The following is a 42,710-nucleotide window of genomic DNA, read 5'->3' on the forward strand; positions in this document are numbered from 1 at the left end:
GCCAGCACTTGCTGCGCGATCTGCTTGTTGTCTGCCATGATAATTCCTCCTAAATATTTCTTTATTTCAAGCCGGACACATAACCTGTGCCGGAATCCGCGGCAAATAAAAAACCTCCCACAAAAGCACATGGCAAAATACACCATGTCTTTGTGGAAGGTAATGCTCAAAATATGATTACAGTCCTTCTCGCGTACAAATTCGGTTAATATGTAACAACAAATACAATTTTTCTTCCTCACTCAGCGTAAAATTCCATTTGGTATGGAAATATTCGCTGATGAGCTCGACGCATCGAGTGATTTTGGGATATTCAGTTCCCAAAGAGCGATACATTTCGCTGATATTAGAATCCAGCAGATTACCGGTTCCCAATCGCTGCAATAAATACATCAAATGCGAGGAATACCGGGCAAAATTGAACGAGGATCGGTTAATCACGATACCGATTTCGTCCTCTACAATGCTCACCGTGTCCTCTAGGATATCATCATACCGCTGCTGCCACTGGGTGACAACATCGCACTTGGTCTTAGCATTGTAGCGCGCATTGACAAAATGCAATGCAATTCCGGATGCCTCATTCTGATTGAGCTGGATAGTAAAGCGCCGTTCGATCTGCTTAAGTGCATACCGTCCGAGCTTGCCTTCCTGCGGATATTGCTGCTCTACCTCGTAAATGAGCGGCATCTGTACGTAAATGTGCTGTTTTGCACGCTGGATGCAAAAATTGATATGATCAGCAAGCGTCAGCACAACATTGGGATTGAGTTCATAATCCAGTTCATTGCGCGCAATATCTACCAGTTTCACTGTGAAATGCAGCACTTTTTCCGGCAATTCATTAAAAAGAGCCAGATATCTCTGATCCACATCGTAAAACCGTCGATCAATCACGCTCGGGTCAGTAATATCATACGGTGTCTTGGGAAATCCGATCCCTTTCCCGTATGCAATACAAGTCTCCCCCTCGTTGTCTACGCAGATCGCAAAATTGTTGTTCAATTTTTTAATCACACGCACTGCCGAATCACTCCAAAAGAAAAACCCTTCAAGACATAGTTACACCTGTTAAACGGTGTCATTAGTAATGCCTCAAAGAGTTACAACCTAATTACAGTGTTAGTATAGCAAAATCCGAACGTGAAATCTATTTATTTTTTGCACAAGCTTTAAGATCAATTTTTGGTCAAAACTCTCATAATGATTATTGTGCGGTCCAGTTTTTCTCGTCCTGCCCCACAGTCACGACGCTCCTACGCAGCCATTCAAAGCGCCCGCTCGGTATGAAAACAGGTCTGATGCATCAGATACTTAAGGGATTCTCGTCTACATTTGCTGTCAAAATCTGTGAAAATAGGAAACGGGCCCGAATTAAACATTATTCGGAGGGTATTCACATGCAGCGATAGATTTGTTCACATTCTTATGGTAAAATTCTCATAATACGAGAGACAATCATTTTAACTTTGCGAGGGATCATTGATGGATACAACATTCGAAAAGTTTTTGCGGAGCGGTATCAATTTAGCTCCTGTGGGAATTGAACACCACAAAGATCAGGCATCATATTTTTGTACGCCCAAAGGTGCATCTATTTTAGGCTGGGCAGGTGTCGATGGCATTCATTTCTGCTTCATCCGCGGATTTGGAACAATGGTTTTCTCGGTCAATCCCATGGATTCTGCTCCAAACTATGTTCATCCTCTGGCAAAAAATTTTGCAGACTTTCTGCGGCTCCTGCTTGCCTGCGGGCATGAAGCCGCACTGGAACAGGCATGGATGTGGGATGAATCGCAGTTTGAAGCCTTCCTGCGTGAGAACCCTGTTACATTGGAGCAGCAGCAAACTTTATCTGAAATTTCGGAGAAGCTGAAGCTCTCCCCTATGGAACGGCCTTGGGCATATATCAACGCACTGCAATCCGCTTTCGATTACAGCAAGATTCCATACACAGAAGATTATTATGATATTGCGGACGTGCCAGCAGAATCTACTCTCCCCGATTGGAACGTTTATTTTGACGCGAATTTCTGGGGACACCAGGGCCGAGACCGTGCCGGAAAAGAAATCAGGCTCGATCAGCAATTTGACTGGGCCGGATACCATTGGGTGATTCCTGCCGTCTACTCATGCAGCAAGGGACTTGTCGTTGATTTTTGTATGCAGGTCGATTCGGAAAAAATTCGCAAACACATGGAAAAATGGAATCTGAACTGGGAAAGCGATTCACCTAGAGAACTTACCCAAGATCAGCAAATGCAGATGGAATGGGACGACCCTCTCCATTTTTACTTTAACTCTTCCCTAACATTAAATGAAAAAGGACTGAAAATGACGCACGGTTGTGCTGTCAGTTTCAATCCATGTTTGCCGGATGGCATGATCAATGAGCTGGAAGCAAAATGGGTAATTGATTATTATGGTCTCGACTCGTCTTATGGGTGGGTAATTTACAGAAATGCATTCCCATGGAGCAGCAAACGCCGTCCTGAAATCAAATCGCTTACTCTCACCATGGAGCAACAGTCAGAACGACTGCCCGGACCGCATTTTAAAGTTCATGCCCCTGGAGATTCATTCACCTTCATCCACCCGATCAGTCAAAAGGCGCATACCCTGACCGTACAGGAAATCGAGCAACAAACGATTTCTCAAAACAGTTTTGCGTCTGCCCACTGGGTCTATCCGACGCACTACATCGCTATGAGCTATACCATCTCACCAGAACCGGCTCAAGATATTGCGCTCTTTGACTGTAATGAGGGAGACCGCCCTGTGGAAGTTGCACCAAAGGAAAATTCTTTTCAGTCTATTGCCAGCAACGCTTGTTTGGTTGGTGTGATTGGCAGCGCAGATGATCCGACCGCGATTGTATTTGGAGCAGACGTGCAGGACAAGCTCCATGCTGCATGTTCCTCTCTGCACTTTGACCCCGTACGTGATGACATCGAATGGCACTTGGTATTCTATGTCAAGCAGTTTGATGATGCCTCATTCACACTCATCTGAATTTCGTAATCTTTGCAGCCAGCAACGAAGGGAGCTATAATCATGCAAGCCTATACCATTTGGGATTATTCCGTTGAAGTCGATCGTATTGCCACGGCAGACTGGTATAAACAGTCTGAAGGCTGGAGCTGCACCTGCGGTCACTGTCAAAACTTTTTGACACTTGTCAGGCAAAAGCAACTGCCGACCGCAGTCATGGAATTATTATCAGCTCTCGGTGTTCTGCCCGAAAAGCCGACCTATGTTTGTCAGCTGTACCCCACCGATCAAGGCGATCTATATCAGTTCAACTACCGCATTGCAGGACGTATGTTAAACGACCCACATCCACACGACTCCATTCGCTTTGATTGGGGTTCTGGCTGCTGCGGACATGACGATTATCCATACGGTGCACCTGATTTCCCAGAACCGCACTTTGATTTGATGTTTTCCGTCCAACTGCCTTGGGTGCTCAATGAGTCCCCTCAATAGCTCAAATATCAATCTACTTACTCTGGCAGCACCGCATTGACACAACTCAAAGCGTACAATGTGCGAGGAAATCCAATATAGGGCAGGGATATGGTAAGAGCGGCCAACAGGGCTTCCTTATCGTTTCCTACGGCAGCATTTCCGCCCACATGAGCTTTCACCTGGGGTTCGCATCCACCCTGGGCGCAGAGAATGGCGAAGGTCAGCAGTTCCCGCTCCTGAATATTCAAGTTCTTTCGCGTATAGAAGTCTCCAAAGCAATAAGCAGAGAGATAGTCTTGAATGTTCTTTTGATTTTCCGGTGCAGCGGCACGCATGGTATCAATACTGTCTCCAAAAATAGCCTTCTGGGCAGCGATGCCATCAGAGAGTCGGCTCTCTTCAGTGACAGTCTGACCGCTAGGCAGCGGAAGATGAATACCTTGGGCAGTCAGTACCTCGTTGACCGCCTCTATGGCTGCCTCCGCCTTGGCAAGACCAATATACGGAGCACAGTGATAAACTGCTTCCTTGATCTCCTCCGCTTTCACACCACTCCGCAGTGCAGCTAAAGTATGACACTTCACCTCATTCAAAGTCTGATTGGTAGTGGCAACCACAAGGATAATCAATTCTCGCAGTTTGGCGGACAGCTTTTCTTCTGCATAAACCTCACCGTAAATCAGCCGCTCCTTGATGGCAGCAAATTCAGGATCGGTGAGCGCCAGCGAAGAGAATACCCCAAGTTTGTCAGTGTATTGCTTTGCAGCTTCCATTCGACTCATAGTAAACTCCCTTTCTATCAAAGCTTAATCAAATGTGAGTGACGGCAGACGCATCCAGAGATGCGTCTGCTTTCGTTTCAGGAAGATTCAGGTTTTCGCAAAGTTGATTTTTTTCAGCCACTTCTGAACATCAGCCGTTCTGCCGGAGTCACCATAAACGGACAGCTCAGGCAAAAGTACTGCGCCGTGGCTGGCTTTTTCCATGTCCCGTCGAATGTGTCCGGAACCACCGCCACCGTGTGTACAGAATGGAGCAATCTGTACCCCACTCTGCCCAACCTGCTCTAAGAAAGTCAGAACCGGAGGTGCCGGAGAACTCCACCAGTTAGGGGTTCCCACAAATACCATATCGTAGGCGGACAAGTCGGGAAACGCCGTTTTCAGTGCAGGCCGATAGCCGCTTTGAAGTTCTCGTTTGGCCTGAGCGACTACGGTGCTGTACTCCCTTGGATATGCGATTTCCGGGACAAGTTCCAGCAGGTCACCGCCAGTCTCTTTGGCAATTAGCTCCGCCAAACGGCGCGTGGTGCCGGAATGGGAAAAGTAAACGATCAGGGATTTCATAAAATAGGACCTCCTTACTGCGCAAAACGAATGTTATGGAGCCGATAGACTTCATTCAAACTGGAGATATCCAGAATCAGGCTGTGTCCTCTGTCAGTCTGGAGATTTTCGAGGGTCTTGTCAAAAGAACGCATGGTCTTATCGTAGCCCACATCCTGAATCCAGACCTTTGAGGTCAGGAAGACTTCCTTTCTGGGGATATCGCTCTCTTTAACTGCTTCTCCTACAGCCCGTTCGTTGCCATAGCAGGCGGCGGTGTCAATAAGGCGATAACCGGTTTCCAGTGCTGTCCGAACACTCTCTTTACAGGCGGCTTGATCTGTTATCTGAAAAACGCCCAGTCCCAACAAGGGCATCTGAACATCATTGTTCAGCCGAACGACATCCATATCTGTCACTCCTTCCGATCCTGTGTCTTTTGAATTTCGTGTCGGAGATAGTCCAGCCGCTGAAGCTGCCGTTCCCGGAAATGGAGTTCATCCAATGTGAATTCTCGCTTGCGGTTGAGCATCCGAAGGCGCTCCCGCTCGCTGCCCTTCTGTTCCAAGGCCAGACGCATATAGGTCTCCACTTCCTCTGTCGTAAACCCGATATCATGGAGGGTCATAATGAGGCTCAGGCGTTCCAAATCCTCATCATCGTACTGCCATGCTCCCATGACATTTTTCACCGCCCCGCACAGGCCCCAGCTCTCATACTCTTTCAAGATATTCATGGGAATCTGATAGCGGTCGCTTGCTTCTTGAATGGTCATATCTTCGCTCCTAAAGAAAAAATGTAGGCTCCCGTTCAGGACACCTACATTTTAAAACAAGGTCTCTAGCATGTCGAATACCTATTTTGAGTAAACAGAAATGCTCAATCTGTATTTTTGATATGTTGATAGAATTGCTCTACCGCAGGAGAGAGTGGCTTGTCCTTTTTCCAAGCCAACACCGTTCCTGTCTCCAATTTTGGGGACAGAGGGACAAATTCCAGTGCATCGGAGATGTTCTCTAAATAAAAGCACAGTGCTACGCCCACACCATTTTTGACCATATTTGCAGCATTCAAAATCAGGTTGAAGGTAGCAGCCACCTCAACCCGCCCATAGTCCTCCCCAAACCAGTTGGCCAGTTCACCTCGAACTTGTTCCCGTCCGCTCAGAAGCAGAGGTACACCCACCAGGTCCTGAGAAGTAACGGCCTCTTTTTTCACTAGAGCCGAGTCCTTTGGCACCAACACGCCCCAGCGATCTTTCTGCGGCAGACGCAAAAACGCATATCTGCTAATATCCACCGGCTCTGTTAGCAGTCCCATATCCAGCAGGCCTTTTTCCATGCGCTCTTTGATATCGTCCGCATTGGCGCTGTAAATACGAAACTGCACCTTTGGATGAAGCAATCGGAATGAGCGAATATGCTGAGAGAGGAATGTCATGCTTTGGGTTTCACCGCATCCAATGGCGATTTCACCGGATAATTCTTCCTCTGACTGCGCAAAGTCCCGCTTCGTCTTATCGGCCAGTTCCACGATCTCCTGCGCCCGCTGCCGCAAAAGCATTCCGGCATCGGTCAGAATAATCCGATACTGACCGCGCCGAAAGAGCTTAACGCCTAGTTCTTCCTCCAACTGCATCAGCTGCCGTGAGAGCGTGGGTTGGGTCACATGGAGCAACGCCGCCGCTTTTGTGATGTTCTCCTCCTGTGCTACGGTTAAAAAATAACGCAAAACTCGCAGTTCCATACGATCCCTCCTTTAATATTTTATTTTATCATAGGCCAATACAGCCGACAATCTCAAAAATGCCTAAACCTTATTTTTGACAATAGACAATAGGTATTCGATATTTCTGAACGGTCATGGTATGATAAATTTGCAATCAGCAAGAGGTGAACGACATGAAATACACAAAGCTAGGCAATTCCGATTTGAACGTCTCACGCATTTGCATGGGCTGTATGGGATTTGGAGATGCTGCAAATGGTCAGCACACCTGGACAATTGACGAAGAACATTCCCGGCAGATTATCAAGCACGGTCTTGAGTTGGGCGTCAACTTTTTCGACACCGCCATCGCCTATCAGAGCGGTACCAGTGAGCAGTATCTCGGCCGCGCCCTGCGGGACTTTGCCAAGCGGGACGAGGTAGTTGTCGCCACTAAATTTCTGCCCCGTACAAACGAGGAAATCGAGGCGGGTGTCAGCGGGCAGGAGCATATCCGCAGGTCTCTGGACAAGAGTCTCCAGAACTTGGGCATGGACTATGTAGATCTGTACATCTATCATATGTGGGATCATCAGACACCCATCTATGACATCTTGGAAGGCCTGAACCATGCGGTCAAAACCGGCAAGGCTCGGTATATTGGTATCTCCAACTGCTTCGCATGGCAGCTTGCCAAGGCAAACGCCATCGCCGAGCGGGAGGGGTTCGCCAAATTTGTCTCCGTTCAGAGTCACTACAACCTGATCTTCCGCGAGGAGGAACGGGAGATGGCTCCCTTCTGCCGAGAAGAAAATATCGCTATGACACCTTATAGTGCTCTGGCCGGTGGCCGGCTGTCCAAGCACCCCGGCGAGACTTCCAAGCGGCTCCAAGAGGATGACTACGCTCGCTTGAAGTACGACAGCATGGCAGACAAGGATGCATTCATCCTTCAGCGCGTCGCAGAACTGGCCGATCAGCACAATGTCTCCATGACAGAAATCTCTCTGGCTTGGCTGCTCACGAAAGTGACTGCCCCCGTGGTGGGAGCTACCAAGTTTCACCACATCGAGGGTGCTGCCAAAGCCGTAGACTTAGAACTCACCCCGGAAGAATGCACCTATCTGGAAGAGCTCTATGTCCCGCATCCGCTGGTAGGTGTTATGGCACAAAATACGGCAGCCGCCGCAAAAAATGCCCATGTATGGTCTGCTGGAAATCAAAAGATATAATTTAACCGTATCAGCTATCGTGCATTTCATTTATTTATGACGTGCATATATAAAGACCGCAACCGACTCTAAAAAAAGCAGACGGACACAGAATCCGTCTGCTTTCTTCATCTATAGTGATTTGACAGGTGCTTTAAAGAAACAGCTCACATTCCCTCCGCTGAGAGCAAACCTTCTTGAGCATCAGACTGGCCGCAGAGAGCATGACAGGATTGAGCTTGCGAGCATTCTGCGGACATACAGCAATGCAGCGCATGCAGGAGATGCACGCCTTCTCATCCACTTTCTTCGGATTTTCCTTGTCGATCGCCTGTACGGGGCACGCTGCTGCACACACACCGCAGTTGTTGCACGCTTTGGTTGCCTTGGGCACCATGCCGACACCTCCGGCTTTCTTGTACGGACGATTGCCGGGAATTGCAGGTTGCGAACCATCTGCCGCAGAAAGTTTGCACTGAATCTGTTTGGCAAAATCAGAAAGCTGTGCTGCATCCTGTGCATCCGGTCGACCGGCAGCAAACTGTCGAGCAATGGAGTGTTCCGCAATGGCGGCAACTGCCGCAATCACCTGAAAACCAGCCTGCTTTGCGGCATCTTCCAGCTCTACCAGCGTATCCTCATAAGCACGGTTACCATAGACGCAAACCAAAATGGCGCGGGCACCGTTGCCGTGTACCATGCTCAACCGCTCTACTGCCACAGCGGGAACACGTCCACCGTAAGACGGCACAGAAATGACCGCGACATCTTCCTTTGTCAGAGAAACAGCATCAAAATTCTGCTTACTGTCGGTCAAATCAACGGTGGCCGCTTCTCCCTCCAATGCATTTATTAAGCAATCCGCTACCTTTTTCGTTCCGCCCGTGGGACTAAACACAATGTCATACAGCTTCATCAGAACATCCTCCTTTTTATTCGCCAATACGCCAGGAAATCATGTAATGTATGTTCTCAGGAATCTTTACATCTTCCTGGGGCATCTGTTCAAAGACTCCGGTCAGTCCCAACTCCAACACAGTCTGATGGAAATGAGACAAGGCAATACCAAGATCTACCTGCTTTATAATCTCTTCTTCTTTGGACAATCCAGACTTATAATCGACATAAAAATGATAAGCGTTTTGGGTTTTGCGCACTCTCCAAGGCTGAACATTTTTGGCTGAGGGCGCTAACCGCACCATTTCCAGCGGCTGGGCATAATCTCCCGCCAGATCTTCGGTCAACGGCGTGCGAAAATCAGCCTGATAAAACAGTTCCTTCCACGCTTTTCGAGAGGATGACTTCATGGCCGAGCGCATCAGCGTTTCGGTCAGGCTGCGCTTGGCGGCCGGATACCCTACCGGTGAAATTGCCAGAAGCAGTTCGTCCCTCGGAATCTTCATGGCAAAAACAAAGCCGTCCCGCTTGAAGGTCGCCGCTAACCACACCGTACCCAGTCCCCTATGCGTGGCAAGCAGGATCAGGTTTTCAAATTCATATCCGGCTGCCAAGGGCGCCAGCTCTATATTCGGAATGGAAACGCCAAGGAAGGTATTCGCTCCCTTGATGATGCCGTATGTTCCCAGCTTTTCACCATCTGCCTTCAGCTTCTGATCGATGATGTATGTATGAACCGATGCCCCAAAGGGATTGTCCAGCTGCTTCATACACTCCAGCAGCGCATCCCGATCCTGCGGCAGCAAGGGCTTGTTCTCATAAGTACGGACACTATGTCGCTTTTGAATGGTTTCTGCAACGGGAATTGACAATTTCATTGTTTTCACTCCTCCCCCGTCACAATCCGCAGATCCACCGGATTAACCGCCGCTGTCTTTATCTGAATCAGTACTTCGGAATCTGAAATCTGGGGTTTGGGGATGTTGCTCAGGATTGTATTGATTGCTTTTGAATAGCTTTTGATCTGAACTGCTTTCATATAAGACCTCTCTGCATGGAATTCATTTCTATGGAATCTCTCTTGCTTTTTTTCATACGAACCGATAAAATATTAGATGTAATCAATCGAATTACATCTTCTTCAGTTTATCACCTCATAGATGTAATGTCAAGAGTTACATCATGTTGCAAGTATATTTGCTTTGAAAGGATATCGCGTATTTATGCAGATCAGTATGAAATGTTCTGTTGCAGTTCACTGCCTGATTTTCATCCATGAAGCGAAAGGAATTGCCAAGGTAACCAGTAATCTTTTGGCCGAAAGTACAGGAAGCAATCCCGTTGTGATCCGCAACATCCTCAGCGCGCTGAAAAAGGCGGGGCTGATTACAGTACCTCGCGGAACGGGTGGTGCAAAACTGTGCGCCGACCCATCCCAGATTACCTTATACCAAATCTATTCCGCATTGGAGCCGGATGGCATGTCCTCCATCATCGGAATTCACCCCTGCCAAAAACGCCCCTGCCCCATAGCGCAGAATATTCGTCAGGTATTGAAGGCACCTTACCAAAAAATTGAAGATTCCATTCAGCAAACCATGGAAAGAATCACCCTGCAATCCATGATTGACGACTTTGAGCAGTTAGCCCATCTATCAGGCTCAGACACAGCCCGCTCATAATTCTCTTACACAAAAGAAGCTGTTCTCCTTCTCCACACAAACTTCTTTTCTAGATGCAATCACGTGCGTATTCTATGCTGGATGGGTTTTCGCCTCGCTTCTGCTCAGAAAGCACTTAGAGCACAACCTGAGTCTGATACTGCACTTCACTCTGGTGCCCCGGTGCCGTGCGGTCGCGGCGTATGTATTTCACGCTTCGCATGGGACACACGTTCAAGAAGATGATCGAGGCTTACGAGCAGAATCTGGCTTCCAACGGCTGATTCAGACCAAGAAATTGATGCCATAAGGCATCAAACGTGACAAAGAACCCGCTGCAAAAGGTTTATTTTGCGGCGGGTTCTCTTATGTTTATTTTATGTACTTATATGTTAGCTTTCAAGCTTTTACGAAGCCTTGGAGCTTTCCCAACTCGTCCACACTTCTCGTGCTGTATTGGACGATCGAGTATATTCATGATTGGTCGTTGCCTCGGTTACCTCGTAGAAGCCCCAGTAACCAGAACCAACATCTGCAAAACGGGTTCCGGCACCTTGATCGATGGCGTTCAGATCAGGGATGCGCGCCAACATGCGATTGACAATAGTCGCAGTCTCACCGCGAGCGATAGACTGTTCCGGGCGGAAGGTTCCGTCTTCGTATCCCGTTACCCATCCATAGCTTACTGCCGTCCGAACGGCATCATAATACCACATATTTACAGATACGTCGGAAAAGTCAACCGTTCGATCGGTACTGATCTTGGCAAAACGAGCCGCAATCGCAGTAAACTCCGCACGAGTAATTACCTGATCCGGGCGGAAGGTTCCATCCTCATAGCCTCGGATGACACCGTTTTTCGTCAACTCTGCAACCGCGTTATAATACCACGCCTGTACCGTGACATCGGAAAACTGCACCGATAGATCGCTTTTATGCTCGAGCAGCAGGTTATAGAATACCTGTGCAACCTCCGCACGGGTAATATTAGATTCCGGTCCAAATAAGCCCGTATCATATCCGATCATATAGGCTCTATGATGCTCGGTGTCGAACACCTTGGAAATACCGGTATCATTCGGATCGGCAATGTGCGCGTCTCTCTTGGTCTCCGGCTCAGAAGTCTCCTTCTTGGGCTTCGATTTCTCGGTCTTGGGTTTCGTGTTTGGTGCTTCGGGATGAGACGCACCACCGCCCGGGTTTGCTGGCTGGTCAGGTTTGGTATTGCCACCCGTAGGCTTATCACCTTCTGACGTGCCGCCATTCGGATCTTTATTGTCCAAATTTTCCGTCTCCGGCTTTGCTTCCCAGTGTGCATAGATCGTAGCATCCTGTGTAAACTGATGTTTGGTATCCACCTTTGTACTCTGTTCCGGTGCCGTAAACCAACCAACAAACGTAAAGCCATCATACGTCGGTGTAGGCAGTACCGATAGCGTTCCGTCGCTTTCGGTTTCTGCACTTGCAGGATTGACCACTCCGCCATTTGCATCAAAGGTAATCGTATGCGTTGTCTTTTTGACCAGTCGTGCCTCCTGTTTATCCTCGCTGGCGTCTACCATGTACGCCGGATTGTCGCTCTTGAAGAGGTGCAGCGGCATGGCATCAGGCGCATAGTTCGCAGCCAATCCCGTCGTAAAATTGGGCGACGGTACCGGCGCGTCATTCTGCTCCAATGCATAGCTAATTGCTTCTGCACACTCCTCGGTCACGCCGATTTTGCTTGCCTCGTCCAGTTTTCCCGCAACAGTAATTTTCACCGGTGCGTTATCGGCGTACTTCGCATCATTCTGCGCCAAATATACGTTACTGTGGACGGACACTCCGTCTGCACCAACCGCGCTGTTATCCCAAACCGTCACCTAATCCGCAAGCTTGAGCGCACCCGGCGAAACAGGTCCGAAAAAGTAATCATGTGCGCCTCGCACTGCAATACCACCTGCCGGGGTCTTGGTGCTGTGATTCTGCGTAACCGAAGCGTTTTTCAGCGTCACTTCAGCACCTGCAATACATACGCCTGCTGCGCTGTTCGCCTGATTCTGCGTGATTTCTGTGTTCTGCACGAGGATATTTTCCTTGTCTCCTCTTATTTGAAACACATACAGGCCGCCGCCATCGCCTTCGCACTGGTTGCCAAAAATACGTACCGGCTCGGCTTCCGCGTCCGAAGAACCGATTACCGAATTCGAGTTGCTCAAATGAATCGCAATACCACCGCCGCAAGGCTGAAGGTCCGGCACAGTGTCATCACGAATACTCTTGTTGTTCGATATTTCACCGCCATTTATCACAACGCCTTGGTCAGTGTACAGGCCGCCACCCATGACCGCCGTATTTTCTGAAATCTTTGTGTCGTTCATTCGAAGTGCAACGTCATATCTCTTCCACATTTGAGACACATGAACGCCGCCTCCCATTCCTGCGTTATTGCCCGAAATTTCGCTGTTCTGAATGCTTGCACTTCCACCGAATAAAACGCCGCCGCCTACGTTGGCTGTATTTCGAGAGATCGTACACTTTTTAATAATAACATTCGTATCGCTCGATGTATAAATTCCACCGCCGTGTCCTCTCCCATGGGGGAAAGAGCTCATATCGATCGCTGTATTTCCCGAAATTTCACACGCCTCCAGAGTGATATCCGTGTGAGAATAAACAGAAATACCACCGCCATTCCCCGGAATACCATCATTTTCTGCCACATTATCGGCGATACGGTAGTTTTTCAGATTAGCTTTTGCATCTCTGCCGACATAAATGCCCGCACCATCTAACGCTTTATTGCCTGTGCAGCTGCCTCCCGTGATATCAAGCGTTGCTCCATTTCCAACGCAGATGCCGCCACCCTCATAGGCTGTATTACGATCAATCTGTCCGCCGGAGATTGTGCCGTGAACCGCTGAGCCGTATAGATTCACACCACCAGCCTTACCCCGCGTGCTGCTGTCATTATCCGCGATTGTACCGCCGGTCATGCGAAAAGCAGCCGAACTGCCCGCCGGATTTCCCGCTACAATCATCATAACAGCGCCTGCATAATATGCACTTGTCGAGTACTTCTGTGTGTTTCCGATAATCTCTCCACCATACAGGTTGATTTCTGCTGTAATGTTCGCAACACCAGGGTTATAGTGCGCAATGGTTCCAGCAATTGGAATCGCCGAATCTTTCGTGTTTCCGCTAATTTTTCCGCCATACATGTTGAAGACGCCGTTTTCGACAAGGATGGTCGAGCCAGGCTGACCCGGAACGCCCTGAAGGCCGGTAATTGTCACACCGTCATAAATATTCAGCTCACCTTTTTCCTTATATGACAGGCTTCCAACGGTTAAAAACGCAGATGCTCTGTAATGACCTTCACCGTCAAAGGTCAGCTCATTGCGTGCACCGTCGTCCGGCATACCGAGCGACAGCGTGCCGCCGGTACGCATCTGGAACTGCAGCAGCGAACCGTCTCCCCGATCTTCAAAGGTGAGGGTATGTCCATTGCCCAAAATCGTAATATCTTTTCTGATATCAACCTGCTTGGACCGGCATACAAAGTCATCGGTGATCGAAATGACATACTTCTTTCCCGCATCATCTGTTTCCGCGTTAATCTGGTCGATTGCTTTGATCAATGCATCATAGCTATCGACCGAAATTTCGCTGGAAGATGCATTCTCAACCGGCTCAGCAGCGTCCTCAGGCTGAGGATCTGCTGTTGGCTGCACGCTGTCTTCCGGTTGGGGTGTTGTGCTTGTCTCCGTGTGCTTCCCTTCGGTCTCCAGTTCAACACCGGTCATCGGCACGCTTGGTGGTGCAGTCTCTCCGCCCACATCAGGCACGTCAACCGTCTCCACATCGACCACAAGATTTGCATACGCAACGGTTGAGCAAACTTGTGATGTGAGCAGGCTGAATGCCAAGAGCAACCATAAAAATCTTTTCTTCATACATTATATCCTCCTATCAATTCAATTTCAGCAACCAGAACTTCACTGCCGCAGCAGGATGAGTCGCAGCAATCCCTCCTTCGGAAAATCAGATTTCATCCGTTCTGGAATTTGCTTCATCCCCCACTGCCTGCGCGGTGTCTGTTTGTCCAGTCTCTTTCCGCAGCAGCCCAGTCTATATTGTCCCGCAGCGCTGTCCATACCTCATGGTCATCGGTCATGGTATAATCGTGTGAATTTGTGGCCTCCTGAATGGCCTCATAATACCATGCGTTTCGGGGATTATCCGGCCATTTGGTCATCCCATCCAGCATGTAATCCGCGTGCGGTTTGCGTCCCAGCATGTTGTTGATCACCGTCGCAACCTCTGCACGTGTCATGGCGAGATCAGGTGCAAAGACATTGTTCTCATAGCCATGCACCCAGCCGGCAGCAGCCACGATATTGATGTCCCGGCATGCCCAGTGATGCATGATATCTGCAAACAGGTCTTGTGCCGCAGTATCTTCTCCGTTCATAAACCGTGTCGCGATGGCTGCAAACTCCGCGCGGGTGATCTTGGCATTGGGGCGGAATCTTCCATCTTCATAGCCACAGATTACACCCAAATTCACCATCGTCGAGATTGCATTGTTATACCAGTCTTTGGGCGAAACGTCCGAGAAGCTGTTCGATGTCATCCAGAACTGATCCCGGGCTTCATCGGTTAACAGGCGGAAGAAAATCGTCGCGACCTCGGCCCGGGTGATGGATGCATTGGGCCGAACCGTGCCATCCTCCGCATAGCCGATCAGATAAGCATAATGATCTTTCGTGTTCAGCCACAGAGTTCGAGCTGCCACACCATGTGCCGCCACATCATCCGGAATGTCAGCGACTTCCTTGTCGATCTCGGTTTTGTCTTCTTTTCCATCGTTGCCGTCTTTACCTGCATCGTTCGCTTCCGGATGGCGTGCACCGCCGCCAGTGCGTGCTGTGAAATGTGCGGTGACAGTAACGGTCTGTCCCAGCTGATCGACTCCCAGTTTCACCGGGATGTCCAGCACTTCGCCATTAGGCCAGAGCTGCTTGCCCAGACCATCGCTGCTCCAGCCCTGAAAACGTCCGTTCTCACCAGCAATCGCTCGCGCTGCCAGCTGTCTCTCGGGCAGTTCGCCTCGTCCAGCAGCTGCAATCTCTTCCGGGGTATAAGTCAGAATTTGTTCCGACTGTTCAACTTTGCCGTACGCATCCTCACGGCAAAGATAACGAATCACAATCTGACGGGTGTCGGCAATGCCATCTGCGTTGCGGTCTGCTTCAAACTGCCAGCTTCCCTGCAAAACCAAATCATGAGCGGGCATTTTGATTTGTTCTTCCCGCTCGCCAATTCCATCCCAGCCCGAAAATGTATAGATTCCCGGCACGCTATCTTTCTCGGCACGAATGACTGTCCGTGCACGGTATCTGGTATCCAAAGTCACCATAGCACCCGCGAGGTAAGTTTTGGAATCCTGCGGAAGCTGTGCCTGTGCAGGCTGTCCGCTCCAAGCATACGTTACTCTGTATCGCGCTTCCTTTGTATCGGGAATTCCGTTCCGGTTGCTGTCAGCAGCCCATACCGCATAGAGCGTTTGCGTCATCCGACTGTCAAAAAAGACGACATTGCAGGCTTCTGGAATTGCTTCCTCACTCTCGCGATAGACTTTATCCTGCGGATCTTCCTGCGACCAGTGCAGAAAGACCATATTTTCAGGTGCGTCAATTACGACATTTACCGGAAGTCTGGGCACATATGCATGCCCCGGCTCTAATGCTCGCTCCTGCACGTCCATGACAAACTGGCTACCGCCGGCAATCGTACCGTATGCGGTCTGAAACGTCAGCTGATAGACTTGCTCGGGTCTGAAATGTGCTGTAAAGGTAATAACCGTTCCACCTGCAACCCGATCGAAGGTCTGAACGCCCAATACTTGTCCATCCGACAGCGTCCGATCCCCATAATCGACCGTCCAGTGATCGAATACATAGCTATCCTTCGCCTGCGCCTCTGCCGGCACAGTTTGTACCTGTATCCACGGTGCTGCTTCGCCCAGATTGATGACCTGATCTGTTCCTTGCACCGTGCCACACTCTGTGTCAGCACTCACATAACGCACAAAGACCTGGCGTCCATCCGCGATGCCATCATGGTTGTGATCTGGAACAAAATGCGCAGTAAACACGGTATCCTTGGTGTATGCCGTTGCTCGGAACGTTCCCATTGCAATATCCGGGTCTGTTAAATCATCCGTCTGCCAATAGGCGAACACATATCCGGGCTGTGCCACAGGCTGCGGAATCGCATGCGGATGTGCTGTGCCGTCCTGCTTGTTTACGTATTCATCCATATTGCCAATCAAACTGCCTTTGCTCAGATCGGCTGACTGGTAAGTAAAGCGCACCTGCGCTACATCAGGGACAAGGTCTCCATTGTGATCGGCAGCCAAATATGCAGTAATATGGACGGTGGTCTCATCCGTTCCCGTGGTGTCATACCGGAATCGGGCAACGCCCTGATTGTCATGGAGCAGGCTGGTTACCTGTGCCGTCGCGTTTTCCTGATATCCGGTAATCACATAGCCGTCTGGTGCAATCCATTCCACCGAATGTGGCTGTCCCTTGACCAAGTCCAGCTGTTCCCACCCTGGCTGGATGTGAACACCATCTTTCGCATATTCATCCAGCTGCTGCGCGGATAAACCTGCACCATCATCTGCAAACCCGGCATACAGTGTAAAGGTTTCCGCCTTTGGTCGAGCTTGAATCTTCAGATCAAACACAAAATCGTGCGCCATCGCCGTTTCGATCACGCGCAAATCACCTGAACGCTTTTTCAGATAGTCCGACTGATCTAAGTCGATATGTTCTTCCTCTGCGCCGGACAGGACGGTCTCATAGCTATCTCCACTGCGTATCTGTAATTTCTTTTCTTCCAAGGTGTATGTCTTTGACCCGATTGTGACTTCGGTCAGCAGCTGTCCGCTTCCCAAGTCTACATCGGTATCAAACGGCGGCTGCGTGTCTTTCGCAATCAATCTGGAATCAGCCGGGTCACCGCCGTATACAATAGCAGCCGTTCCCGTGCCCAATCCATAATTCATCACATAGCGTCGGTCCAGCCAATCAATGAATTTACGGTTCTGATCGGAATTTTCCTTACGGATACGCTCAAAATCAACGGTATTCCCATCGATTTCTACCGTACCGTTCACCGTAAACGTACTCGAATACAGCAAATACAGGGTATCGCCGTCATGCAGCCTCGTGACCGCGCCCGAACCCATATAGTCAAGCTGTTCAATCTCTGTGTCCGGCTGTGTTCCCTCCGCTCGCATGACTGCCGCGCTGCTGAGCACATAGTCCGTTCCGATCTGTTCACCAGAAACAGTATCACGCGCCGAAAAACGAATATTGGCGCTCTGGCCTGCAAACTGAATGGAAAAACTCTGATCGGCAAGATAGGTTCCGTCTCTGTAAACTTTGACCGTTGCTGTGCCCTGCGTTGCGGCATCCGGTTCTATGGGTTCAGGTGTCTCTGCAACCACATAGTCACTTGCACCGCCTTCATTTACCGGCAAATCAGGTGCTTCTTCCCACTGTGCTGTAAAAGTGACTCCATGACTGAGCGAGAAGATTTCCCCTTGCTGATATGTCGTTCCTGTCTCGAGCTTCCATCCCGTAAACCGGTAACCCTTTGGCGCTGTAAATGCACAATCTTCCAGCGAACGAATGTGATACGTTGGAGAAGTCAAAACTTCATCAATATATGTATCCTCGGCATCATCCGGCTGGAAAACCGGTGCATTTCGATGATATATCACGTCAACTGGTATGTTGCTGACATATCCATCCACATGATAGCCATCATCCAGTTTCTTAATCGCATACCACACAATCGTCTGTTCCGGTTGCAGTCCTGCCTTTTGGTACAGGGCGTCCATAATCTGACGAGCCGGTTCACGGATCATGGTCTCCTGCATGGTGGTATTCTCTTCGCCCAATGCGAAATATTCATCTCCCACATTCGGCACTCTTCGATAGCCTTCCACCGTCAAAAATCCCGGCAAGCCAGTCTGCTCCGTATATGTATCATTTCCAACCGCTATCGTATCGCTGGCGTTCGGATAGTAGTTAAACTGTCCTTGATCGCCGCTGCTTCCCGGTTGAATTCCTGCCGCTTTTAAAATAAAAAACTTAGCACGGGGCTCTGTCACGGTAACACGCCATTTTTCTTCGCTCCAGCTACTAAAAATAGTCGTACGATAACGATGCGTGACCGTTGTCTCACCAAGCTTATGTCCGGTTACCGAAGCAGACTTTCCGCCCCAATTCATCACAGCCTCGGCGATATCGGGATTTTCTGACGCCCATTCATGGTATACAACCCAGTTTCCGCTCTGCGCAATGATGTCCTTTGTTTCTCCAAGCTGGACTTCACTCGTTCCAGCGTCATAAGCTGCGCATGCCTGTATCGGCATACCGGTTACCAGCATAATAAACATCGTTATACTTGCAAGTAATCGTTTTAGATGCAAAAAATATTCCTCCTTTAAGGCCAACTTTTCATTTATCTGTCATTTTTCTTATGTTCTGCAATCATTTCTGCATAATAGGCTTGTTTTTGTGCCTTGACCTTCCCGGCACAAACCGGACAGCCGCATCGCTTCCCTCCCGTTCGTGAAGCAATACTTGCGCACCAGACATGTCCTTGCTCACAAATCCACCAGACCTTTTTCTTGCTGCCATGGGTCACATCATACGGCGTGAGCGTTCCATTCAAGGTTGGATGCCACTGGGCTGCAATCTCTGGCATACAGGTAAACAAGTCGTTAAACCCTTTGAGCACTTTGCGGCCCGCACAATAGGGACAGCCACAGGCGGCATGGGTTCGAGTACGCACGGGTGTCTTCCAGGAATGCCCCTTTTCACATCGCCACCAGACACAGCGGTTGCTGTATCGCGTCACCATTTCTGGTGTCAGCGGTGCGTTCTTTTCCATGTCCCACTGTGCAGCGATTTTGGGAAACTGGCTTGCCAGGTCATTTTCTCCCGGCACAACTTTTTTCCCGGCACAGACCGGACATCCGGCACCGCTATGTGCACGTGAAACGACAATTGCCTGCCAAGCATGGCCATGGGCGCACTGCCACCACACCTTTCTTCGCGACCCTGCAACCACATCAAAGGGTGTCAGCGTCCCATTCTTGGACGGATGCCACTGGGCAGCCAATGCGGGATGGGTGACCGCCAAACTGTTTTCTGATGGTATGATCTTGCGATTGGAACAAACCGGACAGCCGCATCCCTGCACCCGTGACTTCACCATTGTCCGCCAGACATGACCATGCTTGCAAATCCACCACACCTTTTTCCGGCTGCCCGGCAATACATGCTCAGGACGTAAATCTCCGTTTCGCTCGCTATGCCATTCGGCTGCAATATGCGGATACAGTGTTTTCAGATCATTTTCTCCCGGCTACGGGCGCTGGTGGCTGCAATAGGGACAGCCGCTGTGATTGGCGGTACGAATTGTCACCATCGCCTGCCAGACATGACCGTGCGCACACCTCCACCAGACCTTTTTCTTACTGCCATAACTTAAATCTTTGGGTGTCAGCGGTGCATTCCGCTCAGCGTCCCATTCTTGCAGCAAAGTCTGCTGTCCGGTTCGGATACAGAAATCATACAGTGTTTCCCGCAAAGTTCTCCCCTCCTTCCATGTCCTGAAATCGGTAAATTTCCCGCTCTTGGGTATTTTTTCTTATAAAAAAAGAGGCTGACCGATAGATCAGCCTCCTTTCCCAGAAAACCAACGATATGCCTGTTCTGTTTACAGTATCAGATGATTTGTGCCGTCTTTTCTCAATCTCCTTATGAACTTCGGTGTTTCTTTGATGATTGACCTCTCTCTGCTGGTCAGTTGCCGCGTTCCAGCTCGTCGATTGTCAACTCTCCCCAACTATAATTGACCATGTACGCCCCTTTGAAAAGATGTGCATATTCCGGTTTTCTGGACAGGTAATTGTAGAGATCACACCGCACTTTTGTCGTATTCAAACGCCGCATGCCCTTTTTGGGCTCAATCAGGTCTTCCAGATGATACTCTTTCAGGGTATTTCTGAGAATCATAACGATCTTTCTCACACGAGCCAGCGTCACTTTATTGACCGATTCATCTTCCCACAAGCAGGATATGATGTCGCCCTGAGACACATAAGCACCCCGTCGATCAACGAGCAGTGCAAGCAGTTCTTTTGCTTTGGCATTATGGATTAACAGCGCTTCTCCGTTGACGAAAACTTCAAAATAGCCAAATGTACGAATGTATACGCCGTCATTGACAAAGATCGGCTGCTCAATCGGTGTAATCACCGAGCGCTCGGCGATCTCCTGCATGGACTCATCGTAAATTACATACTTGTTTCTGCCGGTTACCTTGGCCTGATACAGTGCACGATCGGCTTTTTCATACAGCGTTTGAAAGTCCTTGCCATCTCGCGGGAACAATGCAACGCCCGCACTGATCGACACCTTAACGCCCTGCTGCAATTCTCTGTACACCGCTGCAATCATAATCCGAAAATGCTCTTTGGCCATCGTAATATCCGATACGTCGTTGACATAAATCGCAAATTCGTCTTCACCGATGCGCGCGACCATATCTTCCTTATCGACCACAACTTTCAATGTCTGCGCAATGTCTTTTAACGCAGTATCTCCATACACATGACCCAATGTATGGTTGACCTTTCCAAAACCATCAACATCCAGCAGAATCATCGCACGATTGAGCCCGCCTTCCGGCGAACTGCACCGCTCGGTCACGTAATCTATAAACGCTGTGCGATTATACGCTCCCGTTACCAGATCCAGTCGTGCCATTTCCAGCAGCCGAATCTCAGAACGCTTCTCTTCATTGATATCCAGACAGGAAATCCAGACATTGGTCGATGATGTATAGGGGTCTTTCAAAATCTGATAAAACGCTCGAATCCAGATTGTCTCCCCATCATGGTAGGCAATCTGAAATTCTTTCGTTCCATAACTCTGATTTTTCTCAAACCCTTCCAGAAGATTCTCACGCGAAAAACATTCCATGAACATCTCGCGGTATTTCGGCAAGATGTCCTGACACATTCTCTCTGTCGCTTTGGTATAAGAAGTCGTGAAGTCTTTGAAATACCGTTCGGGAATCTGTCCCTCATACCCTTCAAAGGTATCCAAGGTCAGGTTATATTCCAGATTAAACAGAATTTCCTTGGTGCCCTGACGAGTATAATTCTGGAAGCGCATAGAAGCAAGTTCGCTCTGCCGCTTGTTGGTCACATCCTCACAGAAAATGATCGCGTAAAGCGGGGTGTGGTCTTCTGCGAAAACGGTCGCATAGGTGCAGTGATACCAAGCCCATCCGCCATCCGGCAGACGTACTTTGAAATGTTTCGTGTCGCGCGGCGTGCCATAGCGCAAGCGCTGGAAGAACGCTCTCGCTTGTGCGATGCTCTCTTCTGCAATGTACTGCTCGGTAATCAGCTGGCGCGAACGATGCGCATGCGTAATACGGGAAAATGCCTGTTTAGACACCGGACTAATCGGAATCAGCACATCGGTATCAAAATCATACTTTAAAATGAGTTTGGTGGAGGTTTCTACGATGATTCCCAGCAGCTGCTCAGATTCCTGAAGCGCCTTAAACTCGATATCCTGCTGTTTTTGCTTCGTAATATCGGAAAACGAAATCACCGCAGACACCGGCTCGTTCTTCTCGTTGAAAATGACCGTTGCAATACCCAAAAACCACCAGTATCGGCCAAATCCTTTGGACTTGACTTCCACCGAGCAGTTCTCACCGCGCATAATCTTTTCGTAGAACTCCAGATAATCCGCGACGCTCTCCGGCTGGATGCAGCCGTTATCTACCAGATAATACGGCATATTTTCCATCTTACCAGGAATATTGTGTCGCTTTGCGATCTCATCGGGAATGTAAATCGTGCCGTCCTGGATGTTTAATCGCATCAGGATATCTTTGCTGTGCGTCACTGCAATGCGATACTCTTCTTCCCGAATGCGCAGCTTGGTCTCGGCTTCCTTGAGGTTGCTGATATCCACAAAGACCAGCAGATAGGCACTCTTGGAAAAATCACTCAGTCGTTTGCCAATACCTTTGACCCACAAATAGGTTCCATCGCCCATGTGCAGCCGGAACTCGATCTCGTATTTATCAGGCAGTTCCTCCCTGCACCATTGAGCAATGTCCTGAATAATACGCGCAGTCTACCGGATGAATGATATCCTCGTAGGAAAATGGCTGATCTTCCTCCGGGAACAAGCGCCGCAGCAGTTATTTGATATTCTCCGAAGCATACAGCGGTCGCTGGTCAAGCCCTACTTCCTTGACGATCATTCCAAAAAAGAGAGATTCGTTCAGCCGCTCCAAACAATAATTTTGCAGGTACAGCGCCTGCTCGGCGCGCTTGATCTGCGAGATATCCAAGAACGCTGCCTCTGCGGTTAGGCCATCTGCACAGCGTTCGGTCACCCGCACAGTCATCTGCATCCATGCATGTTCTTCTCCGCGCACAATCCGAAATTCACAGTGTGTCGTGTCCGCATCGCCAAGCAGACTGCCCATCGCCTGTGCAATGCAGGCACGGTCCTGGCTGTATACGATCGACTTCATCCAATCCATGTCTGCGCGCTGCCATTGCGCAATCGGATACCCCGTGATTGCACACAGAGGCGGGTTGCAAAACAATGTATGCAGCGCACGTGTACTGCGCTCATATCGGCATCGTAATATGCCTAAGGGAATATCCTCGGCAAGTTTTAGGAAAATATTCTCATCTGTTGCGTTCGCGCACTGTGCGGACTGCGCAGCCGGTGCTGTATCTTTCATTTGCACGCATTCGCATACAACCAGCCTCCGTCCACCGTCTTCCCGCAGCTGCTGGTTTGTCATTCGATAATACGCAAATGTACCGTCTTTGCACCGCAGCCGTCCCGTCCAGTCTTCTGGACATGCAGGTATTTTTACAAATGCCTGAAATGCCGCGATGTCATCCGGATGTATGGAGAATAACAGAAAGCTTCCTGCACAGTACTGGAAATCAGCAAAGCTGTCATAGCCCAGTTCTTTGGCCAGAAATTCATCCATAAACGCAAGCTCGAATCCCTGATTGTTACAAAACTCAACCCGAGCGCAAGTCTGAACCGGATATATCTTCTCTTGATGCGTCATGAAAAACGCCTCCTCACAATATCTTCAACAGATTCGGTCTATTTTCATAGGTCGCGTCCATTCTCTTTCTATCCCAATTATAGTGCATCGTGTGACAAAAAGAAAATTTATCTGTTGACCGCTCACCCTTGCCAGTCTCTGCGTATATGCATGTTCCGTTGCTTTTTTAACCTGCATTTTAATGTATGCGCAACTCGGTTTCCTCAAGTGGCAGAAGATTGCTCTCATTATAGGCGGTTACGTGTTCCGTTCGAACCGTTAAAGCGTTCCGCAAGCGTTCCTAAATAAAATATTTTCTTTTTTATCCAGTTTTTATCATTTATATAGGTTTAGTATTTAATGCTATTCTTATCTGTCACATGAAAATACCCTTTCTCGGTCTTCTCCACATTGACAGAGTCCCAGAACAAGCTGTATGATAAACACACAAACTTGTCTCACTAACGAGATTTATAGAACATGAAAGGAGCCGCAGCATGAAAGTCATCTGCTTTGGCGATTCCAATACCTTTGGCTACGATCCCCGTTCCTGGTTCGGTGGCCGTTATACGCCTGACAGCCGTTGGGTGGATATTCTGGCTGCTGAAACCGGATGGACGGTCTACAACATGGGCGAGAACGGTCGGGAAATTCCGCATGAGACGCCCGACTTTCCCGCAGACACCGATCTGCTCATCCTCATGTTGGGTACGAATGATTTACTTCAGGGGCGCAGTCCGAAAGAAGCTTCGGAAAAGCTGATGCGGTTTCTCTCCGGTCTGACGCTTGACCCCAAGCAGGTCTTACTGATTGCACCACCGTCTCTGGCTCTGGGAGAATGGGTCAGCTCGCAGCAGCTCATTGATAATTCCAAGGTATTTGCCCAATACTGTCACGATCTCGCACAGCAGTTTGGCATGAGTTTTGCCGATGCCGGAAAGTGGAACATTCCCCTTGCCTATGACGGCGTGCATTTCACCGAACAGGGACACAAAATCTTTGCATCCAACCTTCTGGGGGTACTCAAATGAAGCGAATTCTACCCCTGTTTTTCTTTCTCCTGTTGCTGTTTACCGGCTGCGGCGGCAGCGCAGCAGACAATTCCTACCAACAGATCACCCAAGAGAAAGCCAAGGAAATGATGGACACGCAAGAGGTCATTGTCCTCGACGTACGGGAACAGAACGAATATGACAGCGGTCACATTCCCGGTGCTGTCCTGCTTCCCGTGGGAACCATTGACGAGGACACTGCTGCCGCTGTGATTCCCGAAAAGGACTCTACGGTTTTGGTGTACTGCCGCAGCGGAAACCGCAGCAAAACTGCGTCCTCTGCGTTGGCCGAACTTGGTTATACCAACATCTATGAATTTGGCGGTATCAATTCCTGGCCTTATGAGACGGAATCTTAAAATATTGCCTGATTACGGAAAACTCCCTCTGAAACCTAAAATTTCAGAGGGAGCCTTTTTTATGTCCTAGAAAGTTTTGAGATTAGGCAAGGCGTCTTTACTTGATTTGATCGATTTGTCCGGACTGAATCGCATCTAAATGCGCGGCAATGCGTTCCTCCGTCCAATCCCACCACCGCAATGCAAGCAAATCCGCAATGGTATCGTCAGGGAATCGCTTGCGAATCGGCTTTGCCGGGACACCGCCAACGATGGTATAGGGCGGAACATCCTTTGTCACAACCGCTCGGGTTCCAATGATGGCCCCGTCTCCAATGGTCACACCGGCCAAGATAACCGCCTCATATCCAATCCACACGTCGTTTCCAATCACAATATCTCCCTTATGATCCCAAGCTCTGGCTACCTGCGCCCGCTCGAGTCCCCATTCTTCAAAGAAAATCGGGAACGGGTAGGTAGAAAGTGAGGTCAGGCTGTGATTGGCACTATTAAAAAGAAATTTAGCGCCGCAGGCAATGGAACAGAATTTGCCGATGATCAAACGATCGCCATTGATGGGATAATGATATAAAACATTATTCTTTTCAAATTCCGTCGGGTCATTTACAAAATCATTGTACATGGTATAGTCGCCAACGATAATATTCGGATTGGTTACAACTTGATTCAGATAAACGGTCTGGTCATCTCCCGTGCGGGGATAAATTTTTGCTTTGTTCATGTTTCAGTCCTCCTTGACTGGATGGTTTGGAAAAATCACATGATGACATAACAAAAGGCCGCAAACAAACATTGTCTGCGGCCTTACATACAAATTTCATGTCATCAACCTGTAAAATGGGTATAGAAAACCAAGGCAGCCTGATTCTGCCCTGCGCTTCTGGTGTTACAGATCAAATTTTCCAAACGGCTCCGCACAATGTTTCATGGTATCAACTTGTGTGGAGCCCAAAGCAATGCAAATTTTCCCGAATTGCACGGTGCTCACCTCGCTTTGCTGTCACCATTACTATAACCAATCTGCTCCCCTGTGTCAATGGTGCCCTATGCTCGATGCACGGCTATCTTTTCACCGGCAAATACAGTTCACATCGGTAAGGCGTGCCGCTGTGGAACTCGGCCTTGCCGCCGTGTGCCGCGGCAATCTGGGACACTAGACGCAGTCCCGTACCATGGGCAGCTCCGCCGTCCGATTCCAAGGTTTGAGGTGCGTTTGCTCGTGCTGTTCCATCCGCAGTTCCGCCTTCGACCCAGAGAACGAGCTGTCCCCCCTCTGCTCTGGCGCCCAAGTGAATGGAACAACCGGGGGCGTTATGCCGCACGCAGTTCACAAGCAGGTTGTTCACGGCACGGCGCAGCAAAAACGGGTCGGCCTCGATGTCTGGCAGCCCATTTTCCGGCAATTCCATCTCAAAGTCAAATCCTTCTGCCATGCCGCCGTTGAGAAAATCTGCGGCGACCTGCCGCAGGAAGACTGCAGGCTGCAACCGCTCTTTGCGCAGCGCCTGCATTTCACAGTCCAGCCGCATGGTCAGATTCAGGTCGTTCACCAAGTCTCGAATGACCTGACTTTGCGCCCGAATGGCCGTTGCCTGCCGCTTGTGCTCTGCTGTCAAGTCGTTCGCGTCCTCTAACTGTGCGGCATAGCCCATAACCACCGAGAGCGGTGTGCGGATATCATGCGAGACACCGTTAATCCAGTTTGAGCGGGCTGCATCTCGAACCTGCTGATCTTGCCGAAACCAGCGGCGTACCGCCAGCCACGCAAGTGCCAGCACGCTGCCCAGCGCCAACAGGAAAAATCCGATCAACCACGCCGGGGTCTGGAGCAATGTCTGAGTGCTCATCGCCATGTCGTGTTTCCACACGCTGCCCTTGGGTGCACCGGCCACCAACAAGCCGTCGTCTCGAACCCGACACAGCACCGGGTAGTCGTTTAAATACCACCGCGTAAAGACTGCCACATCGATGATGGTATACTGTTCGGGTACATCCTCCGGCTTGCGAAACTCCCATACCACCTGTCCCGTCTCGTCCAACAGCATGGCCCATTGGTTGGCTTTCAGCAGCTCTTCACCGGTAAAGGCATAGTCTGTTCCGTCCCAAGTCAGGGTTTCGGACAGTTTTGACACAGGAATGCTCCAATCCTGCCCATATACCGTATTGTAGTAGACAAAGGCAAATATTCCGAACAGGGTCACGACGGCGATCAAAAGCGATGACACGGTCACCAGCATGACGCCTTTGAGCAGTCCGCGCAGCTTCATGGCAATTCCTCCCGTTTGAGCCGGTAGCCAAGGCCGCGCACGGTCAGCAGGAACTTTGGGTGGGATGGGTCGGTCTCCACCTTTTCCCGCAAGCGGCGAATGTGCACCATGAGTGTATTCTCATATCCGACCAGCGGCCCGTCCCACAGCGCTGCGCACAAGGCATCTATGGTCACAATGTTTCCCCGTGCCTCCCACAGCTTTTTCAGCAGGGCAAATTCCTTTGCCGTGAGTGCGATCTCCTCACCGTCCCGTCGCACGGTCCCCTTGCCCCAGTCGATCTCGGTGTCTCCCAATTTTGGCGCATCGGGTTTCTCCCGATAGACCCGCCGCAGCACGGCGCGCAGGCGCAGCAGAAGTTCCTGCGGTAAAAACGGTTTGGTGATGTAGTCATCCGCTCCGAGGCCAAGCCCCCGCAGCCGTGCTTCGTCCTCGTCCCGTGCCGAAAGGAACAGCACTGGTACATCCCGGATTTCCCGCAGCTTGCCCAGCAGCGAGAACCCGTCCCCATCCGGCAGCATCACATCCAGCAGCACTGCATCCGGTTTGGTCGTACAAAACCGCTCCATCGCCTGTGTGCAGGACAGGGCTGCGGTAACTGCATAACCCGCTCGGGTCAAAATCTCCTGCACCATGCGCTGAAGTGCGAGCTCGTCGTCCACAATCAATATCTGATAGGCCATTTTTCGGCCTCCTTTGCTTTGTTCTGTCTCTATTATAGAAAAAAGCCTGCCCATCGTCCAGCCGCCCCGTCTGAAATTTCAGGTAATCGTAAGGTAGGCTTCATGGATGTGTAAGGCAGGTGCGCTATGATAAAACGCGCAAGGAGGTCTTGTCATGAACATTATCCAAACGCACGATCTGTGCAAACAATACGGAAACGCCCTGCGGGTATCCCATCTGAATCTGAATGTCCCCGAGGGCAGTATCTACGGTTTCCTCGGTCCCAACGGTGCCGGAAAGTCTACGACGCTCAAAATGATCTTAGGTCTGGTGCGTCCGACAGCGGGCAGCATCCGTGTGCTGGGAAAAGATATGGACAACAGCAACCGTCTGTCAGTTCTGCGTCAGGTGGGCAGTCTCATCGAGAGTCCCAGCTACTACGGCCATCTGACCGGCGAGGAAAATCTGCGCATTGTCCAGACGCTTCGCGGCATTCCCGAGAAAAACATCCGGGAAGTCCTGCAAATCGTCCGGCTGGACGGTCAGCGGGAAAAGAAAGTCGCTCATTACTCGCTGGGTATGAAACAGCGTTTGGGATTAGCGGCTGCGTTGCTGGGCTATCCCAAGCTGCTCATTCTGGACGAACCCACAAACGGACTGGACCCGGCGGGCATTCAGGAGATGCGCGAGCTTATCTGTGACCTGCCCGGCCGGTTCGGCATGACCGTAGTGGTGTCCAGTCACCTTTTGAGCGAAATCGACCAGATGGCCAACCATGTTGCAATCATTCGCGAGGGTGAACTGGTATTTCAGGACTCTCTGGAAGCGCTGCACGGCAGAAGCCGTCACCATCTGGCGCTCCGTACCACCAACAACGCCATCGCGCGCCGTCTGCTGGCCGAACAGTCGGTGCCCTGCGAGGAAGAAAACGGTTATCTCATCCTGCCCATTCTGTCCGACGAAGTCGCCGCCCAGCTGACCGGTTTTCTGGCTGGCAACCGTCTGGGAATCGTCCGGCTGGAAGAACGGCAAAAGAGCCTTGAGGACATCTTCCTCGACCTGACCGGAAAGGCGGCGAGCTTATGACGCTGCTGAAACTGGAATTTTACAAGTGCCGTCGCCGGAACATCGTGCTGATCTGTGCCGCCATACTGGCCGTGCAGTTCATTTGGATGACGGCGTATTTCTCCCGGCAGGACGCCGAGGATCTCAAGTGGGGCTGGATGCTTCTGCTCTACAATCTGTCCACGGTAGACGCCATCATCCTGCCGCTCAGTGTAGCCACGCTGGCCAGCCGAAACTGTGAACTCGAGCACAAGGGCAGCACATGGAAGCTGCTCGAAACCATGGCCACGCCCGGTCAGCTCTACACCGCAAAGCTCGTCTGGGGTGCGCTGGTACTGGCCGTCCTGCTCATCATCCGCTCGGTGCTGTTTCTGAGCGTAGGCATCGCGCAGGGCTTTCAAGGTGCGATTCCCTGGGGTCGGTTTGGACTGTTTACCCTGCTCTCCTGGGCGGTGTCCATGATGGTCTATGCGCTCCAGCAAGGGTTATCTCTGCGCTTTGCCAATCAGGCCGCCGCGCTGGTGTGCGGCATTGCAGGCAGCTTTCTGGGCATCCTGTCCATGTTGTTTCCACCAGCTCTGGTTCGGTGCGTGCCTTGGGGATACTACGGTTTACTGTCGCTGGTCTTTATGGACTGGAACAAAGCCACGCGCGTGACCCGGTTCTATTGGCATGCGCTTCCGGCGACCGATGTTGCTCTGCTGCTTCTTTGGATGGCGGTATTCCTGATTGCAGGCCGGGCGCTGTTTGTCAAAAAGGAGGTGTGAGACATGCTGCTTCGCTGTCTGAATGCAGAACTGCAAAAATGCCGTCGTTCCCCGGTATGGCTGGCCTTTCTGGTACTGCCCATCTTTCCCGCAATTCTGGGAACTGGGAACTATTTAAGCAATCTGGACGCGCTGGGAAACGGATGGTACAGTCTGTGGAGTCAGCACACGCTGTTCTCCTCCATGTTCTTTCTGCCTGCGCTGCTGGGTGTGTTCTGTTCCTGGCAATGGCGGCTCGAGCACACCGACCACAACTGGAACAGCTTTCTCACCGCCCCGGTACCGGTGCGCGATCTGTATGCGGCAAAGCTGATTCTCGCTGCCGGGGTGTCGGTACTGGCACAAGGCTGCATCGGGGTGCTGTTCCTGCTCAGCGGCAAAATCGCCGGGCTCTCTGCTCCCATACCGCCCGAACTGCTCTCGTGGCTGCTCTATGGTGCGCTGGGCGGGGTCGCGGTCTGTGCGGTACAGCTCTTTTTGAGCCTCATCATCCGTGCCTTTGCCCCGCCGGTGGCCTTGGCTCTGATCGGCGGCATTGCCGGTCTTTTGTTCACCGCACGCGGTCTGGGCTATGCCTTTCCCTACTCGCTGTTATGTCTGGGCATGCGCGCCAACAACCCCCAGATGGTACTGCGTCCGTTTTCCTTCCTGCTCTCTGTGCTGATCTACGGTATTGTTTTTGTTTTTCTCGCGCTTTGGTATCTCAAGCGGCGTGAGATTGCGGCAGAATAGCCCTCCAAAACTTGCAAATTTGTCTGTTTTCGGTTACAATAATAGGAAAAGGAGGAATCTATGATACCAGAATCCATACGGAACGCGGACAGCCATCTGCGGGCGCGGCGCAAGCCGGGTCATCCGGGGATTGTGTATCCAAATCATATCCGAAAGAAACGACAAAAGGAGGACAAACTGTATGCGAAAACGAATATTGAGTCTCTTGATCGTCCTGGCCCTCTGCCTGGGGCTGCTGCCCGTCACGGCGCTGGCGGCGGGAGAAGATGCGCCTGGTACACTTTGGGTGGGCCGGACACAAATTACAGCGAGAGGCTATTGGAAAACAACTACTGAAGGAAACTTTGAAACTGGTAGTGAAAATGACTACAATGTCTATTACGATGGCAACGGAACCCTGACGCTGAACGGCGCGACGATTCAGGGAGGAACTTCTACCGGGTCAGTTCCTTATGGCGCCGGGATCTATGCTCAGTGCAGCAACGGTCAATCAGTTACCCTGACTATCAAACTGATTGGCGAGAATACCATCACAGGCTACTATGGGATTTATGTGAATGCAGAGATAAGCGCGGACAGCAATGGTACAGACGCCTCCCTGACTATTACGGGTGAAAACAATGGCAGCCTGGAAGTATCTGGTTCTTTTTACGGAATATTTGTCAAAAGCGGAACAGGCAACGCCTCCCTTACCATCAACGACGCGTCTGTCGTGGCAAAGACTACTCAAACCAATTCTGGCTACGCCGGCGTCTGTGTGCAGTCCAGCGCGAATGCCACCGGCTCCCCGAATATCTCTCTTTCCGTCGACGGCGGCAGCCTGACCGCCAGCGGCGGCACAAGCGGGGATGGGATACAGTTTGTTGTGGGATCACATGGGGTTACCAGCGCTACCACCAGCCTGACTGTCACCGATCATGCCATTGTAGACACCCGAAATGGCGGGATCAGCGATGATTCCAGCACTGACATTCAGATCGGCGCGGACAGCAGCGGCGGCATCGTCTTTGACGGCAAGAATGGCACCGTGTACGGCGATGTGACCTTGCAGGAGGATTTGAAGATTGGCGAGGGCGAGAGCCTGACCATCCCGGATGGTTCCTCTCTTAACAGTAATGGCAAGCTAACCAACAACGGCACCATCAATGTGGAGAGCGGCGGCACTCTAACAGGCGATGCGGGCGGCGAAGTTGTTTATGCTCCCGCCATCACGACCCAGCCGACAGCCCAGACTGTGACCGAGGGAAACACTGCCACCTTTACCGTTGCGGTCACTGGCGAAAACCTGTCCTATCAGTGGCAGCAAAGTACCGATAACGGAAGCAGCTGGACGGATATTACAGGCGAAACCAACGCCACCTATACCATTGCGACTACCACAATGGACATGAACGGCACGCAATACCGTTGTGTTGTGGAAAACAATATAGGTAAAGTGACAAGTGACGCCGCCACATTGACCGTGACCGCCATTCCTACTTACTCCATAAAGATGGAGACCGACGGCAACGGCACCGCGTTCGCTTCCCAGACTTCTGCTCCGGAAGGAACGCTCATCACCCTGACCGCTACGCCGAACAGCGGCTATCACTTTGACCGTTGGGAAGTCGTTTCCGGCGACATTACCATTACGAACAACACCTTTACCATGCCGGCGAGAGATGTGACCGTCAAGGCAGTCTTTGACCGCGATTCCAGCGGCGGCGCACACCATCCGGATGCCGGCAGCACAACGACGGCCTCTTCCGACCGCTATGAGATCGAAACCCCGTCCGATGTCGAGAACGGCTCGGTCAAGGTAAGTCCCTCCAAGGCCGAAAAGGGCGACACGGTCACCGTGACCGTCACCCCGGACGACGGCTATCGGCTGGACAAGCTCGCGGTCTATGACGAGGACGGCGACAAGCTCGACCTTAACGACAAGGGCGACGGCAAGTTTACCTTCCAGATGCCGAAGGGCGACGTTGAGATTGCCGTATCCTTTGCGCCGATCGAGGACGAGACCGCGGATTTCTCCGATGTCCCGGCGGATGCCTGGTACGCAGAGGCCGTCCAGTACGTCTATGAAAACGGCCTGATGACCGGCACGAGCGACACGACCTTCTCCCCCGATCTCACCACCTCCCGTTCCATGATCGCCACCATCCTTTGGCGTATGGCTGGCAGTCCGGTCGTGAACTACGCGATGGATTTTGCCGATGTATCCGCAGATCAGTGGTATGCCGAGGCTGTCCGCTGGGCTTCCAGCGAGGGCATTGTCGGCGGCTACGGCAACGGTTCCTTCGGCACCGGCGACCCCATCACCCGCGAACAGTTCGCCGTCATGCTCTACCGCTTCGCACAGAAGCAGGGCTATGATGTGAGCGTGGGCGAGAATACCAACATCCTCTCTTATACCGATGTCTCGTCTGTCAGCGAATATGCCATCCCGGCTATGCAGTGGGCGGTCGGCAGCGGTGTCATCACCGGTATGGGCGACACACTGGCACCGCAGGGCGAAACCACCCGCGCACAGGCCGCAATGATGCTCATGCGGTTCTCCGAGCAGTATGCTTAACTCCTCCCTTTCTCCTTTTGTCAAAAAAGAACGCTTGTGGTTGTACAAAGCGCTCATTGTGTCCGACCGGTATTCATGATAAGATAATGGTAACGACTCATCGAGGAGGCTGCATCTATGGACGTACAGATTGCACCCGGACAACCCGAACGACTGGAAGAATATCTGGAAATTCTGCGCGACAGCGCACTCTATGAACACTACTATGCGCCCGACGAAGAACGCACGCTGCGCGCAATCCTGTCCGATGCGCTGGCGCGCGGTGCGGTCCTCATCGCCTATCGACATACCGGCGAAGCCGTCGGCCTGATGCAGTGCGAATGGCAGGGCATGTTCGGTGCGTGGCCGTATCTGGCTCTGCTCGGTGTCAAAAAGCAATGGCGCGGTCAGGGTGTCGGTCACAGCCTGCTGCAAGCGTTTGAGCGCATTTCTCGCCAGATGGGTGCGCGTCAAATCTTCATCTGCGTCAGCCACTTTAACCCCCGTGCCCGTGCGCTGTATACCTCGTTCGGCTTCCGCAAATGCGCGCTGATCGATGATCTGTACCGCGACGGCATCCGGGAAAACGTCCTGCGCAAGCGCTTGGACGACTGAACAATCTTACAGGACACAAAACAGCCCTCCGGGATGCTCTCCCGAAGGGCTGTCTGCATATTCTTTTGTTATTCGGCTCGCTCGATGAACTGGAAGCGCTCAACATCAAACATACCCATGTCGGTAATGCGCAGAGACGGAATGACCGGCAGCGCCATAAAACTCAGGGTGATGAATGGGTCGGCGGTCTCCGATACGCCCATTTCATGCGCTTTCTGGCTCAGCTCTTCCAAACGGATGGTCAAGCGGTCGGGTGTGTCCTCGGACATCAAGCCGCAAATGGGAAGCGGCAGCGTGTCCACGACCTTTCCCTGCCGCACGATGGTATATCCGCCCTGCACGCGCATAAGCTCGTGCACCGCCGCCAGCATGTCGGCATCGTTGATGCCCACGACAATCATGTTGTGCGAGTCATGGGCGACCGTTGTCGCAATCGCGCCATTCTGCAAGCCGTATCCGCGGATAAGGCCTACACCGATGTTGCCAGTCTCGTGGTGGCGTTCCAGTACAGCAATCTTACACAGCGTTCCCTGCGCAAGCGCCTGCGGCACCTCTGCCTGTGCCATCCAAGCCGTGTTGGTCAATATCTCATGCGGCACCATTTCCATGACCGGCTGCATGTCATCCGGATAACGCGGCAGCGCAAAGGGCTGTGCCGGAAGCGCACCGACGTGCACCGACTCGCGCAAGGCCTGTGTCGGGTGCTGCACCAAAATTTGCCCATCGGGATCAACCGGCATACCGTGATGGTATACCCGGTGCGGCATCCACGATTCCAAGTCCTCCCATACGACCAAATCCGCCCACCAGCCCGGTGCAATCGCACCGACTCTGGGCAGTCCATAAATCTGCGCCGCGTGAATGGTCGCCATCTGCAAGGCCGACATGGCTGGCAGTCCGCAGGCGACCGCCTGCTTGACGCACCATCGAATCGTGCCTTCTCTATGGATGTCTGCCAAGTGCTTATCATCGGTGCAGAACGCCATACGCGAGACGCTTGCGCCGTCGGCAACGACACCCGCAATGATGGCCTGTAAGTTTCTGCACGCGCTGCCCTCACGCACCAGAACGGCAATACCTGCGCGCAGCTTGGCGCGCGCTTCCTCCCACGTAGAAGATTCATGGTCGGTCTGGATACCCGCCGCTGCATATGCCTGCAAGGCTTCACCGGTGAGTCCCGGTGCATGTCCGTCAATCGGCCGTCCGGCAAACAAATCCAGCTTTTCACAGACCGCTTGATCGTGCGACAGGACACCCAGGACGTTCATGACTTCCCCCAGTCCCAGCACGCCCGGTTCGTCGGCAATCTCGCGCATCTGCTCTGCATCCAGCACGCAGCCTGCATGCTCAAACGGGGTCGCCGGTACGCAAGACGGCATCTGCACATAGTAATTGATGGGCAGATCACGGGTTGCATCCAGCATATACCGGATGCCTGCCGTACCGGCAACATTGGCAATCTCATGCGGGTCGGTAATCAGCGTCGTGACACCCCAGCGCAGTTCCTCCATGCAGTAATAGCCCGGTGCAGCCATAGAGGACTCTACGTGGCAGTGCGCGTTAATGAGTCCCGGACTGACATACCGCCCCTGTAAGTCAATCACGGTCTCTCCTGTTTCATAATGCCCGATTCCGGCAATCTTTCCATTGGCAATCGCAATGTCTGCCGGATAAATGCTGCCTGTAAAGACATCCACAATCTTTGCATTCCGCAAAATCAGCTGGGCTGGAATCTGATTCTGCGCTACATCAACCAGACAATGCTCCATAACCAAACTTTCCTTTCTTTGCGCTTACACGAAGATGTACTTGAGAATAAACACGATCGCAAGCACATACATCAGCCAGTGAATCTTCTTGTCCTTCACTTTGCCCGAAATCAGATTGATGAATACATACGAAATGACACCAAGTGAGATACCTTCGGAGATCGAGTACATAAACGGCATGGCAATCGTTGCAATAAACGCCGGTACCGCCTCGCTCATATCGTCAAAGTTGATCTTCACGATGGTTTCCAGCATCATAAAGCCGACAACGACCAGAGCCGGTGCGGTTGCAAAAGACGGAATCGCCAGGAAAATCGGCGACAGGAACAGCGAAAGTCCAAACAGCAGTGCCGATACCACAGAGGTCAGGCCGGTGCGGCCGCCTGCAACAACACCCGAAGAGCTCTCGACAAAGGTGGTGACCGTCGAAGTACCCAGCACAGCACCTGCCGTCGTGCCGATTGCATCGGCGAGCAGTGCACCCTTGATCTTGGGCAGCTTACCCTCTGCGTCCAACATGTCTGCCTTGGACGCAACACCGATCAGCGTGCCTAAGGTATCAAACAGATCGACGAACAGGAACGACAGCATAATGGTGACAAAATTGAAGCTGAGCAGTCCGGTAAAGTCCATCTTAAAGAAGGTTGCCGAGATCGAAGGAATAGAGAATCCCGCGGACAGGTCGGGCAATACCGAGTACATGCCCAGTTCCGGGTTGGGCACATACAGTCCAGCCAGCTGGCACACGATACCGATGCCCCAGGTTGCCAGAATACCGATCAGAATTGCACCCGGCACCTTGCGTACCAGCAGAATGACGGTCAGGATAATACCGACCAGCGCCAACAGTGCGCCCATGCCTTCCGAGAAGATACGGCCGTCGGCAATCGCTGCCTTGAACGGATAAATCGCAACCAGCGTCGAGCCGTCTACGACCAGCTTTGCATTTTGCAGGCCGATAAATGCAATAAACAGACCGATACCACAGGTAACACCAAATTTCAGCGACTGCGGAATACAGTTAAAAATTGCTTCACGAATGTTGGTCAGCGAAAGCACGATAAAAATAATGCCTTCCACAAAGACCGCTGCGAGCGCAACCTGCCAGGTATAGCCCATTTGCATGACGACAGTATAGGCAAAAAATGCGTTCAGGCCCATACCGGGTGCAAGTACAAACGGATAGTTTGAAAATACCGCCATCAGAATGGTTGCCAGGCAGGCGGAGAGTGCCGTTGCAGTAAAGACTGCTCCTGAATCCATGCCGGATGCCGCCAAGATGTTCGGGTTAACTGCAAGAATATACGCCATGGTCATAAAGGTCGTAATTCCCGCAACTACCTCGGTTTTGACATCGGTGTGGTGCTCCTGCAAGTGAAATACACGTTGCAACAGACTGGTCATACAATCCCCTTCTTTCTTCTTGTGGTAAAAGTATTGAAAAATAAAAGCTGCCAAAGACAGTTCCCAACGGTGATGTTATACGCTTTCGGGACTGTTTTTTGCAGCCATTTCCCAAGTTTATTTCCTCAGTTTTCACGAGGTCTTCTATATGCCTTTATCATATTCTCTTTCACTTAAATTGTCAATATTATACTTCCACTTTTTACGTTATCCCATTCTCTTCCAGCATTTTCCACAAAGCATTCTTCCGTCTCCACGTAAGACACACTGGTTACATATTTACTGTTTTTGCTCCTCGCACATTTATCATTGTACTGTTTCAATCAACCGCAATTTGGTAGGAAAAATGAAAAAAAGACGCCGGTATCACAAATTGATACCGGCGTGAAAAACGGTAGGTCTGAAAGGAGGAGGTAGCTTTCCGTTTTTCTTTATTTGCATGGATTTTGTTGATTAGGCTTGCTGTAAAGTGATCTCTGCGCTGCCGCCATAGAACTCCTTGGCGTTAAAGGTCAGGGTTACCTGATCCTTCGTGCAAACTGCCTGGATGCGGTCGTCCTTGGTAACAACCTTTGCATTGGGCAGATCAAGAACAACCTTGATGGTGTCCTGCGTAAACAGCGGATCGGACAGCGCAATGGTGGTCTTGCCATCTGCCTGCTTCATCAGCAGAGACAGCGGCTTGGACGACTGTACGCCTGCGGTCTTGCCGGCCTCAAAGAAGTTGATTGCCGTGATGTTGTCCTTGGTATCACGTACTGCGTGGATGGTCTTGGAGTTTTCTACAATCTCGATCGAGGGCGCAGCTGCATACTGCTTCATTTCCTCTGCGGTTGCGTTGGGTACCAGAACGTAGCTATACGAATCATCGGTCTTCTTTCCATGCTCATAGGTCATGGTGAAGTACTTTTCGGTGATCATGTTATCAGTCTGGCTGGACACATTGCGGATATCCTTCTGATTTGCCGTAATGGTCGGGGTCTCGATCTTGATTTCCTTGGTCTGCGGGAAGTAATAACCCACGCCGGTCTTGAGCGACTCATCCTGATAGCACAGCCACTGCAGGTTGCTGTACTTGCCTTCCTTCACGGCAACCGCCTTGCCTGCCTTATCCTGTGCCGTGACTGTAATCTTGGCATCGGGTGCCGACATACGGTTGTCAATGGTGGTCGTCACGTCACGCTTCTGCGTGTCTCCGATACCCGAACCCAGGAAGACGATCTGATCGTTCATCAGGAACCAGGACTTATTGCCGGTTGCATTCTTATAAGCGACAAAGTCGTCGGGCAGAAGGCCCTTCTGCTTGGCAACATAGCCGTTGTCATCGCCGAGCTGCATGCCAGCCATGCTGACACCGTCTGCCTTCAGCGATACGCTGCCCGAGAAGGTATTGGTGCCGACCGGGAAGTACACGTAATCATTCTGCTCGGTGCTGCTGGCCGTGTACTTGGGATAGAACTGGCTGCCGTCATACAGCTCCATAATGGTCTTGCGTGCCTCGTTGGGAACGGTCGTACCCGGCAGGCGATAGGGATTGACAGTCGTCATATAGTCAATGCCGTACTGCTTGGTCTGGTCAACACCGGACAAGTACAGATAAAACGCACCGTCACCCTGGAACCAAGGCTTGAGGTTCTCACCGCTCATGTACTCGTACTTTGCGATACGATTGGAGCTGCGCGACAGTGCAAAGGTGAAGTCCTCGCCGAGCTGTAAGTTACGATCCATCGCATTGAATACAACACTTCCCTGCTTGACTGCATTGGCAGGCGTGATGGTCGCATCGTTCATGATCGCCATGTAGGGCTCGATTGCCGGAAGGTTGAGTCCCGCTTCGTTGAACTTCACCGGCATGGACTGTACCACATACTTGATCTGCTGCTGCATCTTCTTGCTGTTGCTCTCGGACAGGAAGGTGGTCAGCAGGGTCATTGCCTCGACGACGCCGACTGCATCCGCATAGCCAGTCGTGCTGCGCGATACCGCGCGTCCCTTCACAACCTCGGACATATAGCCCTCGTGGATAAGCGGCAGGAAGCTGTTATAAATCCAGTTCTCAATGGTCGAAACCTTATCCTGCGGCTGCCACGGAGTTCCCTTGAGTACGTACAGCGAGGATACTGCCTTTTGCAGGAGCAGCTTGCCATACGAGCCAGTGTAGGCAACGCGGTGGTGCTGGATAAACGAGCCGTCTGCGTACACGCCGTCGGTGTTGTTGTTGACGATGTGATAGGGATCGATGGTGTTAAAGACGGTCATCATGTCACTGACAGCCTTTTCGATGCGCTTGGTGTCACCCAGCAGCGCACCCTGCACCATACGGTTTGCCGTGATATCGATGAGGTTGGTACCGGTATGGGTTGCCGAAGTCAGGTCTACGTCGCCATTCTTACCGTTACGCAGATGATTGTCAAACGCCTTGATGTAGTTTGCAATCAGATTGGCGTCGGCTGCCTGTACATCCTTCTGCATCAGTGCCAGAATGGAAGTAATCTTGGTCGGCACACCAATTTCCCAGTTCCACCAGTTGCCGAACAGCTTGCCCTCTTCGTTTTTATAGGAAGTGTGTTTGTTATAGACCTCATAGAATGCCTTGAGCGCATCGATGAGCTTCTGCTTGAGCGCCGCATCCTGGTAATACTTGGTGCCGCTGGTCGCGTAAGCCAGTGCCATATCGTAGAGATACTGCGCATTCTTGTAGAAGGGATCGGAGGTAACCGGGGTAGCGTTCACGGTCTTGGCATCACTCATGTCATAGCCGTCACCCGAGAACATCACATACGGATTCTTCACGCCCTGGTATGCCGCGAGTGCCTTCTCTGCGTTCTTCTCGATCGCGCTGAGCTTGGACTTGACAACCGCATTTTGGTTCATCTCTGCATTGCCGGCCAGATACTGGCAATGGTTGCGAATCAGCGTATTAGCCGCTTCCTGTGCATTTACCGTGTTCTTGGTTTCATTCGCGGTTGCTGTCTGGCTGTAATTGGAGACTGCCAGCGCGGGTGCCATACCGGCGTTGAGCAGCATGGACGAAAGCAAAACGCTCGAAATCAGTTTCTTCATAGTCCCACAAAACACCTTTCTTTCTCTTTCCTTACTGATCGAATCAGCATGTGTACAGGTTACTATTAGTAAACCGATTTGTCAACATTATTTCTCGATTAAAAATTCTATTTTCGCAAAGTAAACAGATTTACTTTTAATTTTTTGTCAGTAATTCATAATCTTATATTTCCACTGTCTTTTCGTCGTTTTTGCAACATTTTATCTCAAATCTTCACGAAATATACACATTTTTCCAGTCAAACAGACACAAAACCATGTGTTTTGCAGCAATTTCCCAAAAGTGAGAAAAGGATGCAGTCTTCTTTTATTGAATGGACAAAACAAGTCTTTTCCAACCAGTCAGGGTACTCTATTCTACCAAATTTTCGCTCTGAGCATGCTCACCGAACGCCCCAGAACGCTTGACAAGAGCTGCTGTGCTGCTTATAATGAACATTGTTCATATTGAGGTGATCGAATGAATACTGTTGTGACATCCAAAGACGAAATTCTAAAAATCAGCCGTGAATTGATTCGGCAGCAAGGCTGGTCTGCGGTCAATATCCGATCTGTTGCATCCGCCTGCGGCGTATCGGTCGGATCGATTTACAATTACTTCGACTCTAAATCCGATCTGGTCTCTGCCACCGTCGAAAGTGTGTGGTGCGAGATCTTCCACCGTCCGGACGACGGCGCAATCTTCCACGACACGCTGGCTTGCATCGTCTGGATCTACGAGCGCATGGCGTACGGCTGCAAACAATACCCCGGCTTTTTCACCCTGCATTCCCTCGGATTCATGCGAGAGGATAAGTCGGACGGAAAACGACGCATGCAGCAAACCTGGCAGCACATTTTACAAGGTCTATGCACGGTCTTGAAGCGTGACCCCAACGTCCGTCCGGATGCCTTTACCGATGCCTTCACGCCGGAGAAATTCGCGGATATTTTATTCTCACTCATGCTGTCCGCTTTGCTCCGACAAGACTACGACCCAAGTACGGTATTGGAACTCACCCGCAGAACACTGTATGAATCGTCCCACTAAAGCTGTGGGATTTTTCATCCGTCAAATTGAACACTGTTCATTTAAAGGAGTATGCAAATGAACGTAAAACGCAATACCCTCCTGCTCCTCGCCTGTCTAGTATGGAGCGCCGCAGGATTCAACATCCTGCGCATTGGACTGCTCGCCTATCCACCCTATTTGACCGTGCTGAATTTATGCTTATCCGTCGTTGTCTTTGCCGTCTTTCAAAAATTTATCTTTGGAAAACTGGTCAACAAGCATTCTGCCAGAATTGGTGCTTACGTGGAAGAAAAACACTTCTTTCTCAAGTTTTTTGACCGAAAAGCATTTCTCATCATGGCAATCATGATGAGCGGCGGAATCGGTCTGCGAACAAGCGGCCTCGCGCCCGATCGCTTTATCGCCGTATTCTATACTGGTCTCGGTGCTTCTCTGCTGCTGGCCGGGCTGCTGTTTGGCCGAAACTACATCAAGGCAGTTTTGTCCGCACCTGCAACCGGCAGCAAATTAGAAAATGGAGGAAATTAACCATGCAAGCAATCATGGAAACCCTGTTTGACGTTGTCTATCTAACATCAGTCATTACAATCGGCTGTCTGATGATCCGCGGCAGCAAAGGAAACCGTCAGTTTCGTCTGTTTGGCTGGATGGCTGTAATCTTGGGTGCTGGCGATGCCTTTCATCTGGTACCGCGTGCGCTGGCTCTGTGCACCACTGGTCTGGAGAACTACACTGTTGCTCTGGGCCTTGGCAAGTGGATCACATCGGTCACGATGACCATTTTCTATGTCCTGCTCTACTATGTCTGGCGGCAGCGTTATCAAGTACATGGGCAAAACAACCTGACCGCTGCTGTCTATCTCCTGTCTGCGCTGCGTATCATCCTGTGCATGATGCCGCAAAATGAATGGCTCTCCGCTGATGCGCCGCTCTCCTGGGGTATTTATCGTAACATTCCCTTTGCTCTGCTTGGTCTGCTGATTATCGTCCTGTTTTATCGCAGCGCAAAGCAGCACAACGATCAAGCATTCGCTGGATGTGGCTGACGATTGTATTAAGCTTCGCGTTCTATATCCCGGTTGTTCTGTGGGCAGATACCATTCCGATGATCGGAATGCTGATGATCCCCAAAACCTGCGCTTATGTATGGACGGTACTCATCGGATATTTCGCCATGAAGCAGGAATGTAAATAACGGAGGACTTTTTATGAAACGATACATCAATACCGCATTGGTATATGCGATTCTTGCAATGATTGGCGGTGTGTTCTATCGAGAATTCACCAAATTCAACGGTTTCACTGCCAAAACCACACTTGCTTTCTTACATACCCATTATTTTATGCTGGGCATGGTATTTTTCTTGCTGCTTCTCGTGTTAGAAAAGAACTTTTCTTTCACGAATGCGAAAACCGGACGCATCCTGACCGTTTATCACATCGGTTTGAATCTGACGGTCATCATGCTCGCCGTACGCGGTGTTGCTCAGGTTTTAGCCACGCAGCTCTCCCCTGCTGCAAACGCAGCAATCTCCGGTATGGCCGGCATTGGACACATCATGCTCGGAATCTCCTTGGTGCTTGTACTTCTTCAGATAAAGCGCAAGGTGTGAAATTGAATATTACCATATTTTCTACCGTTTTCCGGTAAAAAGTCGATCCCCCGATGCAGATAATCTGCATCGGGGGATCTTTTGCTTTACGCGATCTTCGCCATAAAAGGTGGTACCTTCAACACAGTATGCTATTGATTTGAAAAGAAGAAACTGCGTTGCCGTTAGTATTCAAAATACTACGCAGTGGTGAGGGTTGCTTTTCATTGGAAGAGTAGGAGATGTTTTCACGGAGCATAGCAATCCGCGTCAACGGGATACCGCCTTATAGCCGAAATTTGGGGAGTGCATCCGATCAGTCGGCAGACTCGTCTGCCAGCTTACGATACTTCTTGTAGCGTGCTTCGATGT

At 50.9% G+C, this 42,710-nt stretch carries 36 protein-coding genes and 3 pseudogenes; 15 read left to right on the forward strand and 24 right to left on the reverse strand.

Annotation, left to right across the window (positions count from 1 at the left end; all coding sequences use genetic code 11):
• Window positions 1-177: 177 nt before the first annotated feature.
• Window positions 178-813, reverse strand: a complete 636-nt coding sequence (locus tag B5D52_RS14560; protein WP_242825638.1) for a PRD domain-containing protein — start codon at window positions 811-813, stop codon at window positions 178-180.
• A 123-nt stretch (window positions 814-936) separates the two neighbouring features.
• Window positions 937-1,023 (reverse strand): annotated as a pseudogene (locus B5D52_RS16620) (CAT RNA binding domain-containing protein); the annotation flags it as partial.
• Between the two features lie 462 nt (window positions 1,024-1,485).
• Here B5D52_RS16620 and B5D52_RS14565 point away from each other — a divergent pair.
• Both B5D52_RS14565 and B5D52_RS14570 read left to right on the forward strand, forming a co-directional pair.
• On the forward strand, window positions 1,486-3,012 hold the full coding sequence (locus tag B5D52_RS14565; protein WP_016147016.1) for a hypothetical protein: 1,527 nt from the start codon (window positions 1,486-1,488) through the stop codon (window positions 3,010-3,012).
• Window positions 3,013-3,054: 42 nt separating this feature from the next.
• Window positions 3,055-3,486, forward strand: a complete 432-nt coding sequence (locus B5D52_RS14570; protein ID WP_016147017.1) for a hypothetical protein — start codon at window positions 3,055-3,057, stop codon at window positions 3,484-3,486.
• Window positions 3,487-3,503: 17 nt separating this feature from the next.
• Here B5D52_RS14570 and B5D52_RS14575 read toward each other — a convergent pair whose 3' ends face one another.
• The 5 genes from B5D52_RS14575 to B5D52_RS14595 all read right to left on the reverse strand — a co-directional run bounded on the left by B5D52_RS14575 (window position 3,504) and on the right by B5D52_RS14595 (window position 6,539).
• Window positions 3,504-4,250: a carboxymuconolactone decarboxylase family protein gene (locus B5D52_RS14575; RefSeq protein ID WP_016147018.1), complete on the reverse strand. Its 747-nt coding sequence runs from the start codon at window positions 4,248-4,250 to the stop codon at window positions 3,504-3,506.
• A gap of 87 nt (window positions 4,251-4,337) precedes the next feature.
• Complete coding sequence (locus B5D52_RS14580) at window positions 4,338-4,814, reverse strand: flavodoxin (RefSeq protein WP_016147019.1); 477 nt, start codon at window positions 4,812-4,814, stop codon at window positions 4,338-4,340.
• Between the two features lie 14 nt (window positions 4,815-4,828).
• On the reverse strand, window positions 4,829-5,203 hold the full coding sequence (locus tag B5D52_RS14585) for an aldo/keto reductase (RefSeq protein ID WP_016147020.1): 375 nt from the start codon (window positions 5,201-5,203) through the stop codon (window positions 4,829-4,831).
• Between the two features lie 5 nt (window positions 5,204-5,208).
• Entirely contained in the window at window positions 5,209-5,568 is a 360-nt protein-coding gene (locus tag B5D52_RS14590) for a MerR family transcriptional regulator (RefSeq protein ID WP_016147021.1), read from the reverse strand.
• Window positions 5,569-5,672: 104 nt separating this feature from the next.
• Window positions 5,673-6,539, reverse strand: a complete 867-nt coding sequence (locus B5D52_RS14595; protein ID WP_016147022.1) for a LysR family transcriptional regulator — start codon at window positions 6,537-6,539, stop codon at window positions 5,673-5,675.
• Between the two features lie 155 nt (window positions 6,540-6,694).
• Here B5D52_RS14595 and B5D52_RS14600 point away from each other — a divergent pair, with 155 nt between their 5' ends.
• Window positions 6,695-7,732 carry an aldo/keto reductase gene (locus B5D52_RS14600; RefSeq protein ID WP_016147023.1) on the forward strand — a complete coding sequence of 346 codons (1,038 nt, stop codon included), beginning with the start codon at window positions 6,695-6,697 and terminating at the stop codon, window positions 7,730-7,732.
• A gap of 133 nt (window positions 7,733-7,865) precedes the next feature.
• Here B5D52_RS14600 and B5D52_RS14605 read toward each other — a convergent pair whose 3' ends face one another.
• Genes B5D52_RS14605 through B5D52_RS15975 form a run of 3 tightly spaced genes read right to left on the reverse strand, consistent with a single transcriptional unit; the run spans window position 7,866 to window position 9,647 of the window.
• Window positions 7,866-8,627 (reverse strand): 4Fe-4S binding protein, encoded by a 762-nt coding sequence (locus tag B5D52_RS14605; protein WP_016147024.1) that lies wholly within the window; start codon window positions 8,625-8,627, stop codon window positions 7,866-7,868.
• 16 nt (window positions 8,628-8,643) lie between these two features.
• Entirely contained in the window at window positions 8,644-9,486 is an 843-nt protein-coding gene (locus B5D52_RS14610; protein ID WP_016147025.1) for a nitroreductase family protein, read from the reverse strand.
• 5 nt (window positions 9,487-9,491) lie between these two features.
• Window positions 9,492-9,647 carry a hypothetical protein gene (locus B5D52_RS15975; RefSeq protein ID WP_016147026.1) on the reverse strand — a complete coding sequence of 52 codons (156 nt, stop codon included), beginning with the start codon at window positions 9,645-9,647 and terminating at the stop codon, window positions 9,492-9,494.
• A 184-nt stretch (window positions 9,648-9,831) separates the two neighbouring features.
• Between B5D52_RS15975 and B5D52_RS14615 the strand changes: the two genes are divergently transcribed.
• Entirely contained in the window at window positions 9,832-10,290 is a 459-nt protein-coding gene (locus B5D52_RS14615; RefSeq protein WP_016147027.1) for an Rrf2 family transcriptional regulator, read from the forward strand.
• Between the two features lie 386 nt (window positions 10,291-10,676).
• On the opposite strand, the gene B5D52_RS14620 is transcribed toward B5D52_RS14615, so the two are convergent.
• The 8 genes and pseudogenes from B5D52_RS14620 to B5D52_RS14645 form a co-directional block, all read right to left on the reverse strand.
• Window positions 10,677-12,068, reverse strand: a complete 1,392-nt coding sequence (locus tag B5D52_RS14620; RefSeq protein WP_040332489.1) for an S-layer homology domain-containing protein — start codon at window positions 12,066-12,068, stop codon at window positions 10,677-10,679.
• 63 nt (window positions 12,069-12,131) lie between these two features.
• The gene (locus tag B5D52_RS14625) at window positions 12,132-14,204 is read right to left on the reverse strand and encodes a right-handed parallel beta-helix repeat-containing protein (RefSeq protein ID WP_016147029.1); all 2,073 of its coding nucleotides are present in this window, start codon (window positions 14,202-14,204) and stop codon (window positions 12,132-12,134) included.
• A 116-nt stretch (window positions 14,205-14,320) separates the two neighbouring features.
• On the reverse strand, window positions 14,321-18,727 hold the full coding sequence (locus tag B5D52_RS14630; protein WP_078689248.1) for an S-layer homology domain-containing protein: 4,407 nt from the start codon (window positions 18,725-18,727) through the stop codon (window positions 14,321-14,323).
• Between the two features lie 65 nt (window positions 18,728-18,792).
• Complete coding sequence (locus tag B5D52_RS16625; RefSeq protein ID WP_242825639.1) at window positions 18,793-19,476, reverse strand: zinc-ribbon domain-containing protein; 684 nt, start codon at window positions 19,474-19,476, stop codon at window positions 18,793-18,795.
• Between the two features lie 36 nt (window positions 19,477-19,512).
• Window positions 19,513-19,686: pseudogene (locus B5D52_RS16720) on the reverse strand (zinc-ribbon domain-containing protein); the annotation flags it as partial.
• A 15-nt stretch (window positions 19,687-19,701) separates the two neighbouring features.
• Complete coding sequence (locus B5D52_RS16635; RefSeq protein ID WP_016147032.1) at window positions 19,702-19,926, reverse strand: zinc-ribbon domain-containing protein; 225 nt, start codon at window positions 19,924-19,926, stop codon at window positions 19,702-19,704.
• A 215-nt stretch (window positions 19,927-20,141) separates the two neighbouring features.
• Complete coding sequence (locus tag B5D52_RS14640) at window positions 20,142-22,418, reverse strand: diguanylate cyclase domain-containing protein (protein ID WP_016147033.1); 2,277 nt, start codon at window positions 22,416-22,418, stop codon at window positions 20,142-20,144.
• Between the two features lie 148 nt (window positions 22,419-22,566).
• Complete coding sequence (locus B5D52_RS14645) at window positions 22,567-23,463, reverse strand: PAS domain-containing protein (protein ID WP_016147034.1); 897 nt, start codon at window positions 23,461-23,463, stop codon at window positions 22,567-22,569.
• A 476-nt stretch (window positions 23,464-23,939) separates the two neighbouring features.
• On the opposite strand from B5D52_RS14645, the gene B5D52_RS14650 reads away from it, so the two are divergent.
• Window positions 23,940-24,473, forward strand: coding sequence for a GDSL-type esterase/lipase family protein (locus tag B5D52_RS14650; RefSeq protein WP_016147035.1), 534 nt, complete (start codon window positions 23,940-23,942; stop codon window positions 24,471-24,473).
• Window positions 24,470-24,853 (forward strand): rhodanese-like domain-containing protein, encoded by a 384-nt coding sequence (locus tag B5D52_RS14655; protein ID WP_016147036.1) that lies wholly within the window; start codon window positions 24,470-24,472, stop codon window positions 24,851-24,853. Before B5D52_RS14650 ends, B5D52_RS14655 begins: the two co-directional genes overlap by 4 nt.
• Before the next feature lie 97 nt (window positions 24,854-24,950).
• Here the strand turns inward: B5D52_RS14655 and B5D52_RS14660 are convergent, their stop codons facing one another.
• The 3 genes from B5D52_RS14660 to B5D52_RS14670 all read right to left on the reverse strand — a co-directional run bounded on the left by B5D52_RS14660 (window position 24,951) and on the right by B5D52_RS14670 (window position 27,803).
• Entirely contained in the window at window positions 24,951-25,574 is a 624-nt protein-coding gene (locus B5D52_RS14660) for a CatB-related O-acetyltransferase (RefSeq protein ID WP_016147037.1), read from the reverse strand.
• Window positions 25,575-25,914: 340 nt separating this feature from the next.
• Complete coding sequence (locus B5D52_RS14665) at window positions 25,915-27,120, reverse strand: sensor histidine kinase (protein WP_016147038.1); 1,206 nt, start codon at window positions 27,118-27,120, stop codon at window positions 25,915-25,917.
• A complete protein-coding gene (locus B5D52_RS14670; protein ID WP_016147039.1) occupies window positions 27,117-27,803 on the reverse strand; it encodes a response regulator transcription factor in 687 nt (228 codons plus the stop codon). Before B5D52_RS14670 ends, B5D52_RS14665 begins: the two co-directional genes overlap by 4 nt.
• Window positions 27,804-27,957: 154 nt before the next feature.
• On the opposite strand from B5D52_RS14670, the gene B5D52_RS14675 reads away from it, so the two are divergent.
• From B5D52_RS14675 to B5D52_RS14695, 5 genes are all read left to right on the forward strand, one after another.
• Complete coding sequence (locus B5D52_RS14675; RefSeq protein WP_016147040.1) at window positions 27,958-28,869, forward strand: ABC transporter ATP-binding protein; 912 nt, start codon at window positions 27,958-27,960, stop codon at window positions 28,867-28,869.
• A complete protein-coding gene (locus B5D52_RS14680) occupies window positions 28,866-29,615 on the forward strand; it encodes an ABC transporter permease (RefSeq protein ID WP_016147041.1) in 750 nt (249 codons plus the stop codon). Before B5D52_RS14675 ends, B5D52_RS14680 begins: the two co-directional genes overlap by 4 nt.
• A 3-nt stretch (window positions 29,616-29,618) precedes the next feature.
• Window positions 29,619-30,347 carry an ABC transporter permease gene (locus B5D52_RS14685; protein ID WP_016147042.1) on the forward strand — a complete coding sequence of 243 codons (729 nt, stop codon included), beginning with the start codon at window positions 29,619-29,621 and terminating at the stop codon, window positions 30,345-30,347.
• 181 nt (window positions 30,348-30,528) lie between these two features.
• Window positions 30,529-32,904 (forward strand): S-layer homology domain-containing protein, encoded by a 2,376-nt coding sequence (locus B5D52_RS14690; protein WP_016147043.1) that lies wholly within the window; start codon window positions 30,529-30,531, stop codon window positions 32,902-32,904.
• 117 nt (window positions 32,905-33,021) lie between these two features.
• Window positions 33,022-33,498 carry a GNAT family N-acetyltransferase gene (locus B5D52_RS14695; protein ID WP_016147044.1) on the forward strand — a complete coding sequence of 159 codons (477 nt, stop codon included), beginning with the start codon at window positions 33,022-33,024 and terminating at the stop codon, window positions 33,496-33,498.
• Window positions 33,499-33,566: 68 nt separating this feature from the next.
• Here the strand turns inward: B5D52_RS14695 and ade are convergent, their stop codons facing one another.
• From ade to B5D52_RS14710, 3 genes are all read right to left on the reverse strand, one after another.
• On the reverse strand, window positions 33,567-35,267 hold the full coding sequence (ade, locus tag B5D52_RS14700) for an adenine deaminase (RefSeq protein WP_016147045.1): 1,701 nt from the start codon (window positions 35,265-35,267) through the stop codon (window positions 33,567-33,569).
• A 24-nt stretch (window positions 35,268-35,291) separates the two neighbouring features.
• Window positions 35,292-36,671 (reverse strand): NCS2 family permease, encoded by a 1,380-nt coding sequence (locus B5D52_RS14705; protein ID WP_016147046.1) that lies wholly within the window; start codon window positions 36,669-36,671, stop codon window positions 35,292-35,294.
• A gap of 453 nt (window positions 36,672-37,124) precedes the next feature.
• Window positions 37,125-39,734, reverse strand: coding sequence for a polysaccharide lyase 8 family protein (locus B5D52_RS14710; RefSeq protein WP_016147047.1), 2,610 nt, complete (start codon window positions 39,732-39,734; stop codon window positions 37,125-37,127).
• Between the two features lie 460 nt (window positions 39,735-40,194).
• Here B5D52_RS14710 and B5D52_RS14715 point away from each other — a divergent pair, with 460 nt between their 5' ends.
• The 4 genes and pseudogenes from B5D52_RS14715 to B5D52_RS14730 all read left to right on the forward strand — a co-directional run bounded on the left by B5D52_RS14715 (window position 40,195) and on the right by B5D52_RS14730 (window position 42,359).
• The gene (locus tag B5D52_RS14715) at window positions 40,195-40,764 is read left to right on the forward strand and encodes a TetR/AcrR family transcriptional regulator (protein WP_016147048.1); all 570 of its coding nucleotides are present in this window, start codon (window positions 40,195-40,197) and stop codon (window positions 40,762-40,764) included.
• Between the two features lie 57 nt (window positions 40,765-40,821).
• Window positions 40,822-41,274 (forward strand): hypothetical protein, encoded by a 453-nt coding sequence (locus B5D52_RS14720; RefSeq protein WP_016147049.1) that lies wholly within the window; start codon window positions 40,822-40,824, stop codon window positions 41,272-41,274.
• A gap of 2 nt (window positions 41,275-41,276) precedes the next feature.
• Window positions 41,277-41,941 (forward strand): annotated as a pseudogene (locus B5D52_RS14725) (hypothetical protein).
• A 13-nt stretch (window positions 41,942-41,954) separates the two neighbouring features.
• Entirely contained in the window at window positions 41,955-42,359 is a 405-nt protein-coding gene (locus B5D52_RS14730; RefSeq protein ID WP_016147051.1) for a DUF2871 domain-containing protein, read from the forward strand.
• Window positions 42,360-42,710: the final 351 nt, after the last annotated feature.

Origin of the sequence: Butyricicoccus pullicaecorum DSM 23266, from assembly GCF_900167005.1 — a bacterium.
Lineage (GTDB): Bacteria > Bacillota > Clostridia > Oscillospirales > Butyricicoccaceae > Butyricicoccus > Butyricicoccus pullicaecorum.

Coding starts and splice junctions, on each gene's coding strand:
- B5D52_RS14600 (WP_016147023.1), top strand. CDS start 6,695: ATGAAATACACAAAGCTAGGCAATTCCGATTTGAACGTCTCACGCATT.
- B5D52_RS14610 (WP_016147025.1), bottom strand. CDS start 9,486: ATGAAATTGTCAATTCCCGTTGCAGAAACCATTCAAAAGCGACATAGT.
- B5D52_RS14595 (WP_016147022.1), bottom strand. CDS start 6,539: ATGGAACTGCGAGTTTTGCGTTATTTTTTAACCGTAGCACAGGAGGAG.
- B5D52_RS14585 (WP_016147020.1), bottom strand. CDS start 5,203: ATGGATGTCGTTCGGCTGAACAATGATGTTCAGATGCCCTTGTTGGGA.
- B5D52_RS14730 (WP_016147051.1), top strand. CDS start 41,955: ATGAAACGATACATCAATACCGCATTGGTATATGCGATTCTTGCAATG.
- B5D52_RS14655 (WP_016147036.1), top strand. CDS start 24,470: ATGAAGCGAATTCTACCCCTGTTTTTCTTTCTCCTGTTGCTGTTTACC.
- B5D52_RS14680 (WP_016147041.1), top strand. CDS start 28,866: ATGACGCTGCTGAAACTGGAATTTTACAAGTGCCGTCGCCGGAACATC.
- B5D52_RS14590 (WP_016147021.1), bottom strand. CDS start 5,568: ATGACCATTCAAGAAGCAAGCGACCGCTATCAGATTCCCATGAATATC.
- B5D52_RS14705 (WP_016147046.1), bottom strand. CDS start 36,671: ATGACCAGTCTGTTGCAACGTGTATTTCACTTGCAGGAGCACCACACC.
- B5D52_RS14630 (WP_078689248.1), bottom strand. CDS start 18,727: ATGTTTATTATGCTGGTAACCGGTATGCCGATACAGGCATGCGCAGCT.
- B5D52_RS14580 (WP_016147019.1), bottom strand. CDS start 4,814: ATGAAATCCCTGATCGTTTACTTTTCCCATTCCGGCACCACGCGCCGT.
- B5D52_RS15975 (WP_016147026.1), bottom strand. CDS start 9,647: ATGAAAGCAGTTCAGATCAAAAGCTATTCAAAAGCAATCAATACAATC.
- B5D52_RS14715 (WP_016147048.1), top strand. CDS start 40,195: ATGAATACTGTTGTGACATCCAAAGACGAAATTCTAAAAATCAGCCGT.
- B5D52_RS14690 (WP_016147043.1), top strand. CDS start 30,529: ATGCGAAAACGAATATTGAGTCTCTTGATCGTCCTGGCCCTCTGCCTG.
- B5D52_RS14695 (WP_016147044.1), top strand. CDS start 33,022: ATGGACGTACAGATTGCACCCGGACAACCCGAACGACTGGAAGAATAT.
- B5D52_RS14605 (WP_016147024.1), bottom strand. CDS start 8,627: ATGAAGCTGTATGACATTGTGTTTAGTCCCACGGGCGGAACGAAAAAG.
- B5D52_RS14645 (WP_016147034.1), bottom strand. CDS start 23,463: ATGACGCATCAAGAGAAGATATATCCGGTTCAGACTTGCGCTCGGGTT.
- B5D52_RS14665 (WP_016147038.1), bottom strand. CDS start 27,120: ATGAAGCTGCGCGGACTGCTCAAAGGCGTCATGCTGGTGACCGTGTCA.
- B5D52_RS14570 (WP_016147017.1), top strand. CDS start 3,055: ATGCAAGCCTATACCATTTGGGATTATTCCGTTGAAGTCGATCGTATT.
- B5D52_RS14640 (WP_016147033.1), bottom strand. CDS start 22,418: ATGGGCGATGGAACCTATTTGTGGGTCAAAGGTATTGGCAAACGACTG.
- B5D52_RS14675 (WP_016147040.1), top strand. CDS start 27,958: ATGAACATTATCCAAACGCACGATCTGTGCAAACAATACGGAAACGCC.
- B5D52_RS14720 (WP_016147049.1), top strand. CDS start 40,822: ATGAACGTAAAACGCAATACCCTCCTGCTCCTCGCCTGTCTAGTATGG.
- B5D52_RS14660 (WP_016147037.1), bottom strand. CDS start 25,574: ATGAACAAAGCAAAAATTTATCCCCGCACGGGAGATGACCAGACCGTT.
- B5D52_RS14670 (WP_016147039.1), bottom strand. CDS start 27,803: ATGGCCTATCAGATATTGATTGTGGACGACGAGCTCGCACTTCAGCGC.
- B5D52_RS14615 (WP_016147027.1), top strand. CDS start 9,832: ATGCAGATCAGTATGAAATGTTCTGTTGCAGTTCACTGCCTGATTTTC.
- B5D52_RS14565 (WP_016147016.1), top strand. CDS start 1,486: ATGGATACAACATTCGAAAAGTTTTTGCGGAGCGGTATCAATTTAGCT.
- ade (WP_016147045.1), bottom strand. CDS start 35,267: ATGGAGCATTGTCTGGTTGATGTAGCGCAGAATCAGATTCCAGCCCAG.
- B5D52_RS14625 (WP_016147029.1), bottom strand. CDS start 14,204: ATGAAGAAAAGATTTTTATGGTTGCTCTTGGCATTCAGCCTGCTCACA.
- B5D52_RS14650 (WP_016147035.1), top strand. CDS start 23,940: ATGAAAGTCATCTGCTTTGGCGATTCCAATACCTTTGGCTACGATCCC.
- B5D52_RS14575 (WP_016147018.1), bottom strand. CDS start 4,250: ATGAGTCGAATGGAAGCTGCAAAGCAATACACTGACAAACTTGGGGTA.
- B5D52_RS14710 (WP_016147047.1), bottom strand. CDS start 39,734: ATGAAGAAACTGATTTCGAGCGTTTTGCTTTCGTCCATGCTGCTCAAC.
- B5D52_RS14685 (WP_016147042.1), top strand. CDS start 29,619: ATGCTGCTTCGCTGTCTGAATGCAGAACTGCAAAAATGCCGTCGTTCC.